Here is a 57671-nt window from a genome sequence, read left to right as displayed (position 1 = left end):
CGTCGCTCGCGTCCATGCCCCAGAAGGACGACAGCAGGTTGCGGCCGGTCGGCGGCGCGCCGAAGGACTTCATGACCCGCGCGCTGCGGGGGCCCCAGAGCTGGACGAACGCGCGGTAGGCGTCCGCATCCTTGCGACCGCACGCGGCCTCGATCGACGCGCAGGTGCGGTCGAGGTCGACGGCGAAGACGATGCCGGGCTCGTCGGTGCCGGGAGGCGCGGGGGCGAACGCCCAGGGATCGCAGTCCAGGTAGCGCAGACCGTGATCGGCGAGACGCAACTCCTCGATGATCCCCGTCTGCCGGACCATGATGTGCGCGGACGAGCCTCGGTCCACCTTGTGCCCCGGAAAGCGTTCGACGGTCGATGCGGCACCACCGACGACGGTGTCGCGTTCGACCACGCGGACCGACCATCCCGCGTCCGTCAGGTAAGCAGCGGAGACGAGGGCGTTGTGGCCCGATCCGACGATGACCGCATCGAGCATGTTCTTCAACCGTCCTTATCCGGTGGTGACCACCGTGTGCGAGTTGTTCGGGTACGAGTTGTCCGGGCACGAGCTATCGATGCTCGGTTCCTCGGTATTCGGTTTCCCCCGCGGTTTCGGTTCCTCGGCTGTCCGGTTCATCACCTTCCGGCGACGCGGCCGAGTCGGTCGACACGGACTCGGCCGCCGTGGCGGGCGTGCCGAGCGGGAGCGACCGACCCAGAACGGCGAAGGGACGCGTGTCGCCGGTGAAGTGGAATCGCCGAACGACGTCGTGGAACCCCATCCGGCGGTAGAGCCGCCAGGCGCGGTTCTCCTCGCCGTGGACTTCGGGAGTGGAGAGCAGAACGTGCGACTCGGTGCGCCCGGCCAGCAGTGCGATCAGGAGGTGTTCGCCGAGCCGGTGTCCCTGTGAATCGGGAGCGACGTGCAATTCGGTCAGCTCGACGTAGTCGTCGAGGACCGCGTCGATGTCGGCGACGGCCCACCCGGCGCGACGCATACCGTCGCGCACCTGCTGATGCCACCACTGGTGTGGCGCTCCTCGGTAGCCGTACGCGACGGCAACGAGGACGCCGGTCTCGGCGTCGACGGCCCCGACGGCACGCCAGCCCGGGCGCAGGATGTGCTCCGCCCACATGGGCGCGCGATGGTGTTCCGTTCCTCGTGGATATCCCATTGCCGCGACGTAGACGGCCAGAGCCTCGGGCAATCGGCGCCGTAGCTCCTGAGGGGTCAGCTCGACGACGCGCGGAAGTGGATCCACTGTGTCGGTCACCGTTGTCACCCCGTTCCTCGCGTCGTGTCGGTGGTTGGCGCTATATTCGACGTATCGAACATGCGTTCGATACGTCGGGTGTTCGACACCGAGGACGTCGTCGATCCAGGGGACGTCGTAGGTGTGCTGGTTCGTCGTCCGGCCAGGATCGAAGCGGTATCCGGGCCGTGTCGGACCCCCATGCTTACATCGCAGACGTTCGGGCCGCGCGGCGGCTCGAAGGTCCAGTGTGGACCACCCGCCGGAACCGTCGACGGGCGGTGGACGCAGCTTACGAGGGAGGTTCGGCAATGGAACGCAACGTCGTGTCGTTCGATGGAGTGGACTCCCGGTCTCGCCCTGCCTCCCCGACGCGCCCTGCCTCCCCGACGCGCCCTGCCTCCCCGACGCGCAGTGTCGCTCGTGCACGCTCGTTGCTGCGTCGCGCCGACGCCATTCTCGGTGACGCGGCGGGTGCCCCCTCGGCGGCGGACCTGTTTCTCGAGTCGTACGTCGCGGCTCTGCGCGGCGCCGGGGCGCTTCTCGACGCCGTCGATCCCGTTCCCAAGCGCGGAGCATCTCGCAGTGCATGGGTGCGCATTCGGGCGGCCGCACCGGAGTTCGCGGAGTGGGCCTCGTACTTCGAGACGTACTCGAGCCTGCGCGCGTCGATCGAGGCGGGGTCCGGGGAGCGTCTCGACGAGGACGAGGCAAACGAGTTCTTCTTGCAGGTCGGGCGCTTTTTGCACCGCGTCGAGGACCACCTCGCGACCGGTGGCACGCCCGTCTCGATTTCCGCCTGACGGGGGTTTCCTCGACGCGGGCGAATTTTTGCGCATACTGGAAGGGCAGGTGGGTGGTACGCCACCGATTCTGCTCGTATCATCGTCATCAGGTAGCCGCCCATCGGCTACCTCTCGCTTCTGGCAAAGAAGCGAGAGCCAACACCAGTGCCGGGGGAGGTACCGTGCCACTCTCCGAGCACGAGCAGCGCATGCTCGACCAGATCGAGAGCGCTCTCTATGCCGAGGACCCCAAGTTCGCGTCGACTGTGCGCGGCGGGCGGATCAAGGCCGCGTCCGCGCGGCACCGCCTTCAAGCAGTAGCCCTGTTCGTCGTGGGGCTCGTACTACTCATCGCCGGTGTTGCTCTGCCGTTCAAGCCGGGCGGGTTCCCCATCATCAGCCTGGTGGGCTTCGCGTTCATGTTCGGCGCCGGCGTACTCCTGCTTCTACGCAAGCCGTCCGCGGCGTCGTCCGACACGGACGGCACCGAGGGTGCGGGCGAGGGAAACCAAGCGGCACCCAAGGCCCGTCCGCAGAAGTCGGGTGGCGGGGCAGCACGTAAGGCTCCTCGCAAGGGGTTCTCCTCACGCATGGAGGATCGGTTCAAGAGAAGGTTCGACCAGGAATAGACAGTCACGGCGCTCCAGGGCGCCGGACACCTCCCTCACGGTTATTCGTGTCGGCGATCGACACAGCACGGCTACCGACAGGCGCGGCACTCTGACGAGTGCCGCGCCTGTCGTCGTGTGCGCCTCCCCGAGGCCCCGGGAACCCCGGTAGCTCGCCCGACGCCCCACTTTTCCCCCACCGCGCCCCCGGAGGGCGGTTCTCTCCCCACTTCGCCCCCCACGCGCCGGTCCGTCGCGGCCCGCTGATGCCCGTGACCTGTGGTTTCGCTGCTTCACGTGAGATCTCCCGTTCTGTTCGTCGGGCCGGAGGTGCCTCGTGCACACCATCCCTGATGCGTACGGCGCACTGTGTTTCGCAGGCACTTCACCCCTGTCAGCTGGCAATTTGGTGATCACTCACGAATTCGAGGTGCGCTACGGATTGAAAGTGGAGCAAAGTGGGGTAATGTGGTGGACAGCGGGGAGGACGAACGCCTCGCAGGATGCGTGATCGGGCGTGAGCAGGAGGTGCCGAGTGTTTCTCGGTACCTACACGCCCAAGCTCGACGACAAGTTCCGGTTGACGTTGCCGGCGAAGTTCAGAGACGAACTGGCGGGAGGAGTGATGGTGAGCAAAGGGCAGGACCACAGCCTGGCCATCTATCCCCGTGCGGTCTTCACCGAGCGCGCCGATCGTCTGGCCAAGGCCTCGCGGTCGAACCCGCGGGCTCGCGCCTACATCCGGAACCTGGCTGCGGGCACCGACGAGCAGCATCCGGACTCGCAGGGCCGCATCACCATCGGCGCGGTTCATCGCGAGTACGCCAACCTCTCCAAGGACTGCGTGGTGATCGGCTCGGTCGACTACCTGGAGTTGTGGGACGTCGAGTCCTGGAACCGCTACTCGCAGGAGCACGAAGAGGACTTCTCGGAAGCTGTGGACGAGTCTCTCGAAGATCTGTTGTAACCGAACATGGCCCACGGCGAGTGCCGCGTGGCCTCTGCCCGAACCGAACCTTGACGTACTTCCCCAACGCCAAGTGTCGGTAGGACCCTGACGTACTTCCCCAACGCCAGGTTCCACTGTCGGACAGAGACCTCGACGCACTCGCCGTCCATCACCGGGATGGACATGTACACCCCACGAGACGTACGGCACAGCAGCAGATCAGGCGGGAGCAGTGAGCATGGCGCAGGATACCCCCCGCGACCCCCACTCCGGCTTCTCCCACGTACCGGTTCGCCTGGAACGTGCGGACGAACTTCTCGGTCCCGCCTTCGCGGTCACCGACCGCCGACCGGTCTACGTCGACGCCACACTCGGCCTCGGCGGACACGCCGAGCACTTCCTCTCCGCGTACCCCGACCTTCGGCTCGTCGGCCTCGACCGTGACCCCGACGCGTTGACGATGGCTCGCCGTCGGCTCGAATCCTTCGACGATCGCGTCGATCTCGTCGCCACCACCTACGACGGCATCGCCGATGCCCTCGAGAGTGTCGGCCTGTCGGCCGTCGGCAGCGTCGACGGCATCCTCTTCGATCTCGGCGTCTCGTCGATGCAGCTCGACTCGGCCGAACGCGGCTTCGCCTACAGCGTCGACGCGCCGCTGGACATGCGCATGGACCCCACCACGGGTCGCACGGCGGCGGACATCCTCAACACCGCGACGCACGGAGAGATCGCTCGCATCCTGAGTACCTACGGTGAGGAACGGTTCGCCGGTCGAATCGCGTCGGCGGTGCTGCGCCGTCGCGAGACGGAGCCCTTCACCACCAGCGGGCCGTTGGTCGAACTCCTCTACGCGAGCATCCCGGCAGCAACCCGCCGGACGGGGGGACACCCGGCCAAGCGCACGTTCCAGGCCCTGCGCATCGCGGTCAACGCCGAACTCGAGTCGCTTCGCGACGCGATTGCGCCGGCGCTGACGTCTCTTCGAGTCGGGGGCCGCATCGTCTTCATGTCCTATCAGTCGCTCGAGGACAAGGTCGTCAAGCAGGAACTGACTCCGCGAGTTCGGTCGACGAGCCCCGAGGGTCTGCCGGTGGAGCTTCCCGGCAGTGGTCCGGAGTTCCGGCTCCTGACCCGAGGCGCCGAGAAGGCGCCGCAGGAAGAAATAGACGACAACCCCCGGTCCGCGCCGGTCAGACTGCGCGCCGCCGAACGCATTTCCAGGAGGTCGTCATGACTGTCCCCGTCCGCACCGCCCGTGCGAGCGTGTCGCTCGAGCCGACATCGCCGCGGTCCGCTCGGACCGGTGCAGCCAAGCGCGCGTACGACAAGCGTCGACAGCGCGCGAAGACCCACGAGGTGGACGCGGCGACGTCGCGCGTGAACACCGCGGTCGCGGGACGCATTCCGTTCGTCGCCGTCATCATCGGTCTCCTGGCCGTGGGGTTGGCGTCGGCTCTGTTGTTGAGTACCCGCGCGGCCGAGGAGTCCTACCAGCTCAGCGCCGAGCGTGCAGTCAACCAACGGCTGATCGAGCAGGGCGCTGCCCTCGAGCGTGATGTCGAGACCGCCAACTCCGCTCCGGAGCTCGCCCGGCAGGCGCGGGACCTGGGCATGATTCCGAGTGGTCCGGTACCCCGGTTGCTGGTCCTGCCCGACGGTGTCGTCCAGGTCGTCGGAACGCCCGCACCCGCGTCGGGACCTCCCGCTCCGGATTTCGACACGCGCATGCCGGCGTCGAACTCCGCCGCCGTTCCGCGCCCGGCCGGCGCCGGAGCCGTCGCGAGCGAAGCTCTGACCCCGGTCTCTCGTCCGGGTGACGCCGAGTCCGACGACGACGCCGATGCTCCGGCGCCCGCCCCCGAACCCGCGGCAGCCGAACCCGAGGCACCCGAACCCGCGGCGCCCGCGCCCGAAGCCGCGGCGCCCGCACCCGAACCCGCGGCGCCCGCGCCCGAACCGGCTGCTCCCGCCCCGTCCTCGGTCGGCGAACAGCAAGTACCCGTGACCGGAGGTGTGCGATGACCTCGCGTCGTCCCCCCGAAGATCGACCGACCCCGCGCCGATCGTCCGCGCGCAGGCCATCGGCACCCGGGCCGTCGGCCGGCCGATCCAGCGCGGGCCGCTCCGCCGCTCGCCGCCGAGGCCCCCGCGAGAGCGACACGTTCGACTACCGGTTCCGGTACGGCCGGTTCGCGATGTTCGCGGTGCTCGGTGTGGCCACTCTGCAATTGCTGTGGATCCAGGGGATCGATGCTCCGGCGTTGTCCGCACAGTCCGCGAGTCAGCGCACCACCACGGTCGTCGACCCGGCGGTGCGCGGATCGGTCACCGACCGCGACGGCAATCCGATCGCCTTCACCATGGAGGCCAAGGCGCTGACGTTCCAGCCCGTGCGAGTGCGCGAGGAGCTCGCGGAAGCACGGGCGGAAGACGACACCGAACCGGAGGTCGACGACCGGATCCGTGAGATCGCGGCCGGCGTGCACGAGGCCCTGGGGGACACGGTCAGCGAGCGTGAGCTGCGGTCCAAGATGACCAGCGACGAGACGTTCGATTACCTGGCCCGTTCCGTCGACCCGGCCGTGGCGGCCGCCATCAACGAGGAGTTCCCCGAGGTGGGGCTCGAACGTCAGGACATTCGGGAGTACCCGGGGGGGTCGTTGGCCGCCAACATCGTGGGGGCCACCGGCTGGGACGGTCACGGCCTCCTGGGGCTCGAGAGTTCGATGGACCCGGTGCTCGCGGGAACCGACGGTTCGCAGACCTACGACCGGGGCAGCGACGGCGCGGTCATCCCCGGGAGCTACCGGGACCAGCAGCCCGCGGTGGACGGCGCGGACGTCGAACTGACCATCGACAGCGACATCCAGTACTACGTGCAGCAGAAGGTCCAGGAGGCGAAGAACCTGTCGGGCGCGAAGAACGCGTCCGCCGTGGTGCTCGACTCGAAGACCGGGCAGGTACTCGCGATGTCCAACGACGGCACGTTCGATCCGTCCATCGGCGTCGGCAACAACCCAGCCGACATGCAGATGGGCAACCTGTCCGTGTCGAGTCCGTTCGAACCCGGTTCGGTGAACAAGATCGTCACGGCGGCAGCCGCCATCGAGGACGGCGTCACCAGCCCTGACGAGGTGCTCCAGGTTCCGGGAAGCATCGACATGGCGGGGGCGACCGTGAAGGACGCCTGGGATCACGGCGTCGCGCCGTACACCACGACCGGCGTGTTCGGTAAGTCGTCCAACGTGGGCACCCTGATGCTCGCCCAGCGCATCGGCGAGGAACGGTTCGCCGACATGCTGAAGAAGTTCGGACTCGGTCAGCGCAGCGACGTCGGGCTTCCGGGCGAGAGCGCGGGCACCGTCCCAGCTCTGTCACAGTGGTCGGGCGGCACGTTCGCCAACCTGCCGATCGGTCAGGGTCTGTCGATGACGCTGTTGCAGATGACCGGGATGTTCCAGGCCATCGCCAACGACGGAGTTCGGGTGCCGCCGCGGGTGGTCGCCGCCACGGTGGGCAACGACGGCCAGCGAACGGAAACTCCGCAGCCCGAGGGCGTGCAGGTGGTCGGCGCCGACACCGCTCGGACGGTGCGCGACATGTTCCGCTCGGTCACCCAGAACGACGACGGCAACCAGCGCGGCACCGGTGTGGCCGCCGGCGTCGAGGGGTTCCAGATCAGCGGCAAGACCGGGACGGCCCAGCAGGTCGACCCGGAGTGCCGGTGCTACTCCAACTCGGACTACTGGATCACCTTCGCGGGCATCGCTCCCGCCGACGATCCGCGATACGTGATCGGCATCATGCTCGATGCGCCGAGCCGCAGTTCCGACGGATCCGGCGGACAGTCCGCGGCACCGTTGTTCCACGACATCGCGTCGTGGATGCTCCAGCGCGACGGCGTGCCGCTGTCTCGCGAGGGTGATCGGTTGCTCCTGCAGGCGGACTGACCACCGTTTTCCCGCCCTCCGGCCGGGCCGACGCCGACGACACCGGCGGCCGGTCCGGCAGGGGGACGGGTCGCCGGTAATCTGATGCGTCGGCAACCGCAGCCCGTCGACAGCGAGTCGACCCTTCACCGCCACCGCGGGAGCCGCGTCGCCCGTGTTGCCCGTATCGATCGTGAGGAGCGTCATTCCCGTGCCCAGTCCGTCCCTGCTGCGTCCGCAGCAGCCACCGGTCACGTCGGCACGTGAGTTGGCTCGGACCTTCGCCCTCCGCGTCGAACCTCCGCAGGCACCCGACGCGGACATCACGGGCATCGAGCTGCGCGCCCAGGAGGTACGCCCCGGCGATCTCTTCGCCGCCCTGCCCGGTGCGCGGTCGCACGGAGCGAGGTTCGCCGCCGACGCCCTCGACCGCGGCGCCGTCGCCGTCCTCACCGACCGGGCCGGACTCGACATCCTGGCCGAACTCGATCTCCGATCAGCGATGCCCACGGTTCTCGTGCACACCGATCCACGCTCCGTACTCGGAGTCGTCTCGGCTGCGGTGTACGGCGACCCGTCCGCGCGCATGACCGTCCTCGGTATCACCGGGACCTCGGGCAAGACCACCACGGCCTATCTCGCCGAGGCGGCGCTCCGCGCGGGCGGGCGTACCCCCGGCCTGATCGGGACCATCGAGACGCGGATCGGTGATCGCCCGGTCCCGTCGGCGCTGACCACCCCCGAGGCCCCCAATCTGCACGCGATGTTCGCCGCCATGCTCGAGCAGGGCGTCGACACCGTGGTGATGGAGGTGTCCTCGCACGCGCTGGCGCTCGGCCGGGTCGACGGCACCACGTTCGCCGTGGGCGGCTTCACCAATCTCTCTCGCGATCACCTCGATTTCCACGACACCTTCGAGGAGTACTTCGCGGCGAAGGCGCGCCTGTTCGACACGGATTCGAACGTGCACGCGTCCGCGTCCGTGGTGTGTGTCGACGACGACTGGGGTCGGCGTATGGCCGAACTCGCCGGGGCGACGCCCGGCCGGGTCCTGGAAACCGTGTCCACGACGGCCGCGGACGCCACGTGGCTCAGCAGTGGGTGGCGCGCGGACGCGGACGGCACGCAGTCGTTCGACGTCGTCGGTCCGCACGGTCGCGCGCACGGTCGCATCGGGCTACCCGGAAAGTACAACGTGGCGAACGCCGTCCTCGCCGCGGCGATGTGCGCTCAGGTGGGAATCGATCCGTCGACGTCCCTGGCGGCCATGACGGACGTGGACGTGCCGGGACGGATGCAGCGCGTCGAACGCGGTCAGGATTTCCTCGCCGTCGTCGACTACGCGCACAAGCCGGCGGCGCTCGACGCCGTTCTGGCCACGTTGCGCGCTCAGACCGACGGCCGCATCGCCGTGGTGGTGGGGGCCGGGGGCGATCGCGACGCGCAGAAGCGGCCGATGATGGGGGTCGCCGCGGCCGCGGCGGCGGACCTCCTGGTGATCACCGACGACAACCCTCGATCCGAAGACCCCGCCGTCATCCGGGCTGCGGTCCGGACGGGCGCCGAGTCCGTCCCCGAGGACTCACGGGCGGACGTGATGGAATACGCGTCGCGCCGAGACGCGATCGTCGCCGCGGTGCGATGGGCGCGTCCCGGCGACGTGGTTCTGGTGGCCGGCAAGGGCCACGAGGTGGGACAGGACGTCGCCGGTACCAAGCATGCGTTCGACGACCGCATCGTCCTCGCCGAGGCCCTCGACGACGTACTCGCGCCGACGGCGCGGGAAGACATGCCAGCACCCGAGCCGACGGCTCTCGGTGCGTCGGAAGAGAAAGGCCCGTTGTGATTCGACTGTCCCTGTCCGAGATCGCGGACATCGTCGGCGGCACCCTGCACGACGTTCCGGACCCGTCCGTCGTCGTCACCGCAGGCGTCGAATTCGACTCCCGGAAGATCGCCGCGGGTGGACTCTTCCTCGCCCTGCCCGGTGAGCACGTGGACGGACACGATCACGCCGCCGGGGCCGTCGCCGCCGGTGCGGTCGCCGTCCTGTCCGCACGACCGGTGGGGGTCCCGGCCGTCGTCGTGTCGCCGAACCCGACGCAGACGCGCGCCATGGCCCTCGAGCACGACGTCGACGGGTCCGGCGCAGCGGTTCTCGGTGCGCTCGCCGATCTGGCGCGGGCGTCGGTCGGCTCGCTGGTGGCCGACGGTCTGACGGTCGTCGGGGTCACCGGTTCCTCGGGCAAGACGTCCACGAAGGATCTGATCAGAGCCGTGCTCGAGCAGGGCGGTCCCGTGGTCGCGCCGCCCGGATCGTTCAACAACGAGCTCGGTCATCCCTGGACTGCTCTGCGAGCCGACGAAACGACGAAGTTCCTGGTCCTGGAGCTGTCGGCCCGCGGTCGTGGTCACATCGCCCAGCTCGCGGCCATCGCTCCGCCGCGTATCGGTGTCGAACTCAACGTCGGTACCGCGCACCTGGGCGAGTTCGGCTCTCGCGACGCCATCGCCGACACGAAAGCCGAGCTCGTCGAGACACTGCCGGCGGCGGAAGCCGGGGGAGTCGCCGTCCTCAACCTCGACGACGATCTGGTCGCCGCGATGTCGACGAAGACCACCGCACGAGTCGTCACCTACGGCACCGGGGATCTCGCGCAGATCCGGGCCACCGACGTGACGCTCGACGAGACGGCCCGCGCGTCGTTCACCATGACCACGCCGGTGGGATCCGCCGCGGTGACTCTGCGAGTCCACGGCGAACACCAGGTCTCCAACGCTCTCGCGGCGGCGGCCGTCGGGTTGGAATGCGGCCTGTCGGTGGACACCGTCGCCGCCGCGCTGAGCGGCGCCGAGGCCGCCTCGCAGCGACGCATGGACGTGCGGACCCGGGCGGACGGAACCACGGTGATCAACGATTCCTACAACGCGAACCCCGATTCCGTTCGCGCCGCGCTCAAGGCCCTGGTGACGATGTCACGGACCGGCCGTGGCCCCGGGCGTCGTTCGTGGGCGGTTCTCGGCGAGATGGGTGAACTCGGCGACGAGTCGGTCGTGGAGCACGATCGGATCGGTCGACTCGCGGTTCGTCTCGCGGTGAGCAAACTGATCGTCGTCGGCACCGGTCGCCCGTCACACGGCATGCATCAGGGCGCGGTCATGGAAGGATCCTGGGGAGACGAGGCGTACCTCGTGCCCGACGCCGACGCGGCCGTCGCCGTGCTTCGCGACGAACTCGAGCCGGGTGACATCGTCCTGGTGAAGGCCTCGCAATCCGTGGGGCTCTGGTCCGTCGCCGAGGCTCTGCTGGCCGAGCCGGAGGAGACACCGTGAGACAGATCCTCTTCGCGGGTGGTATCGCGCTCGCGGTCGCCATCCTGCTCACCCCGGTCCTGATCAAGCTGTTCTCGAAGCAGGGGTTCGGACAGGAGATCCGGGTCGAGGGGCCCGCGAGTCACCAGTCCAAGCGCGGAACGCCCACCATGGGCGGTGTCGCCATCCTCGCCGGTCTGTGGGCGGGGTACTGGGGATCGCACCTGATCGGAATCTGGTACGACGCCGACGGTCCCTCGGTGTCGGCGCTCCTGGTACTCGGCCTGACGACGGTGCTGGGCGTCGTCGGGTTCCTCGACGACTTCATCAAGATCCGCAAGCAGCGCAACCTGGGTCTGAACAAGACGGCCAAGCTCGTCGGTCAGTTGATCGCCGCCGTCATCTTCGGTGTGCTCGCGCTGCAGTTCAGCGGCGCGGGCGGGCTCACCCCCGGTTCGACGCAGCTGTCCTACGTACGCGACATCGCGACGGTCTCGATGGGCAGCGTCGTGTTCATCCTCTTCGTCTACCTGCTGGTCAGTGCCTGGTCGAATGCGGTGAACCTCACCGACGGACTCGACGGACTGGCGGCCGGATCGATGACCCTGGTGCTCGGTGCGTACACCGTCATCACCTTCTGGCAGTACCGACAGTCGTGCAGCACGTCTCCGGGCCCCGGGTGTTACGACGTGCGCGATCCTCTCGACCTCGCGCTCATCTGCGCCGCGGCGGCGGGTGCGTGTATCGGATTCCTCTGGTGGAACGCTGCCCCGGCCAAGATCTTCATGGGCGACACCGGATCGCTGGCCCTGGGTGGGTTGCTGGCCGGACTGTCGATCGTGACGCGCACCGAACTCCTGATGGTCGTCATCGGCGCGCTGTTCGTCGCCGAGGCCGCCTCGGTGGTCATCCAGGTCGCGGTGTTCCGAACGAGCCGCCGACGGGTGTTCCGCATGGCTCCGTTCCATCACCATTTCGAACTCGGGGGCTGGGCGGAAACCACGGTAATCATCAGGTTCTGGCTGCTCGCGGCGATCTCGTCGGCCGTGGGTCTCGCCCTGTTCTACAGCGAATATCTCTCGGCGATCGGTGACTGACCATGAGCTCCACAGTGTCGCGTGACGCGGTGACCGCACCGTCGGACCTTCGCGGACGTCGAGTCGTCGTCGCAGGCGGGCGGGTGTCCGGACGTGCCGTCGTTCCGGCGCTGCTCGACCTCGGTGCGTCGGTGACGGTGACCGACTCCGACCCCGACTCCCTGGCCGCGTGCCGCGAACTGGGCGTCGAGACCGTGGCGATGGACGAGATCAGCACGGACCGCGAGGCCGTCGCCGAGTTCGCGCTGGTGATCACCAGTCCGGGTTTCCGTCCGGATTCACCGCTGCTGACCACCGCGTTGACCGTGGGGGTTCCGGTCTGGGGCGACATCGAGTTCTCCTGGCGGGTGGACCGATCCGGTCTGTACGGGCCGCCGCGCACGTGGTTGGTGGTCACCGGAACCAACGGCAAGACCACGACCACATCGATGCTGGAGGCGATTCTCCGTGCGGCCGACACCTCCGTGATGGCCTGCGGCAACATCGGAATCCCCGTGATGGACGCTCTGCGGCGCACCGACCCGCGGGCCGACGTGCTGGCGGTCGAACTGTCCTCGTTCCAGCTGTTCTGGGCCCCCTCCGTGCGACCCGCGGCCGGCGTGATTCTCAACATCGCCGCGGACCACCTCGACTGGCACGGGGGAATGGACGCCTACGTCGAGGCGAAGATGCAGGCCCTGAGGGGAACGGTCGCCGTCGTCGGTCTGGACGACGACATCGCGTCGGGGCTGCGGGAGCGGTCCCCGGCCGAGCGCAGGATCGGGTTCACCGCGGGTGAGCCGGCGGCGGGGGAGCTCGGCGTGGTGGACGGGATGGTCGTGGATCGAGCGTTCGGTGACGCGTCGTCCGGTGACGCGGTACCCCTGGTCGACGTCGAGTCCATCGAACCCGCGGGTCCCGCCGGTGTGCAGGATGCGCTCGCGGCCGCGGCCCTTGCTCGGTCGACGGGGGTGAGCCCGGAGGCGGTCACGCGCGGTCTGCGCGCGTTTCGCGTCGGCCCGCACCGCGCGGCCGTCGTCCGAGTGATGAACGGCGTCACGTTCGTCGACGATTCCAAGGCCACGAACCCGCACGCCGCGACGGCGTCGATCCTGGCGCACGAGAAGGTCGTGTGGCTCGCGGGCGGTCTGCTCAAGGGTGCCGAGGTGGACGACCTGGTGGCCGCGACCGCCCCGCGGCTGTCCGCCGCGGTGGTGTTCGGCCAGGACGGGCCGGCCGTCGCGGCAGCACTCGCGCGACACGCACCGGATGTGCCCGTCGATCGGGTGCCGCCGGGAGACGATGCAGAAGTGGCCGATGCGACGTATGTGACTGACGGTGACGAAGTGATGCGACGGGCCGTTCATGCCGCCGCCCGCCGAGCCGATCCCGGAACAACCGTCCTTCTCGCCCCCTCGACCGCGTCCTTCGATCAGTTCCGCGACTACGGCCACCGAGGCGACAGCTTCGCCGCCGCCGTGAACGCGCTGACCCCCGACGATCTCGCGACGATGTCGCGATGACCGACGCCGGTCCCCGTCGCTCCGCGGGTACACCACCGCCGTCGCGGCCCGGAGGTCCCGTGGCGGCCCCGCCGTCCGCGTCGTCGACCGCGAAAGCCGAGCGCACGTCGCGCCGCGCGCGGTTCACCAGCGGACGGTTCGACACGTGGTTCGGTCGCCCGTTGGCCTCGTTCCATCTGATCGTCACCATCGCCGCACTGCTGACCGTTCTCGGTCTGGTGATGGTGCTCTCCGCGTCGTCGGTCGAGTCCTACGCGGCGGACGGTTCCGCTTACACGATGTTCACCCGACAGACGATCTTCACCGTCGTCGGAGCCGTCCTCTTCGTCCTCGCACTACGCGTTCCGGTGCGGATCGTTCGCAAGATGTCCTTTCCGTTGTTCGTGATCTCGGTGATCCTGCTCGTGCTCGTTCTGATTCCGGGGATCGGCACCTTGGCGCAGGGCACGCGTGGGTGGTTCACCGTCGGTGGTGTCAGCCTGCAGCCGTCCGAGGTCGCCAAGGTGACGTACGCGGTGTGGGGTGCGCACCTGCTCGCTTCCCGGCGAGCCGAGCGCGCCGACCTCAAGGATCTCCTGATCCCGCTCGTTCCGGCGTCGCTGGTGATCTTCGTGCTGATCGTGCTGCAGCCCGACCTCGGAACCACCGTCGCGCTCGGCATCATTCTGATGGCGTTGCTGTGGTTCGCGGGGCTCCCGGTGAAGGTGTTCTTCTCCGTGGTCGGTGGGCTGGTGCTAGCGGCCGGTGTCCTCGCCATGACCGCCGGTTATCGATCCGCTCGTATCCAGACCTGGCTCAACCCCGGTACCGATCCGCAGGGCGCCGGCTACCAGTCCCGGCAGGCGCTGTTCTCGCTGGCGGACGGTGGGTGGTTCGGACGTGGACTGGGACAGAGTCGGGCGAAGTGGAGCTACCTGCCCAACTCCCACAACGACTTCATCTTCGCGATCATCGGCGAGGAGCTCGGTCTGATGGGGTGCCTGGTGGTCGTGGGGCTGTTCGGCCTGCTGGTCTTCACCGGCTTGCGCATCGCCGCCAGGGTTCCCGATCCGTTCATGAAGATCCTCGTCGCGACCTTCACCGTGTGGATTCTGGCGCAGGCCGTCATCAACATCGGCTACGTGGTGGGTCTGCTCCCGGTGACCGGTCTGCAGCTACCCCTCATCTCGGCGGGCGGCACCTCGACGGCCATCACACTTCTGGTGCTCGGGTTGCTCGCCAACATCTCTCGGCACGAGCCCGAAGCCGTCGCGGCACTCGCGTCGGGTCACGACGGCACGTTCGGGCGCCTGCTTCGCCTGCCCGTCCCCGAGCCGTACTCGCCCCTCAAGGCGTCGCGCTCGCGGATGCAGGGTCGCGGTCCGGCCGTGGACGCACGTCGTGCGCCCCAGTCGCGGTCCGCTCAGCCACGCAATGCTCAGACTCGGAGTGCCCAGACTCGGAGCACTCAGCCCCGCGCGGCCCAGCAGCCGCGCGGTGCCCAGCATCCTCGGCGCGCGCAGCCCGCGGGCGCCCCCGCCGGGGGTCGGGCCCAGCAGCCCCCTGATCGGGCCCGGTCCCGCACCGCCCAGTCCCGCACGACCCAGTCCCGCATCGCCCAGTCCCGTACGACCCAGTCCCGCACCCCACAGAGCCAGGATCGGAGACGTCACCGGTGAGTTCGAGTTCCCCCGTCGTGTCCGTCGTCGTCGCCGGAGGCGGCACGGCAGGACACATCGAACCCGCTCTGGCGGTGGCCGATGCCATCCGCGAATCGGACCCGTCGGTGCGCGTCACCGCGCTGGGTACCGAACGTGGCCTCGAAACGAAGCTCGTACCCGACCGCGGGTATCGATTGGCGCTGATTCCGCCGGTGCCGTTGCCGCGCAAGTTCTCTCGGTCGCTCACACGGTTACCGGGCCGAGTGGTGCGGTCGGTTCGGGCCACGCGGGCGGTGCTCGACGAGGTCGACGCCGACGTGGTGGTGGGGTTCGGCGGCTACGTCGCGCTGCCGGCGTACCTGGCGGCCACCGGCCGTTTCGGACGTGGTCGGCCGATTCCGGTCGTGGTGCACGAGGCCAACGCCCGCGCGGGTATCGCGAACAAGGTGGGTGCCCGCACCGCACACCGCGTGCTCGCCGCGGTCGCGGGTTCCGGAATCTCGGGCCGTGGCCGGTCGGAGGCGGACATCGTCGGAATCCCCGTTCGACCCACGATCACCGACCTCGACCGGGCGGGTCTGCGCGCCGAGGCCCGTGCTCACTTCGGTCTGCCGGCCGAGGGCCCGGTCCTGCTGGTGTTCGGCGGTTCGCAGGGTGCGCGCTCGTTGAACGAGGCGGTGTCCGGTGCAGCCGAGGCGCTCGCCGCCGCCGGAGTGTCGGTGCTGCACGCGCACGGCCCCAAGAACACGATCGACGTCACCGCCTACGACCCGGCCGTACCGTACGTCGCGGTTCCGTACCTCAGCAGAATGGATCTGGCGTACGCGGCGGCGGACGCGGCCGTCTGCAGATCCGGTGCGATGACCGTCGCCGAGGTGTCGGCAGTGGGAATGCCCGCCTTCTACGTACCCTTGCCCCATGGCAACGGTGAACAAGAGCTCAATGCGGGCCCCATCGTCGCGGCCGGAGGTGGCACGGTGATCGCCGATGCCTCGCTCACGCCACGATTCGTGGCCGAGGACGTGGTGGCGTTGATGACCGACCGCGCCCGGCTCGACGCGATGGGGGCCGCTGCTGCGGGCGCCGGCCATCGCGGTGCCGCCGCGGAGGTGGCTCGCATCGTGCTCGAGATCGCGCGCGACGAGCGGGCTCGCCGATGACCGCCGTCGACCCCGCTCCCGACCACGGTCTCCCGCCGGAACTGCAACGGGTGCACATGGTCGGTATCGGCGGTGCCGGTATGTCGGGCATCGCGCGCATCCTGCTCTCGCGCGGTGGACAGGTCTCGGGCTCGGACGCCAAGGAGAGTCGCGGAGTCGTCGCGTTGCGGGCTCGCGGAGCCGAGATCCGGATCGGACACGATGCGTCCGCGCTGGACATGCTGGACGGGGGACCGACCGCGGTGGTCACCACGCATGCGGCCATTCCCAAGACCAATCCGGAACTGATGGCCGCCGTCGAGCGCGGTGTACCCGTTCTGCTGCGACCCGCGGTTCTGGCCTCGCTGATGACCGGGTTCCACTCCGTGCTGGTCGCCGGTACCCACGGCAAGACGTCCACGACGTCGATGCTGGTCGTCGCGTTGCAGCACTGCGGGGTGGACCCGTCCTTCGCCGTCGGCGGAGAGCTGAACGAGGCCGGTACCAACTCGCATCACGGCAGTGGCGAGTTCTTCGTCGCCGAGGCCGACGAGAGCGACGGGTCGTTGCTGCAGTACGAACCCGACCTGGTGGTGGTCACCAACGTCGAGCCCGATCATCTGGACTACTTCGGGACCGAAGCCGCCTACGTGCAGGTGTTCGACGATTTCGTCGCCCGCCTGTCGCCGGGGGGCGGACTGGTGGTGTGTACGGACGACCCGGGGTCGAGGGAACTCGCTCGACGGGTAGCGGCGAACGCGGACGTCCGAGTCCTCGGGTACGGCTCCGACGACGCACCCGTCGAGGGTGTCGAGCCCGCCGCCCGGTTGCTCGGGTGGGAGCCCGAGGACACCGGCGGTGTCGTGCAGTTCCACCTCTCCGGGGAGGAACGAGCCCGCACGGTGCGGCTCGGTGTGCCCGGTCGGCACATGGCGCTCAACGCTCTCGCCGCGGTGGTGGCGGCGCGGGATCTCGGCGCCGAGGTCGACGCCGTGGTCGAGGGCCTGGCCGGTTTCGCCGGCGTGCACCGTCGGTTCCAGCTGCGCGGCCGCGAGCGGGGGGTACGCGTCTTCGACGATTACGCGCACCATCCGACGGAGGTGCGCGCGGTACTGGGTGCGGCCGCCGATCTCGTGCGGACGGCGGACACCACTCGACCGGGCCGGGTCGTCGTGGTGTTCCAACCGCACCTGTACTCACGCACGGTGACGTTCGCAGACCAGTTCGCCGCCGCGCTCGACCTCGCCGACGAGGTCGTCGTTCTCGACGTCTACGGTGCTCGCGAAGAGCCCGTTCCGGGCGTCAGCGGTGCCACCATCGCCCGCTCGGTGACCAAGCCCGTCCACTACCAGCCGGACCTGTCGCTCGTGCCCCGTCAGGTCGCCGGACTGTGCTCCGCCGGCGACATCGTGGTGACGATGGGTGCGGGCGACGTGACCATGCTGGGCAGCCAGATCCTCGACGCGCTGCGTTCGTCACCGGTCCGGCGCTGACGGGACTCGGCTCGACGTGAATTCTCGCGGAACCACCCGATCTCGCCGCCCGGGCCCGACGCCGCGGCGGGTGGGAACCGACCGGTCACGGCGTGGATCGTCCTCCGGTCGGACGCGGTCGGCCGCGGCGCGGACACCACGCCTCGGCCGACGGGGCAAGATCGCGATCGTCCTGACTCTCGTCGCGGCCGTGGCATTCACCGCGGTGAGTTGGTTCGGTCCGATCTGGGCGGTGCGCGACATCGAGATCGTCGGTAACGCCGGGGTGTCCGAGGAGGAGATCCTGGCCGAGGTGGCGGTGCCCGTCGGTCTCCCGTTGCCGCGGGTGAGCACGGACGCCGCCGCGACGAGGGTGGCGAGCATTCCCAAGGTCGAAACCGTCCGCGTCCAGCGGGTCTATCCGTCCACGGTGCGCGTCACCGTGCAGGAACGAGTCCCCGTGGTGTTCTTCGACGCGCCGGACGGCACCCACCTCATGGATGCGTCGGCCGTCGATTTCGCCGTCGAACCCCCGCCGCCCGGAGTGGTGCGAATGGTGGTGGCGAGCCCGTCCTTCGGAAACCTCGAGACCCGTGCGGCCCTGGCCGTGGTGACCTCGCTGCCTCCGCAACTGCGCTCGCAGGTGGTTCAGGTCGACGCACCGACCATCTCGGCGGTCTCGCTGACTCTGAACGACGGTCGCGTCGTGGTGTGGGGGAGCAGCGAGCGGTCGGAGGAGAAGGCAGCCGTGGCCCTTCCGCTGCTCACGCAGCCGGGGCAGACGTACGACGTCTCGAGTCCGGATCTGCCGACCATTCGTTGACCGCCGTTGTCACGCCCGCCGTTTTTTCGGCGAACACGTCGGCGCGCCTACGTCACCTCGTCGACGGCTTTCTCTACCGTTTGCATCGGTCGACCACTTGACATAACTATGAACCTATGGTTCAGGTTGAGAGTTTGGCCGATCCTCTACCACCAACCACGGAAGGCGAGAGCCCATGACGCCCCCGCACAACTACCTCGCCGTAATCAAGGTCGTCGGCATCGGCGGCGGCGGCGTCAACGCGGTCAACCGCATGATCGAACAGGGACTCAAGGGAGTCGAGTTCATCGCGGTCAACACCGACGCGCAGGCGCTGCTCATGTCCGATGCCGACGTCAAACTCGACGTCGGCCGTGAACTCACCCGCGGCCTCGGGGCCGGCGCGGACCCGGAGGTCGGTCGCAAGGCGGCCGAGGACCACAAGGACGAGATCGAAGAGGTGCTCAAGGGCGCCGACATGGTCTTCGTCACCGCCGGCGAAGGCGGCGGCACGGGCACCGGCGGCGCGCCCGTCGTGGCGAGCATCGCTCGCAAGCTCGGCGCTCTCACCGTCGGCGTCGTCACCCGCCCGTTCTCGTTCGAGGGCAAGCGGCGCGGCGGTCAGGCCGATGTCGGCATCCAGGGCCTGCGGGAATCCTGCGACACCCTGATCGTCATTCCGAACGACCGCCTGCTGCAGCTCGGTGACGCGGCCGTCAGCCTCATGGACGCGTTCCGCTCCGCCGACGAGGTCCTGCTGAACGGCGTTCAGGGCATCACCGACCTGATCACCACCCCCGGACTGATCAACGTCGACTTCGCGGACGTCAAGGGCGTCATGTCCGGCGCCGGCAGCGCGCTCATGGGCATCGGATCCTCTCGCGGTGAGGGCCGTGCCATCAAGGCGGCCGAGTCGGCGATCAACTCGCCGCTCCTCGAGGCGTCGATGGAAGGTGCTCGCGGCGTGCTGCTCTCGATCGCCGGTGGTTCGGACCTCGGCCTGTTCGAGATCAACGAGGCCGCGTCGCTGGTGCAGGAAGCGGCGCACATCGACGCCAACATCATCTTCGGAACGGTCATCGACGACTCTCTGGGTGACGAGGTGCGGGTGACCGTCATCGCCGCCGGGTTCGACGGCTCCGGCCCGACGCGTCGCCCGGTCGAGGCCGAGCCGATACGTGGTCGAACGACGGTCGGCAGCGGTCGCGCCGGTGAGGTGCAGGACGACGGTCCCGCCGTCTTCCGCGACTCGCCGTCGTCCACTCCGTCCAGCCTTCCGCCCATCGGCGAACGGGCCGCGCGGGCCACCGACAACGGTCGTCGCGTTCCGGTCACCGACGACGACGGTGACGACGACGTGGACGTGCCGTCCTTCATGCGTCGGTGACTCCGACCACCCGCGGTTACCGCGTCCGGCGCGTGACGACGTCACGCGCCGGAGGCGTGTCCGCACCCCCGTACGACTCGTTCAATCTCGGTGACCACGTGGGCGACGGCCCCGCCGACGTCGCGGCGAACCGCCGTCGCCTCGCCGAGAACATCGGCGTACCCATCGATCGGCTCGTGTGGATGGACCAGATCCACGGTCGCTCCGTGGCGCTGGTCGACGGACCCGTCGACGGCCCGCTGGACGCGACGGACGCGATCGTGACCACGGTGCGTGATCTGGCGCTCGTCGTCCTGGCCGCCGATTGTGTGCCCGTACTCCTGTCGGACGACACCGCCGGAGTCATCGCCGCGGTCCACGCGGGGCGAGTCGGTGCCCGGATCGGCATCGTGCCGCGCGTGCTCGAGGTCATGACTTCGGCGGGCGCCCACCTTTCGCGTATCGAGGCGTTCCTCGGCCCGGCCGCCGGGGGAGCGGAGTACGAGGTTCCGCGCACGATGCAACTCGACGTGGAGAAGCACCTGCCCGGCAGCGCCGTCAGGACACGCAGGGGAACGCCCGGGTTGGACATCAGAGCCGGTCTGCGCCGGCAACTCACCGAAGCGGGCGTGGCGGGCGTCGTCACCGATCCTCGCGAGACGATCTCGGATCGATCGCTGTTCAGCCACCGCCGGGGAGCCCCGACCGGCCGCCAGGCCGGCGTGATCTGGATGGACAGCTCCGCATGAGCGCCGACCGCCGCGCCGAGCTCGAATCCCGGCTCGCCGAGGTGACGCAGCGGCTGGACCGCGCGTGCGCCGAGTCGGGTCGGTCGCCGGGTTCGGTGATGCTGCTGCCCGTGACCAAGTTCTTCCCGGCGTCCGACATCGAGATCCTGCGCGACCTCGGATGCACCGACTTCGGTGAGGCCCGCGAGCAGGACGCGTCCGCCAAGGTGCACGAGATCGGCGTCGACGGCATCCGGTGGCACATGATCGGTCGACTCCAGCGCAACAAGGCGAAATCCGTCGCGCACTGGGCGCACACGATCCACTCGGTGGACAGCGAGCGTCTGGTGAACGCGCTCGAGAAGGCGGTGGTCGCCGCGAAGGACGCCGGCGACCGCGAGACCGACATCGATGTGCTTCTCCAGATCAGTCTGGACGGCGACACGCACCGCGGCGGCGCCGAACGCGACGACCTCGAGGCCCTCGCGGACCGGGTCGCCGGAGCAGAGGGGTTGCGTCTCGCCGGGCTGATGGCGGTGCCGCCCATCGATGCCGACGCCGACCGGTGCTTCGAGGATCTTCGCACCCTGCACACCCGCCTGCTCGCCTCCCATCCGGGCGCCGATCGGTTGTCCGCGGGGATGACCGGCGATCTGGAAGAGGGTGTCAGACATGGATCTACGTGTGTGCGTGTCGGAACCGCGATCCTCGGCCCACGGCCGATAACCTCGCCATGACGGCGAACAACATCCGTCACATCAGGCTCATTGCTCCACCGATTTCCGTACCGAGTTCCGGTCGCCACCGCGACACCCGACACCTGCTCTGCCACGCCAAGGAAGGTCACCGATGAGCACGATGCACAAGTTCAAGGCTTACTTCGGCATGGTCCCACTCGACGATTACGAGGACGACTACCTCGACGACACCGACGCACCGCGTGCGTCTCGGTCGTCGTCGCGTGGCGGATACGGCGCGGCGATGGACGACCATGACGATTACGACGAGCCCGGTTACGCCGGAGTTCACCGCGACGATCGCGACGAGTACGTCCGGGCCGAGCCGCGCCGCACCGCCCGGGTGTCGACGCTGACGCCGGGTGGCGGCGGTACCTCACGCCCCGCGACCCGGGGTGCGCTGGCCATGGACTCGCGGGCGGACACGCGGCTCGACTCGCGTCCCGAACCCCGTCGCGCGCCGGCGGTGGACGACGGCGGTCCGCTGTCGACCATCACGACGCTGCGTCCGCGGGACTACGGCGAGGCCCGCACCATCGGTGAGCGCTTCCGGGACGGCACGCCCGTCATCATGGACCTGGTCGAGATGAGCAATTCCGACGCCAAGCGATTGGTCGATTTCGCGGCCGGCCTGGCGTTCGCGCTGCGTGGTTCGTTCGACAAGGTGGCGACCAAGGTGTTCCTGCTTTCACCGGCGGACATCGACGTGTCGGCGGAAGAGCGTCGCCGCATCGCCGAGACCGGGTTCTACAACCAGCAGTGATGGCGCGCCGATCCGTCCGGATGGCAGAGTGGTGTCGTGCATGATCCCGAATCGACCAAGCCAGAATCGACCACCATCTCGCGGATCGGACCGGTGAGCTGACGTGTTCGCCCTGCTGTACTTCATCCTCTTCATCTTCTCGCTGCTGTTGATCGGTCGGATCGTCATCGAGTTCATCCGATCGTTCGCCCGGGACTGGAACCCCACCGGGTTCGTCGTGGTGATTCTCGAAGTCGTCTTCACCGTGACGGATCCGCCGGTCAAAGCGTTACGTCGCATCATTCCGCCGCTCAACCTGGGTGGGGTCCGCCTGGATCTGTCGATCATGATCCTGCTGTTCGCGGTGTTCATCTCGATGCGCGTGGTCGCGTCGGTGGCCTGACCGGCGAACGTCGGATCCTCGCCCGGCGACGTCGCCGGGGTGTTCCCCGAGCAACCCACGTGTCTCGTGTGACAGAATGACGCCCGAGAGTTCGCGAAGTTCGCCCGTGGCTCTTTGTGCGATATAACTGAATGCTTGCACCACCAGATTGCTTGCACCACCAGACTGTCCGACAGACCAACTCCGCTCAACGAATGCTCGCGTAATCGCTTGTCGATGCTCCACTGCTCTCGAGACGCGTGAAGGGACCCTTCCATGCCGCTGACTCCCGCCGATGTGCACAACGTCGCGTTCAGCAAGCCGCCCATCGGTAAGCGCGGTTACAACGAAGACGAGGTCGACGCGTTCCTCGACCTCGTCGAACAGGAGCTCTCGCGCCTGATCGAAGAGAACGCCGATCTGCGTCAGCGCGTCGGTGAGCTCGATCAGGACCTGGCCGAGGCCAAGAGCGCCGCGTCGAACCGCCAGTCCGCACCGGCTCCGGCTCCGCAGCCGGCACCCGCTCCGCGTCCGGAGCCGCAGAAGCCTGCGCCCGTGGTTCAGCAGGCGCCCGCGCCCGCCGCCGCACCGTCGGGCGGTGGTTCCGGGGACTCCAACATGCAGGCCGCGAAGATCCTCGGCCTCGCGCAGGAGATGGCCGACCGGCTCACCGGCGACGCCAAGACGGAGTCCGAGCAGCTGCTCGGGAGCGCTCGCGCCAACTCCGACCGCCTGGTCAGCGAGGCACGCTCGCGTTCGGAGTCGATGGTCGCCGAAGCTCGGCAGAAGTCCGAGGCTCTCCTCGCCGATGCGCAGACCAGGTCGGAGACCCAGTTGCGCCAGGCCAAGGAGAAGGCCGACGCGCTCGAGAGCGACGCGGAGCGCAAGCACACCGAGATCATGGCCACGATCAACCAGCAGCGGTCCGTGCTCGAGGAGCGCATCGAGCGCCTGAAGACGTTCGAGCGCGAGTACCGGGTCCGCCTGAAGTCGTACCTCGAATCGCAGCTGCAGGAACTCGATCAGCGTTCGTCGGCCCTCCCGGTCGACAACGGCCAGGACACCTTCGGCAAGGACAGCGGCCAGTCGAGCTTCGGTCAGTCCTACGCCAAGGGCAACAACTGACGTTTGCACGGTGGACGATCCCGCGGGGGGCGGGGTGGCGACATCGCGTCGTCGCCCCTGAGGTGACCGTATGTTGGTTCTGACTCTGGCCCTCGCGGGACTCGGTTTCGCTCTGTTGGTCGCGTCCCTCGTCACCGGTTCGGTGGTCTGGGCGTGGCTGTGCATCGGGGTCTGTCTGGTGGGAGCGATTCTTCTGCTGACCGGTGCCCTGGTGGGGCGCCGACAGTAGGCGTCGGCGCGGGGACCGCCGGTCGCGTTACGATCGTCTCGTGGCAACCCGAGCTCGTAGCAACCCGAGCTCGCAGCAATCGCACGACACGGCGTCGATCCGGCCATCACCGGGGAGCCTTCGGAAGAACGGCGCTCGGCGCTCAGTAGAACCGAACGGGTGAGCCCGTCACAGCTCGTGATCCGAGTGGGTCGACGGCCTCGGTGAGGTGTCGGCCAAGCGGGGTGGTACCGCGGTGCGGACGTGAACGGCGTCCACCATCGTCCCCGTGCCGTACACGCAGGCACAGGAGTATCACCGATGCAGCAGAACCAGTCCGAGTCCTACCCGCGGGTTTCCTACGGGGCACCCCGCAGCGCGTCGGGTGGTGCCGACTTCCCCGCCCTCGAGCAGCAGGTCCTCGCCGGGTGGGACGCCGATGGCACGTTCCGGGCCAGCGTGGACGCGCGGTCCGACGCCGACGAATTCGTCTTCTACGACGGGCCGCCTTTCGCCAACGGTCTGCCCCACTACGGCCATCTGCTCACCGGATACGTGAAGGATCTGATCCCGCGGTTCCAGACGATGCGCGGCAAGAAGGTCGAGCGGCGCTTCGGGTGGGACTGTCACGGTCTGCCCGCCGAGCTCGAGGCCGAGAAGCAGCTGGGAATCACCGACAAGTCCCAGATCGACACGATGGGCCTCGCGGAATTCAACGCGTACTGCAAGCAGTCGGTCCTCCGGTACACCGGGGAATGGCGTGACTACGTCACGCGTCAGGCGCGGTGGGTGGACTTCGACAACGATTACAAGACGCTCGATCTGGACTTCATGGAGTCCGTCATGTGGGCGTTCAAGGAGTTGTTCGACAAGGGACTGATCTACCAGGGCTTCCGGGTGTTGCCGTACAGCTGGTACGAGCAGACTCCGCTGTCCAACCAGGAAACACGCCTCGACGACGCGTACAAGATGCGGCAGGATCCCGCGGTCACCGTGCGGATGACGCTGTCCGCACCGGGTTCGCCGCTCGACGGCGCCGACGCCCTGATCTGGACGACGACGCCGTGGACCATCCCGTCGAACCTGGCCATGGCGGTGCGGCCGGACATCGAGTACGTCCAGGTCGAGGACGGCGACGGCGGCCGAGTCGTCCTCGCCCGCGACCGCGTCGCGCACTACGCGCGCGAACTCGGCGAGTCGCCGGCAGTGGTCTCCGAGCACACCGGAGCCGACCTGATCGGTCTGGAGTACACCCCGCCGTTCGACTTCTTCCTCGGCCGTCCGAACGCGCATCGGGTGTTGTCCGCCGACTACGTCACCACCGACTCCGGTACCGGAATCGTCCACCTCGCACCGGCTTTCGGTGAGGAGGACATGGAGGTGGCCACGGCGCACGGCATCGAGGTGGTGCAGCCCCTCGACGCGGGTGGCAAGTTCACCGCGATGGTGCCGCCGTACGAGGGTCTGATGATCTTCGATGCCAATCCGGTGATCACCAAGGACCTCAAGGCGATCTCGAAGCTGTTCCGGCAGGAGACCATCGAGCACTCGTACCCGCACAGCTGGCGCAGTGGTCAGCCTCTGATCTACATGGCCGTGCCGTCGTGGTTCGTCTCGGTGACCAGTTTCCGCGACCGCATGGTGGAGCTGAACCAGAGCATCACCTGGGTGCCCGAACACATCCGGGACGGCCAGTTCGGCAAGTGGCTCGAAGGTGCCAGGGACTGGAACATCAGCCGAAACCGCTACTGGGGCAGCCCCATCCCGGTGTGGATCTCCGACGACCCCGAGTACCCACGCACCGACGTCTACGGCAGCCTCGATCAGATCGAGGCCGACTTCGGTGTTCGACCGACGGACCTGCACCGCCCGTTCATCGACGATCTCACCCGTCCCAACCCGGACGACCCCACGGGCCGATCGACCATGCGCCGCGTGCCCGAGGTGCTCGACTGCTGGTTCGAATCCGGGTCGATGCCGTTCGCCCAGGTTCACTATCCGTTCGAGAACGCGGAGTGGTTCGACGGCACCTCGACCTCACCGGGCCACAATCCCGGAGACTTCATCGTCGAATACAACGGACAGACCCGAGGCTGGTTCTACACCCTCCACGTACTGGCGACGGCGCTCTTCGATCGGCCGGCGTTCTCCACCGTCGCCGCGCACGGCATCGTCCTCGGTGAGGACGGGCTCAAGATGAGCAAGTCCAAGGGCAACTACCCGGACGTGAACGAGGTGTTCGACCGCGACGGGTCCGACGCCATGCGGTGGTTCCTCATGTCCTCGCCGATCCTGCGCGGCGGCAACCTGGTGGTGACCGAACAGGGCATCCGCGAGGGTGTGCGCCAGGCACTGCTGCCGATGTGGAACGCGTGGAGTTTCCTCCAGCTCTACGCGTCCGCTCCCGGTACGTGGCGCACCGATTCGACGCACGTGCTGGATCGGTACGTGTTGGCCAAGCTCGCCGCGACGACGTCGGCGATCACCGACGCCCTCGAGGCCGTCGACATCGCCGGGGCGTGCGACGAACTGCGCCTGTTCTGCGACGCGCTCACCAACTGGTACGTGCGGCGGTCGCGGCAGCGCTTCTGGAACGAGGACACGGACGCGATCGACACGTTGCACACGGTGCTCGAGGTCCTGACGCGAGTTGCGGCGCCGATGCTTCCGCTCGCGAGCGAGGTCATCTGGCGGGGTGTGACCGGCGGGCGCAGCGTGCACCTGACCGACTGGCCCACCGCGAACGAGCTGCCCTCGGATCCGGAACTCGTGTCGGCGATGGACGAGGTCCGCACCGTGTGCGGCGCCGCCCTCGGACTGCGGAAGGCCAAGAACCTTCGGGTTCGCCTGCCCCTGCAGGAGCTCACGGTCGCATCCGACGATGCGGAGCGGCTCCGCCCGTTCGTCGACCTGATCAAGGACGAGGTCAACGTCAAGGGAGTCGACCTGACCACCGACGTCGATGCCCACGGTCGGTTCGAGCTGGTCGTCAACGCCCGCGCCGCCGGACCTCGACTCGGCAAGCAGGTGCAGACGGTGATCAAGGCGGTCAAGGCCGGTGACTGGACCGAGACGGACGGGACGGTCGAGGCGGCCGGCATCGAGCTGCTGCCGACGGAGTTCACTCGCCGCCTCGTGGCCACCGAACCGGATTCGACGGCGGCCCTGTCGTCGAACGCGGGTCTCGTGGTTCTCGATTCGCTGGTCACCGAAGAACTCGAAGCCGAGGGGTGGGCCAAGGACCGCATCCGTGAGTTCCAGGATGCGCGCCGGTCCGCCGGATTCGACGTCTCCGACCGGATCCACGTGGTGGTGAGCGTCCCTGCGGAGCGCCGGGCCTGGTTCGACGCCCACCGCGACCTCATCGCGGGCGAGATTCTGGCCACCCGGATCGCGATCGGCGACGTCGACGGCGCCGGCATCGACCTCGGTGACGGAGTTCGAGCGAGCCTGGCGAAGGCCTGACGGACCCGCCCGGGAATCGGCGAACCATGACGCGCAGTCGCCGGTGGGTGCTCCACCTCGACATGGACGCGTTCTTCGCGTCCGTCGAGCAGCTCACGCGTCCGACTCTGCGGGGTCGGCCGGTTCTGGTCGGCGGCACGGGCGGACGTGGTGTCGTCGCGGGATGCAGCTACGAGGCGCGGGTGTACGGCGCCCGTTCGGCGATGCCGATGCACCAGGCTCGTCGTCTGATCGGATCGACGGCCGTGGTGGTGCCGCCTCGCGGCAAGCTCTATTCGGCGCTGAGCACCACCGTGTTCGACGCGGTCCGCGAACTCGTCCCGGTCATCGAACAGCTCTCGCTCGACGAGGCCTTCGGGGAACCCGTGTCGCTCGCGGGCGCCACGACGGAGGACGTCGAGGCGTTCTGCGCGGACCTGCGAGCGGCCGTGCTCGATGCGTCGGGCCTGGTGTCGTCCATCGGTGCCGGGGCGGGCAAGCAGATCGCCAAGATCGCGTCGGGACTGGCGAAGCCGGACGGTATCCGGGTGGTGGCGCCGACGGAGCAGGCCGACCTGCTCGCGTCGCTACCGGTCCGCAAGCTGTGGGGGATCGGGCCCGTTGCCGAGGAGAAGTTGCGCCGACTCGGGGTGATGACCGTCGGCGCGTTCGCGGCGATGCCGGAAGCGGAGGCGGCGTCGGTCCTGGGCTCGGCCGTCGGGCCGAGTCTGCATCGCCTCGCGCGCGGTATCGACGACCGTCCGGTGGCCGAACGCGCCGAATCGAAGCAGGTCAGCGCGGAAACCACGTTCGCGACGGACATCGTCGACCTGAACCGTCTCCGTGTGGCGATCGCGAGCAGCGCCGAGGCCGCGCACGCCAGACTGTTGAAGGACGGGCGCGCGGCACGCACCGTGGTGTTGAAGCTGCGCAAGTCGGACTTCTCGATCGTCACCCGATCGGTGACACTGCCGTACGCCACCGTCGACCTGGCGACCATCGTCGCCACGGCGCAGCGTCAGGCCGTCGATCCGCGCGAACTGGGCAGCATTCGGCTGGTCGGAGTGGGGTTGGCGGGACTGTCGAGCGTGCGCCAGGAGTCGCTGTTCCCGGAACTCGATCAGGACCTCGTCCGTGCCGACACGGTGGCCGGGGACGGTGCGGACGACGGTGCCGAGGTGACCGGCACCGACCCGCCGCCCGTGGTCGCCACCGGTCTCGCGCCGTGGCGCCCCGGCCTGGACGTGCGGCACGACGAGTACGGCCACGGATGGGTGCAGGGCGCCGGCCACGACGTGGTGACCGTCCGCTTCGAGACGCGCAGCACCGGACCCGGCCCGGCCCGCACGTTCGCCGGTGACGACGAACATCTGGCCGTGGCGGATCCCATGCAGAGTCTCGAGTGAGGCGGGCTTTACCGTTTCCACAGAACCGATCGGTAAGGTTCTCCGGGCGAGGTGAGATCCTGCCCGGATGTCACTCGAACGATCGTGCTGCCCGAGAACGACGGTAGTAACCGAGAAGCAAAGGATGACGAGTTGAAGCTCCCACGTACCGGACGTGCAGTCGTGGCCGGAATGGCCGTTGCCGCCGCGCTCACCATGACCGCTTGCAGCAGCGAAGAGGACACCACCACGGCGGAAGCGACCTCCTCGGCCGTCGAGACCAGTGCCGCCGAGGCACCGGCCGCGGCCGATCTTCCCCCCGTTCCCACCGCGGCCGAGCTGAACGAGCGCCTGCAGTTCGGTCTCGACCCGAACGTGCCGCTCGAGGAGAAGGTCGAGCTCGTTCAGGGTGCCGAGCAGGATCCGGAGCTGATCAACAAGGTCGCCGACTCCGCACGCCAGAACAACGCGCAGATCGAGGTCCTCGACGTCACCGACCTCGGTGACGGAACGCTGAGCTCCAACGCGACGCTGACCATCGGTGACCAGACCAACCCGCTGCAGGTCGCCTACGTGGCCGAGGACGGCGTCTGGAAGTTGTCGCAGGACAACGCGTGCGCCATCGTTTCGCTCGCGCAGATCGAGTCGCCGGCCTGCCCCGCGCTCTGATCGTCACGACCTACGCCGAGCCGGTGCCCTACGGGGCACCGGCTCGAGTCGTGTCCGGGGGAGTTTCGAGCCTGCGGTGTCCCAGCCGGCGTTGTCCGGGCCTGCGGCGTCAGCGGCGAGCGCCGGCGTTCGCCGCCCCCACCGCGATCACGCCGGCCAGGATGGTCGCCCAGCCGGCGATCCCGAGGGAGAACCACGTCACCAGAACGGCGCCGACAGCGGTGAGAACCGCGCCGAGGACGAGCAACAGCACGCGGCGACGCTCGGGTTCCATGCCCCGAGTCTACGGACGTGTTTCAGTCGAGCGGGCAGGTGGCCGCGACGGCCGAGATCGCCCCGCCGACCGGCGGAGTGGGGCACAGGAAGCCGTCGTAGCGCCGATCGTCGTCGAGGAATCGCTTCAACCACGCGATGGAGTACTGCGCGATGGTGGTGTTGGGCGCGTTGGGCGCGAAATGGCTCGCCCCGCTCAGCTCCACGTATGCCTTGGCGGTGGTGTCGGGGAGGCTCGCGTAGATGGGCTCGGAGTGCAGCGCGACGGGAGCCACGGTGTCGGCCTGCGCGCCGATCAGCAAGGTCGGTGTGGTCAGGTACGGCCACGTGGTGTCGTCGTGCCACACCGTGAGCGGGATCGCGGCCTTCAGTTCGGGGTTCGCCTTGGCCGCGGCGAGCGCTCCGCCGCCGCCCATGGAATGCCCCATGACGCCGAGACGCTCGGGGTCGACGCGGTCACGGACCTCGCTCACGTCGGTCAGGTACGTCAGTGCCGCGGCGAGTTGCTCTCCGCGTGAGGCGGGCCGGTCCGTCAGCGTGAGGGTGTCGATGACGAAGACCACGAAACCCTGTGAGGCCAGACGGGGACCGAGCCACGCGACGGAGGACTGCAGTCCGGTGAATCCGGGGGAGAGCGCCACGGCACCGAAGGTGCCGGCGTCCGTGACGTCGGGATAGTAGACCGTGCCGCCACCGAAACCGGTCGCCGCCGGCCGCGGAACGACGGACATGGCCACGGGGAGCTCGCCCTCGGGATCCGCGACCGACGCCGGCGTCGGATCGGGGCCGCGCTGGGTCTCGTCGACCCGCGCCTGTGCCGGTCCCGCGCCGAGGGCGGTGGTGGTCAGCAGGACGGCGGCCGTCGCGGCGAGAGCAGTACGCAGACGAGCGGTGATCGATCGTGGCAATGTGCGGCCCTCGCGGTCGTTCGAGAACGGGTCGAATCCGACAGTACCAACGGCGCCGACGGGTCCGGACGAAGCCGAATCTTCGTTGTGATCACTCACCGGGGTGAGGGGGTGCCGGAGGGAGGAGTGACGCGCGGAGTCAGGATGCGAGCCGCTGTGCCGACGTCTCGGCGAGCCCACGAACCACCTCGGGGTCCACGGGCTGCGTTCCGGTGGCGACCAGTTGCGACACCGTCGAGCCGACCAGCGTCACCACCGCGTCGGTGGTGAGCGAGATGCCCTCGCTCTCCACCGCCACCCGCACCGCGAACGACGCGTCCCCAAGGGTGACGTCGGAGGGGAACAGGGGAGAGGCACCGACCTCGTAGTCGACGGTGATGCCGTCCGCGTCGGTCCCGGTGAACGTCGCACAGTCGGCCACGGAGTCCTGGATGGTGCGGAACGCGTCGGCGGCGCCGTTTCCGGAGTAACCGGCCGCGTCCTGGTCGACGGAGGCGAAGTCGGGGCCGCTGTAGGTGACGGAGGCGGTGACGAGCGATCCGGGGAGCTGGCTCGCCACCGGGGCCAGGACCGCGGCGCACGCGGCCGGGTCGGTGCTGGACCGATTCGGGGCGTCGACGTCCGCGGACGATTCGTCCAGCGGCGGCAGTTCGTATCCGGTGTACCCCGGGGGCAGGTCGGCGATCGTGATCATCCGGCCGGCGAGGGTGGCGGAGTCGGTGAACGGCTCACGGCCCTGCACCGCGTCGGGGACGTCGACGGGGACGAATCGATCCATCGCGACCGTCGGTGCGGCCGGCGTGGAGGTGTCGTCCGGCGTGTCGTCGCTGCAGCCGACGAGGACGGACATCACCACGACCCCGGCGGCGACGGCAGCGGTCCGCCGCATCAGCTGCTCCACTCGACGGAGTTGGTGGTGGTCTGGCGGAGGACGGTCTCGCTGTTCGGGTCACGGTAGACCTGGTCCCCACCGACGGTGATCGACCCGGCGACGGGGAGCGGACGGTCGAGGTCCACGGTGACGCTCCCGGTGCCGCTCAGGTCGAAGGCTTCGATGTTCAATGATCCCTCGCCGTCGGGAAGCTGCCAGATCGGTTGCTGCGCGGACTGGCTCACCGCCAGATCGAGGGTCGCGACGCCGTCCTCGATCGAGGTCAGGGTCACCGTCGTCTCCTGGGTCAGGGCGATCCCGCTGACGACCTCCTGGGTGACCGTCCATTGCGCGCCCTCGCCCACGGGTTCGCCGGGGAAGGGAATCACGCGATAGACGGCCTGGGAGAGCGCCTGCTCGACGGCCGCGCGCGCGATGTCGCTCGCATCCGGCGACGGGTCGATGATCAGGGCCGTGACCGCGCCGGCGGGGGTGAGCGTCCAGCCCGCCTCGGACCCTTCCGTGGCCGCGAGGTTGCCGGACAGGGTCGCGTCGGGTGTGGTCGATTGCCCCAGGATCATCGACACCTCGATGCCGCCCTCGGTACGGCTCGGCGCGGACGTGGCCGTGAGCGGTGTCGTCACGGGCGGAGTCGAGAAGTCCTGCGGGGGCTGATCGTCGATCGACTGGAGAATGGACGACGACGTGGTCAGGACCGCGGACTGCTCGTCGGGCGAGGCGATCGGCGCGAGGATGCCGCGGGGCTGGGCGCCCGCGTCGAGCAACGTGGTCGTGGCGTCGGAGACGGGCAGTGTGACGGCCGTCGGACTCGGGACGTCCTCGGTCTCGTCGGCGTCGGAAGCATCGGAACCGCAACCGGCCGCGAACAGCGTCATCACCGCCGCGGCGACGGTGACACGGACGGCGGCGGAGGAACGCGACATCGACAACACACCGTGAAGGCTATCGACGTTTCCTGAGCACGCGGTGAGCCGATCCCCCCTCGGCGGACACACCGGGTCGGGAGGGAACCGCGGATGAGGAACAATGGACTGCGTGAGCGACGTCGAACAGCCGGAAACCCCCACGAGGCCGCGGCGGATGCGGCGGTTGCTGATCATCGCGGCGATCATTCTGGTCTCCGACCTCGTGACCAAGATTCTCGCCGTCGCCTTCATCGATCCTCGCGATCCGATCCGCATCGTCGGCGACACCGTCACCCTGACCCTGATCCGCAACCCCGGTGCCGCGTTCTCCATGGCCACCGGGATGACGTGGCTGCTCACGTTGGTGGCGGTGGCGGTGGTGATCGGTGTCATCCGTATCGGTCGCACGTTGCGGTCCTCGTGGTGGGCGCTCGGACTCGGCCTGGTCCTGGGCGGCGCGCTGGGCAACCTGGTCGACCGCTTCTTCCGCTCACCCGGCCCCCTGCAGGGTCACGTCGTCGATTTCGTGTCCATCGGGTGGTGGCCGGTGTTCAACGTCGCCGATTCCTCGATCGTGTGCGGCGCGATTCTGCTCGTCGTGATCACCCTGTTCGGCATCGAACCGGACGGCACGCGCCGCACCGACGACGAGTCGTCCGAACAGCGATCGGACGCCTCGTGAGGGAATCGCGCTCGCTGCCCGTCCCCGACGGTCTCGACGGCATGCGCGTCGACGCCGGGTTGGCTCGACTCCTCGGCCTGTCCCGCACGGTCGTCGCCACGCTGGCGGACGAGGGTTCCATCCAGGTCGACGGCACGGCCGTGAACAAGTCGGATCGACTCGGCAGCGGGTCCTGGCTCGAGGTGCAATTGCCCGAACCGGTACGTCCGCTGACCATCGAGGCGCAGCCGGTCGAGGGCATGGAGATCCTGTACTCGGACGACGACATCGTGGTGGTGGACAAGCCCGTCGGGGTGGCCGCGCACGCCAGTGTCGGATGGACCGGCCCGACGGTCATCGGTGGCCTCGCCGCCGCCGGGTTCCGGATCTCCACGTCCGGGGTGCACGAGCGCCAGGGAATCGTGCACCGTCTGGACGTCGGAACCTCCGGTGTGATGGTGGTCGCGACCTCCGAGCACGCCTACACCGTGCTCAAGCGGGCGTTCAAGCAGCGCACCATCGACAAGCGGTATCACGCTCTGGTGCAGGGACATCCGGATCCGTCGAGCGGAACCATCGACGCCCCGATCGGTCGGCACCGCAGCAACGACTGGAGGTTCGCCGTCACCGCCGACGGCAAGCCGAGCATCACCCACTACGACACCGTCGAGGCGTTCCAGGCGGCGAGCCTGCTCGATGTCCACCTCGAGACCGGTCGCACCCACCAGATCCGGGTGCACTTCTCGGCGTTGCGCCATCCGTGTTGCGGTGACCTCACCTACGGGGCCGATCCGCGGTTGGCCGAACGGCTGGGCCTCGAACGTCAGTGGCTGCACGCCCGCGCGCTGGGGTTCGTGCATCCGTCTCGGGGACATCACGTGGAGTTCGAGAGTCCGTACCCGGCGGACCTTCAACATGCACTGGACGTGTTGAGGGCGGGATGAACCGGGTCGGCACCGGAGCCGTCGCCGCGGCGTGCGTCGTGCTACTCCTCGCCGTGACGGTGGCCCTCGGGGTGAACAATCCGGTGCGCGGTCTCGGCGTCGGTACCGACGTCCTGGGGCCCGTCGGAGCCGAGAGCGCCGACGAGTACGTCGCGGAGGCGTCCCGGTCGCTCGACGATCGTGAGGACGCGGTCGGCGATCGCTGGGCCCTGGTGTCGTTCGACCGGTACGTCGGGGCCGGTGCGGTGGCGAGCGGAGCAGCGCTCGGCGACACGGGGATTCGCGTGTCCACGGTCTTCGTCCGAGCCCCGATCGACCGGGTGCAGACCCCCGTGCACGCCGTGGGGGTGCCGGACACCGACGAGGTGATCGCCCGCGCCGTCCGCGACGCGGCGGCGCTGGTGGTTCCGGGATCCGATCCGCGGTCGGCGGCGGTGGCCGAGGTGGTCCGCGGTCGTTACCTCGACGACTGCGTCTGTGTCGCCGGCGTTCTCGTCCGGGCCGACACGGCGACCCTGCGCGTCGTGGCGTCCTCGGACGGCGTGCGGGCGGTCGAGGCGCTGCCCCCGGACGCGATCTTCGGTCGCTTCGCGGCGTCGCCGCTCCTCCCCGAACACACCGGGGCGACGGTGAGTGCGGACGACGGAGACGTTCCCGTCCGGTGACGACGGGTCACTCGACGGGGAGGCGTCCGAATCCCACGACAGCGGTATCGGCGGTGACGTCGAGTGTGTGCACGCGGATGCCGCCCATCTCGTTCCCGCCGACCGTGGTGACCGTGTCACCGTCGACGGCGATCACCAGATTGGTGTGCTGGCCCATCGTGAACCGGCCGAGTGGGCCGGCGTTGTCGTAGAGCACCACGTCCCCGACACTCGGACGATGGTCACCGACGGCTTCGAACCGGCCCTGTTCCTGGTAGTACTCGGTGAGCGTGTAGACGCCGGGAATACGCCAGCTGCCGGAGTGGGGATTGGTCAACGGTGCTCCGCTCTCGCGCATCACCCAGCTCACGAAGTCGGCGCACCATGCCTCGTCGACGCCCTCGGCGTAGTGGGTGCCGGGCTTCGGGTCGGCGTGCTCGGCGCGAGCGACCTCCACCACCCGCGCGGCCAGAGCGGACTCGGCCCCGGTGGTGGAATCGGGGAACGACGCCGTGTCCCACGGGAAATACCGTTCGGGGGCCGACCACGCCACGGCTCCGACGATCAGGCAGGCGAGCGCAACCGCAACGATGACGGTGCGACGCACGCGGCGAGGGCGTCGGGTCGGTGCGGTGGTCATGCCCATCAACCTAGTGCGACACCGATGCGTGTGGTCGCTCCACGGAGTGAGGGTTCGGTGAGAGTGTCACGGTGGGGGTGCGGCGGCGGGCGCGGCCCTCGTTCGTAGGCTCGCAGCATGATCATGACGCTGCGGCTGCTGAAGAACATGAGACCGGTCGCGTCGACGAACCGCGCCGGAGCGGGTGACACCCTCGACGCCGCGTTCCGCGTCCTGCCCTCGGACCTCGACGTGCTCCGGCACATGAACAACGGGCGATATCTGTCGATCCTGGACGCAGCTCGAATGGCCTACCACGTGCGCACCGGTCTGTGGCCGCGGCTGCGCTCGGCCGGATGGCACCCCGTGGTGGCCGCGCAGACCATCACGTATCGGCGCTCGTTGACCCTCGGCACCCGGTTCGTGGTCCGCACGACGTTGCTGGGATTCGACGCCAAGAACGCGATCTTCGAGCAGAACTTCGTGGTCGGCGACTCCGTCCACGCCACGGCTCTGGTCGCGTGCCGCTATATCGACGGAACGGGAAAGTCGGTGTCGCCGAGCGACCTTCGCACTCTCGACGTGCGCTGGACGGCTGCCGACTCACTCGACGGATGGGTCACGGACTGGACGGAGTCGGTTCGGGCACACGCAACCGACGCTTCGCGCCGGGCGATGGAGTGATCGACGCTTCGCGCCGGTTGAAGGACGCCTAGTCCGAACTCGCCCGTCGCGCCTTCTCCAACGCGGCCAACGTGGTCATGACCGTCGCGCGCTGCCGCTCGAGATCGCTGAGCCGGGCGCGTGCGGGCAGACCCCCGGAGGTGCGCGCGTCGGCGATGCCGGCGTCGATGGCGCCCAGCTGGTCGAGCAGTCCGCTCACCCGGTCACCGAGCGACGAGACGTCCACGCCGCTGACGGCCGCGGTGGGTGCCGACGTCCGCGACGAGGTCGACGGGCGAGTCGGAGCCGACGCTCGCGACGGCGTCGATGTCCGCGACGGAGCCGAGCCGGCGGACCGGGTGGACGCCTTGCGTACGTCCGCCGCCCCCGGGCGCTTGGGGAGTCTGCTGCGATCGAGCGCCGCGCGGGCGTCACGCGCCGCCGTGCGGTGGTCGAGCTCCTCGTCGTCCTCGGAGTCCACGGCGCCGCCCAGGGGTCGGAGTCCGTACATCCCGATGAACCGTCGCGCGGCGTCGACGACGCTCTCGTGCGCCCGGCAGTCCGCGCATCGTGGCTCGTCGCGGTAGGGCTCCACGTCGTGTCGACTGCCGCACCAGACGCAGCCGCCGGGCGACCATTTCCGCACGACCGGGGGTTCGGCGTCGGTGGAGGAGGGGGAAGGGGAGTCCAGGGTTCGAGCGTCGATCACGACGAGCCAGCGTAGTCGACCGCGCATGTTCCAGGACTACGGGACCCCCTGCTGCACCGGGGTTTTCGAGCAGAAGGTGAGCAAAGTCATCGCAGTGGTCGTACCCTGCACGCGTGAGAGACGTGGAACTGCTGACCGTGGCCGACGGGGTCGTCGTCGCGTCGGGCCCGGACGTCAACTGGACGCTGCTCGTCGACGACGACGGGGTGACGCTCGTCGACGCCGGTTATCCGAAGTACGTCGAGCTGGTGCTCGAGTCGCTGCGCCGGATCGGTCGGAGACCGGAGGACGTGCGTGCGATCCTGCTGACCCACGCGCACATCGACCACATCGGTGGGGCGGGGTGGTTCGCCTCGCGTCACGGCACGCCCGTCCTGACCTCCACGGTCGAGGCCGCGCACGCGCGCCGGGAGTACCTCGAACAGTCGTCGCCGGCCGACGTGGTTCGCAACGCGTGGCGTCCGGGGGTGCTGCCCTGGAGCCTGCGCATCACCCGGGCGGGCGGTCTGGAATCCGGAGCGGTGCCGGGCGCGGCCGGCTTCGATTCCGTCGCGACCGGAGCGGACGGGCGTCTCGACCTCCCCGGTGCTCCGCTCCCGGTGGCCACGCCGGGGCACACGTCGGGTCACACGGGGTACCACCTGCCGGACGTGGGCGCGGTGATCACCGGGGACGCCCTCATCACCGGGCATGCACTCACCTCCGTCCGGGGTGCGCAGTTGCTTCCGCCGATGTTCTCGCACGATCGGGCAGGCGAGGAGCGCGCTCTCGGGGCCTTCGTCGGGCTCGACGCGGACGTTCTGATTCCCGGACACGGCCCGGCCACTCGGGGATCGGTGGACGACGCCGTGGAGCGGGCGCTGGCCCGCCGGTGACGGGCGTCCGCCGGCTCCGTCAGTTCGGACGCGCGATCCGGATGGGGCCCTTCGCGGTCGACGGATCGACGGTGTGGCCACCCTGGGTGATGCGTACCCGGCCGGCGTCGACGAGTCGCCGCGCCGCGCGCCGTACCGGTTCCATGAGCGGCCGCCAGTCGTCCGGGGCGACGGTACGAGCCACGTCCGACGGGCAGATCGTCGCGTCCCTCGCTCGTGCGTGCAGGAGCTCGAGGATCTTGGCCTCGAGGTCGGTGTCGGCGTCGCCGACCTTGCGGCGTCGGCAGGCGTCGCTGCAGTACTTGACCTGATCCCAGTCCCGCTCCCACTTCTTCCGCCACTCGATCCGGCGCCCGCAGGAGGCGCAGGTCTTGTCGGGGTGCTCGGTCGAGGACGGGGTCGATGTCCGTTTGCGGTGGGCCACCCCTCGATTGTGCCCGCGCCGTGCGGAACGGCGTGAACGGTCGGGTCTACCGTGATCGGGTGAGCACCGCCCCCGCCGTGAGAGAACCCCGTTCGGCCCAGTCCGTCGGACTCCTCAGCGGGGTCGGCGCCTACGGGATCTGGGGCCTGTTCCCGGCCTTCTTCGGTCTGTTGACCTTCGCGGCGCCGGTCGAGGTCCTGGCGCACCGCATTCTCTGGACACTGGTGTTGATGCTGGGTGTGCTCGCCGCCCTCGGCCGGCTGGGATCGCTCCGACGACTCTCCGCCCGGACCTGGGGCGTGGTGGCGTTGGCGTCGACGTTCATCTCGATCAACTGGGGCGTCTACATCTACGCCGTGGTCTCGGTCCGAGTCACCGAGGCGGCGCTCGGCTACTTCATCAACCCTCTCGTCAGTGTGCTCCTGGGCGTGGCGTTCTTCCGCGAGCGACTGAGTCGCGCCCAGATCGCGGCGCTGGCCCTCGCCGTCGTGGCGGTGGTCGTGCTCACCGTGGACTACGGTCGGCCGCCGATCATCGCGCTGACGCTCGCGTTCTCCTTCGCGATGTACGGGGTGATGAAGAAGATCGTTCGCCTCGAGCCGGTCACCAGCCTGACCGCCGAGGGTCTGGTCGGCGTCCCCGTCGCGATCGCGTACCTGGTGTTCCTGGGTGTCACCGGTGCGTCGACCGCGCTGTCCGCGGGGGCGCCGAGCGCGTGGCTGCTCGTCCTCGCCGGACCGGTCACCGCGGCGCCGCTGCTGCTGTTCGGGATGGCCGCCCAGAAACTGCCGCTCGTCACCCTCGGGCTGCTCCAGTACCTCACGCCCGCACTGCAACTCGCGTGGGGCGTGCTGGTGTTGAACGAGTTCATGTCGACCGCGCGCTGGGTCGGGTTCGCCCTCATCTGGGGAGCATTGGCGATCTTCACGACGGATTCGGTCCGGCGCTTGCGTCGGGGTCGGCTGGCGTCGTTGACGGCCGAGACCGCGGCCTCGCGGACCGTCGAGAAGCCGTGACCGGCCGCGCGTGGATCGACTCATTCGCCTCAGTGGTCACACTCGCGTGTGAATGACATCCGTGTCGGTCGGAGGACCTAGAGTGGCGGACGTGTCGGACTTCGTTCATCTCCACAATCACACCGAGTACTCCATGCTGGACGGGGCGGCGAAGATCGCGCCCATGTTCGCCGAGGCGCAGCGCCTGGGGATGAGTGCGGTCGGTATGACCGACCACGGCAACATGTACGGCGCCAGCGAGTTCTACAACGAGGCCACGAAGGCCGGGATCAAGCCGATCATCGGTATCGAGGCGTACGTGGCGCCGGAATCCCGGTTCAACAAGAAGCGCGTCCTGTGGGGCGATCGCAGCCAGAAGTCCGACGACGTCTCCGGTAGCGGCGCCTACACCCACATGACGATGGTGGCGGAGAACGCGACCGGCCTGCGCAACCTGTTCAAGCTGTCCTCCCTGGCGTCCACCGAGGGGCAGCTCGGCAAGTGGGCGCGCATGGACGAGGAGATCATCGCCAACCACGCCGAGGGCATCATCGCCACCACCGGCTGCCCGTCGGGGGAGATCCAGACTCGGCTTCGGCTCGGCCACGAGCGCGAGGCTCTCGAAGCGGCGGCCAAGTGGCAGGAGATCTGGGGTCCGGACAACTTCTTCCTCGAACTGATGGACCACGGTCTGTCCATCGAGCGTCGGGTGCGCGAAGGTCTGCTCTCCATCGGTCAGCAGCTCGGCATTCCGCCACTCGCGACCAACGACTGCCACTACGTGACCAAGGACGCCTCGGTGAACCACGAGGCGCTGCTGTGCATCCAGACCGGCAAGACGCTCAGCGACCCGACGCGCTTCAAGTTCGACGGTGACGGTTACTACCTCAAGTCCGCCGAGGAGATGCGGGCGCTCTGGGACAGCGAGGTTCCGGGGGCGTGCGATTCGACGCTGCTCATCGCCGAGCGCGTCCAGCCGTACGACGAGGTGTGGGAGCACCGGGATCGGATGCCGATCTTCCCGGTCCCCGAGGGCTACGACCAGGGCACCTGGCTGCGCAAGGAGGTCATGGACGGGCTGCACCGGCGGTTCCCCGACGGGCCGGGCGAGGAGTACCTCGCCCGCGCGGACTACGAGATCAGCGTCATCCTCGAGATGGGATTCCCGGCGTACTTCCTGGTGGTCGGTGACCTCATCAACCACGCCAAGGACGTCGGCATCCGCGTCGGTCCCGGTCGTGGATCCGCCGCCGGGTCCCTGGTCGCCTACGCGATGGGCATCACCAACATCGATCCGCTGCCCCACGGGCTGCTGTTCGAGCGATTCCTCAACCCCGAGCGCGTGTCCATGCCCGATATCGACATCGACTTCGACGATCGCCGTCGCGGCGAGATGGTGCGGTACGCCACGGAGAAGTGGGGGAGCGACCGGGTCGCCCAGGTCATCACGTTCGGCACCATCAAGACCAAGGCCGCCATCAAGGACTCGGCGCGCGTGCAGTTCGGGCAGCCCGGTTTCGCGATCGCCGATCAGATCACCAAGGCGCTGCCGCCGCCCGTCATGGCCAAGGACATCTCCGTGGCCGGGATCACCGATCCGGCGCACGAGCGGTACAAGGAGGCCACCGAGGTCCGAGCGCTCATCGATTCGAATCCCGACGTCGCGAAGATCTATCAGACGGCCAAGGGACTCGAGGGTCTGATCCGCAACGCCGGAGTGCACGCGTGCGCGGTCATCATGTCCTCGGAGCCGCTCACCGACGCCATTCCGGTGTGGAAGCGCCCGCAGGACGGCGCCATCATCACCGGGTGGGACTACCCCTCCTGCGAGGCCATCGGTCTGCTGAAGATGGACTTCCTCGGTCTGCGGAACCTGACCGTGATCGGCGACGCCATCGACAACATCAAGGCGAACCGCGGCATCGACATCGACCTCGATGCGCTGCCCCTCGACGATCCCGCGACGTACGAATTGCTGTCCCGCGGAGACACTCTCGGCGTGTTCCAGCTGGACGGCAGCGCGATGCGCGATCTGCTGCGCAAGATGCAGCCCACCGGGTTCGAGGACATCGTCGCCGTGCTCGCGCTGTACCGGCCCGGACCGATGGGCATGAACTCGCACAACGACTACGCCGACCGCAAGAACGGTCGTCAGGAAGTCATCCCCATTCACCCGGAGCTCGAGGAACCCCTGCAGGTCATCCTCGGCGAGACCTACGGCCTGGTGGTGTACCAGGAGCAGATCATGCAGCTCGCGCAGAAGGTGGCCGGGTACTCGCTGGGCCAGGCCGACCTGCTGCGCCGCGCCATGGGCAAGAAGAAGCTCTCGGAGCTGGAGAAGGCGTACGCGGGGTTCCGGCAGGGAATGCTGGACAACGATTTCTCCGAGGCGGCCATCAAGGCGCTGTGGGACACCGTGCTCCCGTTCGCCGGCTACGCGTTCAACAAGTCGCACTCCGCGGGCTACGGCCTGGTGTCGTACTGGACCGCCTACCTCAAGGCCAACTACCCGGCCGAATACATGGCCGGTCTGCTCACCAGCGTGGGCGACGACAAGGACAAGGCTGCCATCTACCTCGCGGACTGCCGTCGCCTCGGGATCACCGTGCTCCCACCGGATGTCAACGAGTCCGAGCTGAACTTCGCCTCCGTCGGCGAGGACATCCGTTTCGGTCTGGGTGCGGTGCGCAACGTGGGCACCAACGTCGTGGCGTCCATCATCGCGGCCCGCAAGGAGAAGTCCAGCTTCTCCGACTTCTCCGATTACCTGGCCAAGATCGACGCGACCGCGTGCAACAAGAAGGTCACCGAGTCGTTGATCAAGTCCGGCGGATTCGATTCGCTCGGGCATCCGCGCAAGGGCCTGATGCTCATCCACGCCGACGCCATCGACGCCGTCCTGGGCACCAAGAAGGCGGAGGCGATCGGTCAGTTCGATCTCTTCGGCGGCGTCGACGCGGACGAGTCGATCACGTCGGTCTTCAACGTGAAGATCCCCGACGAGGAATGGGACTCCAAGCACCGCCTGGCGCTCGAGCGAGAGATGTTGGGGCTCTACGTCTCCGGACACCCGCTCAACGGCGTCGAGCACGTGCTCGCCGCGCAGTCCGACACGGCGATCCCCACCATTCTCGAGGGGAGCCTGAAGGACGGTACCCAGGTGACGGTCGGCGGCATTCTCGCGTCGGTCAACCGACGCGTGAACAAGAACGGTCTGACGTGGGCGTCCGCGCAACTCGAGGATCTCACCGGTGGTATCGAGGTGCTGTTCTTCCCGCAGGCGTATTCGGTCTTCGGGGCGGACGTGACCGAGGATGCGGTGGTGCTGGTCAAGGCGCGGGTCTCGGCGCGCGACGATCGGATCTCGTTGATCGCCAACGACATCGCCGTACCGGACCTGTCCTCGGTGGGGGTTGCCAAGCCGGTGGCGGTGAGCCTTCCCACGCGTCAGTGCACCGCGGACAAGGTGGGCGCACTCAAGCGGGTGCTGGCCAGTCATCCGGGGACCACGGACGTGCATCTCCGGCTCATCAGCGGCGAGCGCGTGACGATGCTCAAGGTGGACGAGAAGCTTCGGGTGACGCCGTCGTCGGCGCTGATGGGTGACCTCAAGGCACTGTTGGGACCGGGCTGCCTCGCGGTATGAGTCGGCGCGGTTCGGCGGGCGCTCCGGTTAGAATCGGCCGATGATCACCGAATTCATCAACCTGGTCCTGTCCGCTCTCGGGGGAGTCGCCGCCGGCAGCAGCGGCTTCTTCCTCGCTCCCGGGGTACTTCCGTTCGGCCTCTGAGTCGGGGCGGAGCCGGTCAGGAGCGGGGGAGACCCCGCTCCGCGATCCGCAGGCCCCACCAGGTGAGGACGGTTGCGGAGGCCGCGGCGAGCACGGCGGTCTGCACGACGCCCACCATCACCAGTGCCGCCAGGAAGACGAGAGCACCGAGGAACAGCGCCTGCAATTTGTAGACCGGCCACTGCGTTCCGGCGAGGTCGACGGTGCGGTGCGGCTCCGCGGAGTCACGCAGGGTGCCGTGGGCGGACGAATCGTAGGTCGTCATCGCATCCTCCTCGCAGAACAGTCGTCAACAGCAACAGCAGGTTCGGTGTTCGGTCGCGCGGAGTGCGATCGTGACGACACCCTCACGCTGATGTCCAGGCTACACGCACTCCAGGTTTCGGGCCACCGAACTTTCGACTCGGTCGGGAGCGGAGTCCGGTTGCCGACCGACGGTCCCGCGTGTGTACTGGATCCATGCCTCTGCAGGGAGAATACGAGCCGAGTTCCAGCGGGTGGGCGGCCGAGCAGGCCGATCTGTACGAGAGTTCGGGTGGAACCGAGGGCACCACGATGCGCGGCATGCCCGTGGTCCTGCTCACCACGATCGGTAACAAGACGGGCAAGCTTCGCCGGACGCCGTTGATGCGAGTCGAGCACGACGGCGCCTACCTCGCGGTGGCGTCACTGGGCGGCGCGCCGAAGAACCCGGTCTGGTACTACAACGTCAAGGCCGACCCGCACGTGGAGCTGCGCGACGGCACCGAGAAATGGGACATGACGGCGCGCGAGATCGACGGCGACGAGAAGGCCGTGTGGTGGGAACGGGCGGTCGCGGCCTACCCCGACTACGCCGACTATCAGGAGAAGACCGACCGAGAGATTCCGGTCTTCGTCCTCGAACGTTCCTGACCGAGCCCGCTCCGCCGCCGTGCGGTGGGCAGTGACAGCATGTGCTGGTGACCGACGTGACGATCCGAACCGACACCGCTGCCGTGACGGCGGCCGACATCGATGCGGCCGCACACCGAATTCACGACGTCGTCGCGCGGACGCCGCTCGAGTACTGCGAGCGTCTGTCCGCGGCGACGGGTGCGCACGTCTACCTCAAACGTGAAGACCTGCAACGGGTTCGGTCGTACAAGCTGCGCGGTGCCTACAACCTGATGCTGCAACTGACCGACGCCGAACGAGACGCGGGTGTGGTCGCTGCCAGCGCCGGTAATCACGCGCAGGGCGTCGCCTATGCCTGCCGCGAGCTCGGGGTGCGCGGGCGGATCTACGTCCCGACGAACACCCCCAAGCAGAAGCGTGACCGCATCGCCTTCCACGGTGGTGACGCAGTCCAGGTCATCAGCGTGGGCGCCACCTTCGATGCCGCGTCGCAGGCCGCGAAGGACGACGTCGCTCGAACGGGCGCGACCATCGTGCCGCCGTTCGACGATCCTCGCACCGTCGCGGGGCAGGGAACCATCGCCAAGGAGATCCTCGAACAACTCGGCGCCACCCCGTCGGCGGTCGTCGTGGCCGTCGGTGGGGGTGGTTGCGTGACCGGCGTGGCCGCCTATCTGGCGGAACGGTCGCCGCACACCACGATCGTGGGATGCGAGCCCTCGGGCGCGGCGTCGCTGACGGCAGCGCTGATCGCGGGCGGACCCGTGACTCTGCCCGAGGTCGACCCCTTCGTCGACGGTGCCGCAGTCCGTCGCGTCGGCGACGTCCCGTATTCCGTCCTCGCGGAACTCGACGCCACCGTGGCCTCGCACGCGACGCTGCCGGTGGCGGCGGGGTCCGGAGCATTCGTCGTCACGCAGGTCGACGAGGGCGCGATCTGCACCGCGATGCTCGACCTCTATCAGAGCGAGGGCGTGATCGCCGAGCCCGCCGGGGCTCTGTCGGTGGCGGCCCTCGAGCACGTCGACTGCGCTCCCGGGGACGTGATCGTCTGTCTGGTGTCCGGTGGCAACAACGACGTCTCGCGCTACGGCGAGATCCTCGAACGTTCCCTGGTGCACCAGGGACTCAAGCACTACTTCCTGGTGGACTTCCCCCAGGAGCCGGGTGCGCTGCGTACCTTCCTGGACGTGGTGCTGGGTCCGGACGACGACATCACCCTGTTCGAGTACGTCAAGCGCAACAACCGGGAGACGGGCGCCGCGCTCGTCGGAATCCAGCTCGGCGCGGCGTCGGGCCTGACCGCTCTGCTCGAGCGCATGGAGGATTCGCCCATGCACGTCAAGCACCTCGAGCCGGGGTCGCCGGCGTACCGCTACCTCACCTGAGGCCCGCGAGCCCGGGCCCGGAGCGGACACCGGTCGAGAACCCGGGCACCTCAGTCGAGAACGACGAACGAGTGTCCGGGGACCGTCACGGACGACCCCGTCGCGTCGGAGGTGGGCTCGTCCCACCAGAGAATCGGCTGCCCGCCGACGGGCACCGTCACCGAGGACGCCGACAGGTTCGCCACGAGCCGTAGCCCGTCGCCGTGGCCGAGCGGGTGTGCGCGGCGGATCACGATCCACCGCGCGTCCTCGTCGTAGTCGACGGTGACGTCGGTCAGCCACGGGTCGGTGATCTCGATGCGCTCGGCGCGCAGCGCGATCAGCGCCCGGTAGATGTCCAGTACTCGCGCGTGATCGGGGTCGGTGACCTCGGACCAGTTCAGGGTGGAGTTCTCGAACGTCGAGAGCTCCTGCGGGTCGGGGATGTCGTCGCTGTCCCACCCGTGCGAGGCGAACTCCGCCTTGCGGCCGTTCGCGGTCGCCTCGCCGAGCTCGGGCTCGGGATGCGAGGTGAAGAACTGAAAGGGGGTGGAGGCGTTCCACTCCTCGCCCATGAACAGCATCGGGGTGAAGGGGGACAGCAGGACCAGGGCCGCCTTCAGGGCCAACTGGCCGGGGTTCAGGTAGAAGCCGGGACGGTCACCGATGGCGCGGTTGCCCACCTGATCGTGCGTGGTGGTGTACGCCACGAGCGAGCTCGCGGGAAGGGTGCGGCGGTCGATCGGCCGGCCGTGGATGCGTCCCCGAAAGCTGGAGTAGGTCCCGGCGTGGAAGAAGCCCTGTCGCACGGTGGTCGCGAGACACTGCATGGACCCGAAATCGCCGTAGTAGCCCTGTTTCTCGCCCGACACCGCGGCGTGCACCGCGTGGTGGACGTCGTCGTCCCACTGGGCGGTGAGCCCGTACCCACCGGCGGCTCGCGGGGTGATCAGCTTGGGGTCGTTCAGGTCGCTCTCGGCGATCAGGCTCAACGGACGGCCGAGGTGGGCGGAGAGCGCCGCAGTGTCGGCGGCGAGCTGCTCGAGGATGTGGGTGGCGGTGGTGTCGGCCAAGGCGTGCACGGCGTCGAGTCGCAGTGCGTCGATGTGAAATTCGGAGAACCAGCGCAGCGCGTTGTCGATGATGTAGCGACGCACCGGATCCGAGTGTTCTCCGGCCACGTTCACCGTCTGGCCCCACGAGTTCGCCCCCTCGGACATGTAGGGGCCGAACTTCTCCAGGTAGTTCCCGCTGGGGCCGAGGTGGTTGTAGACCACGTCGAGCACGACGGCGATGCCGCGAGCGTGGCAGGCGTCGACGAACCGCTGCAGGCCGGCCGGGCCGCCGTACCCCTCGTGCACGGTGTACCAGAGGACGCCGTCGTAGCCCCAGTTGTGGGTTCCGTTGAACCCGTTGACCGGCATGATCTCGACGAACGTGACGCCCAGATCCGCCAGGTGATCGAGCCGTTCGACGGCGGCGTCGAACGTGCCCTCGGTGGTGAAGGTGCCGATGTGCAGTTCGTAGATCACGCCGCCGGGAAGCGCGCGGCCCGTCCACTGCGCGTCGGTCCATGCGGCCTCGTCGACCTCGAACACCGCGGAGGTCTCGTGCACGCCGTCGGGTTGGCGCGGTGAGCGCGGATCGGGAATCACGGCGTCGTCGTCGTCCAGCACGAAGCCGTACCGGGCGCCGGGCTCCGCGGCGACGTCGGCGGTCCACCACCCGTCCGCGGACCGGGTCATCGGGTGGAGTTCGCCGTCGAGGTGGAGGCGAACGGACTTCGGGTTCGGTGCCCACACGCGGAAGGAACCGGGGTGCAACGTCGCTTCGCTCATGGGTCCATCCTTACCCACGACGGCCCGCCGTGAACACGCGAGCGCGATCGGGTGCATGCTTGTCAGGGTGGATACCGATTCGGCGGCCGAACGCACACTCCCGATGTTCCCCCTGGGTTCGGTGGTCTTTCCCACCGATCCGCTCCCACTGCACGTCTTCGAACCCCGCTACCGCAAGCTCGTCGAGGACTGCGTTTACGCGGATCTGCCGTTCGGTGTCGTCCTGATCGAACGTGGCCACGAGGTGGGCGGCGGAGACGTGCGAGGAGACGCGGGAGTGTCGGTGCGGATCGACCGCGCCCTGCCGGTGCCGGACGGTCGATACGTGCTCGAATGCACGGGGGTCGAACGAATTCGAGTGCTCGAATGGTTGACGGACGATCCGTATCCGCGGGCCCGCGTCGAGCCCTGGCCCGACGCGGCGCTCGACCCGGCCGAGACGGATCTCTCGACGGTCCGTCGGCGCTCCGAGCGCTTGTTCGAGATCCTCACCGAGATCGCCGAGTCGCGGGATCTTCCCTCCCCCGAGGTTCCCTCGATCGAGGGGCCGCCGGTGGACGCCGGCACGCTGTGGACGTTCGCGTCCGCACTGCCGTTGGGGTCGGCCGACCGCGCGAAGATCCTGGTCGCCGACACGGTCGCCGAGCGCGTACGCATCATCGAAGACGCGCTGGACGACGTCATCGCCGTCGCCGAGTTCTCGCGGATGCCACCGGGCTGAGCTCGGCCTCCGCGCCGGGTGGGTTCGCGAGACGCGCCACTGCGCGCGCACTAGTGTTCCTACCGGGTGGGACGACGAGTGCGCGGGTCGCGCGACGGGTGCATCACCCGTTGCCGCCGCGGGCGGGTCTCCCCGATCGATGTCCGCACGAGAAGGAGAACAGACGTGGCGCACGAGCGAGCGGGATCAGTTGCGGCAGCGTCGGACCTGGTGGATCTGTCCCACCTGGTCACCTCGTACTACACCGTCGAACCCGATGTCGAGGATCCCGATCAGCAGGTGGTCTTCGGTACGTCCGGTCATCGAGGATCGAGTCTCGACGGTGCGTTCAACGAGAGCCACATCATCGCCACGACGCAGGCGATCGTCGAATACCGTGCCGCGCAGGGCACCACGGGGCCGTTGTTCATCGGGCGCGACACCCACGCGCTGTCCGAGCCCGCCTGGGTGACGGCGCTGGAAGTGTTGGCCGCCAACGGGGTCGACGTTCTCGTCGAGGCCTCCCACGGCTACACCCCGACTCCCGCCGTCAGTCACGCGATCCTGCGGCACAACGCGTCGGGCCCGCGTGCGCTCGCCGACGGCATCGTCGTCACCCCGTCGCACAACCCGCCGCGCGACGGGGGCTTCAAGTACAACCCGCCCAACGGGGGACCGGCCGACAGCGACGCGACGTCGGTGATCGCCGCTCGCGCGAACGAGATTCTGCGCGAGGGCGTGTCGTCCGTGAAGCGGGTGACTCTGGCCGCGGCGATGGCCGGGTCCGTCGGGCACTACGACTTCCTCGGCACCTACGTCGACGACCTGCCGAACGTGGTCGACCTCGACGCCGTCCGCGGCGCCGGAATCCGGATCGGCGCCGATCCTCTCGGCGGTGCGAGTGTCGAGTACTGGGGCGCCATCGCCGAGCGACACCGGCTCGATCTCACCGTGGTCAACCCACTCGTCGATGCGACCTGGCGGTTCATGACCCTGGACACCGACGGCAAGATCCGGATGGACTGCTCGTCACCCAACGCGATGGCGTCGCTGATCGGTGCGCGGGACGAGTACGACATCTCGACCGGAAACGACGCGGACGCGGATCGGCACGGCATCGTCACTCCCGACGCCGGGTTGATGAACCCCAACCAGTATCTGGCCGTGGCCATCGACTATCTCTTCTCGCACCGGCCCGGGTGGTCGCCCGACGCGAAGGTGGGCAAGACCCTGGTCAGTTCGTCGATGATCGACCGCGTCGTCCACTCTCTCGGTCGTCCACTCCTCGAAGTGCCGGTGGGTTTCAAGTGGTTCGTTCCCGGTCTGCTCTCGGGGGAGCTGGGGTTCGGCGGCGAGGAGAGCGCCGGGGCCTCGTTCCTGCGTACCGACGGATCCGTCTGGACGACCGACAAGGACGGCATCGTTCTGGCGCTGCTGGCCTCGGAGATGACCGCGGTGACGTCCCGGACGCCGTCGCAGCGGTACGTCGAGCTGACCGAGAAGTTCGGCAATCCCTCGTACGCCCGCACCGACGCCCCGGCCGGCCGCGAGGAGAAGGCCGTCCTGAGCAAGCTGTCCGCGGATCAGGTCACGGCGACGACGCTCGCCGGTGAGGACATCACCGCCACGCTGACCTCCGCGCCGGGCAACGGGGCCGCACTCGGAGGGTTGAAGGTCACCACCGAGAACGCGTGGTTCGCCGCCCGTCCGTCGGGAACGGAGAACGTCTACAAGATCTACGCCGAGTCCTTCCTGGGCGACGACCACCTCGCCGAGGTCCAGACCGCTGCGCGCGAGCTGGTGAACTCTGTTCTGACCCAGCGGTGAGGGGCAGGTTCCGGCGAGGGAGCGACACCCCGAAGGCACCCGCGGTCCCGCTGAACCGGGACATCTGGATTCTGATCTCCGCGGCGTTCGTGATCGCCCTGGGGTTCGGCATCGTGGCGCCGGCGCTGCCCGGATTCGCCCGTAACTTCGGCGTGGGGGAATTCGCGGCGACGGTCATCATCAGTGCGTTCGCCCTGACGCGGCTGCTGTTCGCCCCGGCCAGTGGAGCGCTGGTCCAGCGGGTCGGGGAACGGCGGGTCTACCTGACCGGTCTGATCGTGGTCGCGGTGTCGACCGGCCTGTGTGCGGTCGCGCAGAACTACACCCAGCTGTTGATCTTCCGGTCGATCGGCGGCATCGGGTCGACGATGTTCACCGTCTCCGCACTGGGCCTGCTCATCCGCATCGCACCGCCGGCGCAGCGAGGTCGTGTCTCGGGGCTGTACGCCTCGAGTTTCCTGGCCGGGACGGTGCTGGGTCCGTTCATCGGCGGCATCGTGCTGAGCGTGGGCGGGTTGCGCGCCCCCTTCGTGTTCTATGCGGTCACCCTCGTCGTGGCCGCCGCCGTCGTCGCGGTGGGGCTTCGTGTGCCGAGGACGGACGTGTCGACGGACGGCGCGACGCCGGTGACTCTGAAGTTCGGCGACGCGTTGAAATCCTCGTCGTACCGCTCCGCGCTGTTCTCGAACTTCGCGAACGGCTGGGCGGTGTTCGGCGTGCGCACCGCGATCGTGCCGCTGTTCGTGGTCTCCGCTCTGGGGCAGAGCGACTCCATGGCCGCGGTGGCGCTGGCCGTCTTCGCGGTGGGCAACGCTGTGGTTCTCCTCGTCGCCGGTCGATTGTCGGACCGCTACGGCCGCAAGCCCTTCCTGGTGACGGGACTGGCGCTGTGCGGGGGTGCGACCGCGGCGATGGGGATCTCCGGCAACACCACCGTGTTCCTCGTCATCACGTTCGTCGCCGGCGTCGGGTCCGGGTTGATCACGCCCGTTCAGCAGGCCGCGGTCGCCGATCTCATCGGCTCCAAGGCACGAGGGGGACAGGTACTGGCCGCGTTCCAGATGGCCATGGACGTCGGATCCGTTCTCGGCCCGCTCGTGGCGGGAGTATTGATCGAGCAACTGTCGTACGCGGTGGCCTTCGGGTCGGCGGGCGCGATCCTGCTCATGGCGGCCGTCGCCTGGATGGTGGTTCCGGACACCCTGGACCGCACCCCCGCGGACGCGGACGGGCCGTTACCCGAGCGGTAGAGGCCGCCCGTTCGCACCTCTCAGGCCCTTGTCAGTCGAACATGGCACAGTGTTGCCCGTGAATGCCAAGAAGAACTCGCCCCGCTCGGGTTCGCCCGCAGGAAAGCCGTCCAAGGGCGGTACCACGAAATACACGCCACAGAAATCGTCGAGCACCTCGACATACGTTCTGGGTGGATTGGCGCTCCTGGTCGTCGCCGCCGTCGTCATAGGCGGCGTGCTCTGGCAGTCCGGCAGCGACGAACCGCGCGCGGACGGATACGGCTCGGTGCAGAACTCCGCCGTGGAGATCGACCTGAACGACGAGGGCGTCGTGACTCTCGGCATTCCCGGGGCCCCGACCGTCGTGGACATCTACGAGGACGCGTACTGCCCTTTTTGCGGTGAGCTCGAGCAAATTCACGGGCAGGAATTGGCGCAGAAGATCGACGAGGGCACCATCGGCGTCCGTTACCACCAACTCGATTTCCTCGCGTCGCGGTCGGCATCGGGCACCTACAGCACCCGCGCGGCGGCGGCGGCACAGTGTGTCGCCGCGTCGGAGACCGCACCGGTCTTCAGCGCGTTCCACTCCACGCTGTTCTCGCCCGACTTCCAACCCGCCGAGGGAAGCAGCAGCGACCACACCGACGAGGAACTGGCGCAGGCCGCTCGCGACGCCGGAGCGTCGGACGCCACCGCCCAGTGCATCGTCGGTGGTGATCGAGTCCCCGACGCGAGCGCGGCAGCGGCCGCCGCGAGCGAGGCCCTCGCCGCCACCGGCGCGCAGGGCACCCCGACCGTGGTGGCTAACGGCACCGTCGTCGACACGCGCAACGTCGACTGGGTCGCCGAACTCGGCTGACACCGAACCGCTCGGCGGTCCTCGCATCCCGGCACGTCAGCGTGGGGATTTGTGGTCGGGAACGACGATGGTGTAACTTCGGTCGGGCGTTGTACGGAGCTGTTTTCCGGCCGATGTGCACGGGGCTATGGCGCAGCTGGTAGCGCACCACACTGGCAGTGTGGGGGTCAGGGGTTCGAGTCCCCTTAGCTCCACAGTTATACAAGCTCCACAGTTCGAACAGAAAACCCCCGGACCTTCGCGGTTCGGGGGTTTTCTCGTGTGTCGAGGGCGCGTTCGGTGATGCCGGTTCAGTGTGCGGCGTCGTACGCCTGTCGGATCTCGCTGCGAATTCGCCCGCGAGCGGAGACGTCGTAACCGTTCTCGGACGCCCACTGGCGGATCGCCCGGGTGTGTTCGGGGGAGTCGCGTGTGGACGCGCTCCGCGTCGCGGAAGCACGCGACGAGCCGTTCGACGAGGTCACTTTTGCCGCGTACTCGATGTACTGGCCGAGTGCCTGGCGAAACTGCGCTGCGTTGTCGGGACCGAGATCGATTTCGTACTCGGTGCCGTCGACCGCGAATGTGATGTGTTCGCCGCCGTCGTCGATGGGTGTCTGATCGATGTCGTCGATCAGCTGGACAATTACTTTCTTGGCCATCGTTTCTACTTTCGCCTCGAACGCGTCGGAAAATGTTTCTGTTCCGGAAGGTTACTCCACGTCAACGTCACGCTCGTTCGCCGAGTGGGCGGTGTTCGGAGTTTTTCGGAACATTTCGTTTTCCATTCTGCACACCCTTTAGTTCGGAGTGCACACAACCCCCCGTTCGGTTTCGTTCCGACACCGTCGTGGTCGACCTCCACCGCGGCGGTTTTCGCGGTGGCAACCATTGACGGGCAGCTCGGATTCTATTGATCGGGCCGATTACCCGAGAACCGGCGCATTACCCGGGGCGGGCCCGCCTCGACGACGGTATCCTCGCCCGGTGCCTCGCCCTCGGATCCCCGTCGTTCTCGTCGCAGGATTCCTCGGCGCCGGCAAGACGACGGTTCTCAACCACCTGCTGCGCCGGAACGACGGGGTGCGGATGGGGGTGTTGGTGAACGACTTCGGGGCGGTCGACATCGATTCGATGTTGGTCGCGGGTCAGGTGGACTCCATGGTGACCCTCGGCAACGGATGCCTGTGCTGCGCCGTCGACACCGAGGATCTCGACGAGATGTTCGCCGTCCTCACGTCGGCACGCGACGTGGTGGACGCCATCGTGGTCGAGGCCAGCGGTGTCGCGGAACCGCGGGCGATGATCCGCATGGTCGCGGCGAGCGAGAACGAGCGCATCAGGTACGCGGGCATGGTCATGGTGGTGGATGCCGCCGAGTTCGAGGCCGTCTGCGCGCGCCACCCCACCATCGCCTCGCATCTCGCGATGGCAGATCTGGTGGTGGTGAACAAGGCCGACCGGGTGAGCGCGGCCGAACTCGACGCGGTCCGGGTGCGGATCGAGACCCTGGTGCCGCAGACTCCCGTCCTGGTGACCGCGCACGGCGCGGTGGACGTGCGGGTTCTGTTCGATCCTCCCGAGAGGTCCGACGACGGTCCCCGGCAGTTGACGCTGGACGACCTGCTGCGGGAGGCGGACGACCATCACGATCACCTGCACGCCGAGTACCAGACCGTCTCGGTCTCCACGGACCGGTATCTCGATCCGAGGGCGTTCGTCGAGTTCCTGGAGAATCCACCGGTCGGTCTCTACCGGAGCAAGGGTTTCGCCCGATTCGGATCCGGTCCGGGCACCTCGTCACGCGCCCTGGTGCACACGGTGGGGCGGCACATCGACATGGAGCCGGCGCCGAGTCGGCGCGGCACGGATCTGGTGTTCATCGGCGCCGGACTCGACGTGGACGAGACCGAGCGCACGGTGACCTCGATGGTGCGCGACCGTCCGGCGACCGAGGAGGAACTGCTCGTCGTTCACCGTTATCTGCGGACGCCCGTCACAGACCCACCCATTCGCTGAGGCCCTCGGGAAAGTACTGCCGCTTCCAGATGGGCACCTCGGCCTTGATCCGTTCGACGAGATCCGCGCACGCGGCGAACGCTTCGGCGCGGTGCGCTGCGGCCACGGCGGCGACCAGTGCGACATCACCGATGTACAGATCGCCCACCCGATGGATCGCGGCCACGGGCAGCCCCGTCGCGGCCGACGCGTCGGCGCAACACCGGCGGAGGAACTTCTCGGCGTCCGGATGCGCTCGGTACTCGAGCGCGGTGACGGACTGGCCGTGATCATGATCACGAACCACCCCCGAGAACAGAACCACGGCACCGAAATGCGGACCTGCCACCGCGGCGTCGACGGTCCCGACGTCGATCACGTCGGTGGTGATGCGGGCGAGGAGTTCGGTCACGAGTGGGCACCTCCGCCGCGAACCTGGGCGATCACGTGGTCCAGCAGAGGGTCGAGCACCGCCAGCCCGTCGGCGACACCCCCGGGCGACCCCGGCAGGTTGGCCACGACGGTCGGACCGGCGACGCCGACCAGTCCGCGGGAGAGCGAGGCGTGCACGGTGGCCCTCAGACCGGCTCGCCGGATCTCCTCGGCGACGCCGGGAAGCTCCCGATCGAGGACGGCTCGGGTGGCCTCCGGGGTCCCGTCGGTCGGGGAGACGCCGGTTCCACCGGTGGTGAGCACCAGGCCCGGCCCGCCGGTCAGGGCGTCGGCCAGGCCGCGGGAGATGTCGGCGTCGGCGACGACCACGGGCCCCCGGACGGTGTATCCGCGGTCGGTGAGCCACGACGCGATGCGGGGCCCGGTCGCGTCCTCGCGGGTTCCGGCGGCGCCCGCGGTCGATGCCACCACCACGACGGCCGTTCGAGCGCCGAGAGGTGCGTCGGCGATCGGCGTCCCATCCGGCGGAGTGTCGCGCGTCCACACCCCCCGCTTGCCGCCCTCCTTGCGGTCGAGGCGTACCGACTCGATCGACGCGGCGGGATCGACGGCCTTGACCATGTCGTGGAGCGTGAGGCCCGCGATCGACACCGCCGTCAGCGCCTCCATCTCGACCCCGGTGCGGCCGGTGGTGGTCGCGGTGGCCTCGATGGTGATCGAGGTGTCGGTGAATCCGAACGAGACCGACACCGACGTCAGCGGCACGGGATGGCACAGCGGAATCAGCTCGGAGGTCTTCTTGGCGCCGTTGATCGCGGCAACCCTGGCCGTGGCCAGCACGTCCGCCTTGGGGAGCCCGTCGGCGCGAACCATGGCGACGACCTCGGCCGTGGTGAGGAGCGCGCCACTGGCGATCGCGATGCGGTCGGTCTCGGACTTGCCGCCCACGTTCACCATGCGGGCGCGGCCGTCCGCGTCGAGGTGCGTCAGTCCGTGGTGGTGGTCGTCGTGCTGGGGGTCGGTCACAGCTCCCACACTCGCACACGGTCGCCTGCGGGGACCTCGGCGGTTTCGGCGTCCACGTCGACCAGAACGCCGGCGGCGGCCATCGACGCGACGAGGTGGGACCCGGCTCCCGAGGTGACGGACACCCCGGTGGCGGAGACCCGGCCGCGAAGGAACTGCCGTTTGCCGACGATCGAGTGGATCGGGTGCTCGGCGACGGCCTCGGTGGGCGTCGACGCCGGGAGTCCGGCGAGTCGGCGGAGAACGGGTCGGGCGAAGACGACGTAGGACACCAGGGTGCTGACCGGGTTTCCGGGGAAGCTGACGATCGGGGTGTCCGCGCGCAGACTCAGTCCCTGCGGTCCGCCCGGCTGCATGGCGACGTGGCCGAAGGTCCCGCCGTCGGGTCCGAGCACGTCTCGTACCACCTCGAAGTCGCCCATCGACACTCCGCCGGAGGTGAACACGACGTCGGCGACCGCGCACGCCTCGTCGAGCATCGACGCGAACTCGGCGGCGGTGTCGGTGCTGCGACCGCGATAGGTCAGCACCGCGCCGTCGTCCACGACGCTGGTGGCGAGGGTCAGGCCGTTGGAGTCGTAGATCTGTCCCGGCGCGAGGGCTGATCCGGCTTCCACCAGTTCGGCGCCGGTGGCGATCACGGCCACTCGCAGCTGCGGACGAACGTCGACGCGAGCGAGTCCCACGGCCGCCAGCGCGCCGAGATGACGGGGCCCGAGGACCGTTCCCGCGGGCACGACGACGGATCCCTGTGTGATGTCGCTCCCACGTTCACGCACGAATTCGCCGGTACGACGGGAGGCGGCGATCCGCACGTGGCCCCCCTCCACCACGGTGTCCTCCACCGGAACCACGGCGTCCGCCCCGTCCGGCAGCGGGGCCCCGGTCATGATCTTGTGGGCGGTGCCGGGGAGCAGGGTGCCCTCGGGAGTGTCGCCCGCGGCGAGGACCCCCACCACCGGGAGCGAAACAGGGACCTGGACAAGGGAATCGGCCGAGACCGCGAAGCCGTCCATCTGGGAGTTCCGAAAGTTGGGCACGTCGATCAGGGCGGTCGTGTCGGCAACCGTCACCCGGCCGAGAGCATCGGCGAGGGCGACGGATTCCTGCGCCGTCTCGGCTCGGGCCCGCGACCACGCGGCCTCGATCAGGTGGTCGATGTCGTCTGCGTGTTCCTCCACCGTCCGGTGCTCTCCAGCCATGCCGCTCATCCTAGGCACGGTGCCGACGGGCATACTGGACATCGAATGCGTGTGAGAGGCGGTACGACGGTGGCAGCGGTGAGTATGGGTATCCCGACGCTGGGCGCTCCGACGCCCCGAGTGGACCCGTCGACTCCGCCGCCGACGGTCGGTCGACCGGACGTTCCGTATCTGCTCGACTCCTTCGGTCGCGTCGCGCGCGATCTGCGCATCTCGGTGACGGAGAAGTGCTCGTTGCGCTGCACGTACTGCATGCCGGCCGAGGGACTGCCGAACCTGGAGTTCGAGCAGCTGCTGGCCTCCGAGGAGATCGCACGCCTCGTCGGTGTGGCCGACCGCCATCTGGGTGTGCGCGAGGTGCGGTTCACCGGCGGAGAACCGTTGGTGCGCAAGGACATCGTCGACATCATCGCCCGGACCCACGCGGCGGCGCCGTCGGTGTCGCTGTCGATGACCACCAACGGCATCGGTCTGGACCGTCGGGCGGCCACGCTCTCCGACGCCGGCCTGGATCGAGTCAACATCTCGCTCGACACCGTCGATCGGCGGCATTTCGCGTCCCTCACACGTCGTGATCGGCTTCCCGCCGTGTTGGCCGGAATCGACGGCGCACTCGCCGCGGGCTTCGCTCCGGTCAAGATCAATGCCGTACTGATGCGCGAAACCCTGCCCGGCGCCGTGGATCTGCTGCAGTTCTGCCTCGAGCGCGGCGTCGAACTGCGCTTCATCGAGCAGATGCCGCTGGACGCCGACCGTGAGTGGGCGCGCTCGTCGATGGTCCCCGCGGCGGAGTTGCTGGAGGTGCTCGGATCGCGGTTCGACCTCACCGAGGTCGGCCGGCCCGACGACGCCTCCTCGCCCGCCGAGGAATGGACCGTCGACGGGGGACCGTCGACCGTCGGCATCATCGCGTCCGTGACGCGATCCTTCTGCTCCGATTGCGACCGAACGCGTCTGACGGCGGAGGGTACCGTCCGCTCCTGCCTGTTCAGCGACGCCGAGACGGACCTGCGAGCCGGATTGCGCGGCGGTGCCACCGATTCCGAGCTGGCCGACCTGTGGCGCGGAGCGATGTGGAACAAGTGGGCCGGGCACGGGATGGAACGCGAGGACTTCGTTCCGCCCGAACGATCGATGGGGGCCATCGGTGGCTGACACGGCGACCGCTCCGGTCGAGATCAAGTACTTCGCGGCCGCGGCCGAGGCGGCCGGCACCGATTCCGAGACCGTCGATCTGCCCGTCGGCGCCACGGTGGCTCATCTTCGGGCGATGCTGGGGGAGCGGTACGGCGGATCCATGACCCGCATCGCGTCGGTCGCGGTGTTCCTGATCGGTGACGAGATGGTGCGGGAGGACGGCCGCGAGATCGGCCTCCGCGTCGACGTTCTCCCGCCGTTCGCGGGAGGCTGACGATGTCCGGCGCACCGTTCGTCAAGCGCCGCACCGACGTTCCGGACGATTTCTTCGCCGCGGAGGCCGCCGGGATCCGTTGGCTGGCGGCCGGGGGAGCGCCCGTCGTCGAGGTTCTCGACGTCGGTGTCGATTTCATCGCGCTGGAGCGGATCGAGGAATCGGCGCCGACCGCATCCTCGGCTCGCGACTTCGGTGCCGCGCTCGCGCGGACCCACGACAGCGGCGCGGCCCGCTTCGGCAGCGCCCCGGACGGCCACGACGGGGCGCTCTACATCGGCAGCCGCGCGATGAGTTCGGCGACGCACGAGAGTTGGGGAGCGTTCTACGCGGCGGAACGTGTTCTGCCCTTCGTACGCACCGCCGTGGACGCGGGCACGGTGCGGTCC

54 protein-coding genes, 1 tRNA gene and 3 pseudogenes (2 of these 58 only partly in view) are annotated in these 57671 nt (G+C 68.7%); 42 read left to right on the top strand and 16 right to left on the bottom strand.

From position 1 onward, the window contains the following. Together ACY466_RS13550 and ACY466_RS13545 are read right to left on the bottom strand one after the other, a co-directional pair. Window positions 1-487, bottom strand: partial view of a phytoene desaturase family protein gene (locus ACY466_RS13550; protein ID WP_463245877.1) — the beginning only. It extends 1115 nt beyond the left edge of the window; the window shows 487 of its 1602 coding nt (coding positions 1-487); the start codon lies at window positions 485-487; the stop codon falls past the left edge of the window. Between the two features lie 202 nt (window positions 488-689). Further along, window positions 690-1274, bottom strand: a pseudogene (locus ACY466_RS13545) (GNAT family N-acetyltransferase); the annotation flags it as partial. Between the two features lie 281 nt (window positions 1275-1555). On the opposite strand from ACY466_RS13545, the gene ACY466_RS13540 reads away from it, so the two are divergent. From ACY466_RS13540 to ACY466_RS13425, 24 genes are all read left to right on the top strand, one after another. Beyond that, window positions 1556-2047 carry an SAV_6107 family HEPN domain-containing protein gene (locus tag ACY466_RS13540; RefSeq protein WP_463245876.1) on the top strand — a complete coding sequence of 164 codons (492 nt, stop codon included), beginning with the start codon at window positions 1556-1558 and terminating at the stop codon, window positions 2045-2047. A gap of 164 nt (window positions 2048-2211) precedes the next feature. Then, a complete protein-coding gene (locus ACY466_RS13535; RefSeq protein ID WP_463245875.1) occupies window positions 2212-2658 on the top strand; it encodes a DUF3040 domain-containing protein in 447 nt (148 codons plus the stop codon). Between the two features lie 514 nt (window positions 2659-3172). Continuing rightward, window positions 3173-3604 (top strand): division/cell wall cluster transcriptional repressor MraZ, encoded by a 432-nt coding sequence (mraZ, locus tag ACY466_RS13530; protein ID WP_463245874.1) that lies wholly within the window; start codon window positions 3173-3175, stop codon window positions 3602-3604. A 220-nt stretch (window positions 3605-3824) separates the two neighbouring features. Continuing rightward, entirely contained in the window at window positions 3825-4823 is a 999-nt protein-coding gene (rsmH, locus tag ACY466_RS13525) for a 16S rRNA (cytosine(1402)-N(4))-methyltransferase RsmH (protein WP_463245873.1), read from the top strand. Next, window positions 4820-5611 carry a cell division protein FtsL gene (gene ftsL / locus ACY466_RS13520; protein WP_463245872.1) on the top strand — a complete coding sequence of 264 codons (792 nt, stop codon included), beginning with the start codon at window positions 4820-4822 and terminating at the stop codon, window positions 5609-5611. Before rsmH ends, ftsL begins: the two co-directional genes overlap by 4 nt. Then, complete coding sequence (locus ACY466_RS13515; RefSeq protein ID WP_463245871.1) at window positions 5608-7539, top strand: peptidoglycan D,D-transpeptidase FtsI family protein; 1932 nt, start codon at window positions 5608-5610, stop codon at window positions 7537-7539. Before ftsL ends, ACY466_RS13515 begins: the two co-directional genes overlap by 4 nt. Window positions 7540-7723: 184 nt before the next feature. Next, window positions 7724-9364 carry a UDP-N-acetylmuramoyl-L-alanyl-D-glutamate--2,6-diaminopimelate ligase gene (locus ACY466_RS13510; protein WP_463252290.1) on the top strand — a complete coding sequence of 547 codons (1641 nt, stop codon included), beginning with the start codon at window positions 7724-7726 and terminating at the stop codon, window positions 9362-9364. After that, a complete protein-coding gene (locus ACY466_RS13505) occupies window positions 9361-10851 on the top strand; it encodes a UDP-N-acetylmuramoyl-tripeptide--D-alanyl-D-alanine ligase (RefSeq protein WP_463245870.1) in 1491 nt (496 codons plus the stop codon). Before ACY466_RS13510 ends, ACY466_RS13505 begins: the two co-directional genes overlap by 4 nt. Beyond that, window positions 10848-11927, top strand: a complete 1080-nt coding sequence (gene mraY / locus ACY466_RS13500; RefSeq protein ID WP_463245869.1) for a phospho-N-acetylmuramoyl-pentapeptide-transferase — start codon at window positions 10848-10850, stop codon at window positions 11925-11927. Before ACY466_RS13505 ends, mraY begins: the two co-directional genes overlap by 4 nt. A gap of 2 nt (window positions 11928-11929) precedes the next feature. Then, window positions 11930-13429, top strand: coding sequence for a UDP-N-acetylmuramoyl-L-alanine--D-glutamate ligase (gene murD / locus ACY466_RS13495; protein ID WP_463245868.1), 1500 nt, complete (start codon window positions 11930-11932; stop codon window positions 13427-13429). After that, window positions 13426-15087 (top strand): putative lipid II flippase FtsW, encoded by a 1662-nt coding sequence (gene ftsW, locus ACY466_RS13490; RefSeq protein WP_463245867.1) that lies wholly within the window; start codon window positions 13426-13428, stop codon window positions 15085-15087. The genes murD and ftsW overlap by 4 nt, the downstream gene beginning before the upstream one ends. Continuing rightward, on the top strand, window positions 15084-16229 hold the full coding sequence (murG, locus tag ACY466_RS13485) for an undecaprenyldiphospho-muramoylpentapeptide beta-N-acetylglucosaminyltransferase (RefSeq protein WP_463245866.1): 1146 nt from the start codon (window positions 15084-15086) through the stop codon (window positions 16227-16229). Before ftsW ends, murG begins: the two co-directional genes overlap by 4 nt. Beyond that, entirely contained in the window at window positions 16226-17701 is a 1476-nt protein-coding gene (murC, locus tag ACY466_RS13480; protein ID WP_463245865.1) for a UDP-N-acetylmuramate--L-alanine ligase, read from the top strand. The genes murG and murC overlap by 4 nt, the downstream gene beginning before the upstream one ends. Window positions 17702-17771: 70 nt before the next feature. Next, complete coding sequence (locus tag ACY466_RS13475) at window positions 17772-18503, top strand: cell division protein FtsQ/DivIB (protein WP_463245864.1); 732 nt, start codon at window positions 17772-17774, stop codon at window positions 18501-18503. A gap of 175 nt (window positions 18504-18678) precedes the next feature. Continuing rightward, entirely contained in the window at window positions 18679-19869 is a 1191-nt protein-coding gene (gene ftsZ / locus ACY466_RS13470) for a cell division protein FtsZ (RefSeq protein ID WP_463245863.1), read from the top strand. Further along, complete coding sequence (gene pgeF / locus ACY466_RS13465) at window positions 19866-20597, top strand: peptidoglycan editing factor PgeF (protein WP_463245862.1); 732 nt, start codon at window positions 19866-19868, stop codon at window positions 20595-20597. Before ftsZ ends, pgeF begins: the two co-directional genes overlap by 4 nt. Next, on the top strand, window positions 20594-21313 hold the full coding sequence (locus tag ACY466_RS13460) for a YggS family pyridoxal phosphate-dependent enzyme (RefSeq protein ID WP_463245861.1): 720 nt from the start codon (window positions 20594-20596) through the stop codon (window positions 21311-21313). Before pgeF ends, ACY466_RS13460 begins: the two co-directional genes overlap by 4 nt. A 112-nt stretch (window positions 21314-21425) precedes the next feature. Next, window positions 21426-22076, top strand: coding sequence for a cell division protein SepF (locus ACY466_RS13455; protein ID WP_463245860.1), 651 nt, complete (start codon window positions 21426-21428; stop codon window positions 22074-22076). A 103-nt stretch (window positions 22077-22179) separates the two neighbouring features. Continuing rightward, a complete protein-coding gene (locus ACY466_RS13450) occupies window positions 22180-22458 on the top strand; it encodes a YggT family protein (protein ID WP_463245859.1) in 279 nt (92 codons plus the stop codon). 255 nt (window positions 22459-22713) lie between these two features. Beyond that, complete coding sequence (gene wag31 / locus ACY466_RS13445) at window positions 22714-23562, top strand: DivIVA-like cell division protein Wag31 (RefSeq protein WP_463245858.1); 849 nt, start codon at window positions 22714-22716, stop codon at window positions 23560-23562. A 70-nt stretch (window positions 23563-23632) separates the two neighbouring features. After that, the gene (locus ACY466_RS13440; protein ID WP_463245857.1) at window positions 23633-23791 is read left to right on the top strand and encodes a hypothetical protein; all 159 of its coding nucleotides are present in this window, start codon (window positions 23633-23635) and stop codon (window positions 23789-23791) included. Between the two features lie 300 nt (window positions 23792-24091). Next, entirely contained in the window at window positions 24092-27235 is a 3144-nt protein-coding gene (gene ileS / locus ACY466_RS13435) for an isoleucine--tRNA ligase (RefSeq protein ID WP_463245856.1), read from the top strand. Window positions 27236-27261: 26 nt separating this feature from the next. Then, entirely contained in the window at window positions 27262-28620 is a 1359-nt protein-coding gene (locus ACY466_RS13430) for a DNA polymerase IV (RefSeq protein WP_463245855.1), read from the top strand. A 132-nt stretch (window positions 28621-28752) separates the two neighbouring features. Further along, entirely contained in the window at window positions 28753-29268 is a 516-nt protein-coding gene (locus ACY466_RS13425) for a WKL family lipoprotein (protein ID WP_463245854.1), read from the top strand. 109 nt (window positions 29269-29377) lie between these two features. Here ACY466_RS13425 and ACY466_RS13420 read toward each other — a convergent pair whose 3' ends face one another. The 4 genes from ACY466_RS13420 to ACY466_RS13405 all read right to left on the bottom strand — a co-directional run bounded on the left by ACY466_RS13420 (window position 29378) and on the right by ACY466_RS13405 (window position 32264). Next, on the bottom strand, window positions 29378-29542 hold the full coding sequence (locus ACY466_RS13420; protein ID WP_463245853.1) for a hypothetical protein: 165 nt from the start codon (window positions 29540-29542) through the stop codon (window positions 29378-29380). 22 nt (window positions 29543-29564) lie between these two features. Next, window positions 29565-30449 carry an alpha/beta hydrolase family protein gene (locus tag ACY466_RS13415; RefSeq protein WP_463245852.1) on the bottom strand — a complete coding sequence of 295 codons (885 nt, stop codon included), beginning with the start codon at window positions 30447-30449 and terminating at the stop codon, window positions 29565-29567. A 139-nt stretch (window positions 30450-30588) separates the two neighbouring features. After that, window positions 30589-31338 (bottom strand): hypothetical protein, encoded by a 750-nt coding sequence (locus tag ACY466_RS13410; RefSeq protein ID WP_463245851.1) that lies wholly within the window; start codon window positions 31336-31338, stop codon window positions 30589-30591. Continuing rightward, window positions 31338-32264, bottom strand: coding sequence for a hypothetical protein (locus tag ACY466_RS13405; RefSeq protein WP_463245850.1), 927 nt, complete (start codon window positions 32262-32264; stop codon window positions 31338-31340). Before ACY466_RS13405 ends, ACY466_RS13410 begins: the two co-directional genes overlap by 1 nt. Window positions 32265-32421: 157 nt before the next feature. Here ACY466_RS13405 and lspA point away from each other — a divergent pair, with 157 nt between their 5' ends. Genes lspA through ACY466_RS13390 form a run of 3 tightly spaced genes read left to right on the top strand, consistent with a single transcriptional unit; the run spans window position 32422 to window position 34516 of the window. Next, on the top strand, window positions 32422-32928 hold the full coding sequence (gene lspA / locus ACY466_RS13400) for a signal peptidase II (RefSeq protein ID WP_463252289.1): 507 nt from the start codon (window positions 32422-32424) through the stop codon (window positions 32926-32928). After that, window positions 32925-33851, top strand: a complete 927-nt coding sequence (locus ACY466_RS13395) for an RluA family pseudouridine synthase (RefSeq protein WP_463245849.1) — start codon at window positions 32925-32927, stop codon at window positions 33849-33851. The genes lspA and ACY466_RS13395 overlap by 4 nt, the downstream gene beginning before the upstream one ends. Then, on the top strand, window positions 33848-34516 hold the full coding sequence (locus ACY466_RS13390) for a hypothetical protein (RefSeq protein ID WP_463245848.1): 669 nt from the start codon (window positions 33848-33850) through the stop codon (window positions 34514-34516). The genes ACY466_RS13395 and ACY466_RS13390 overlap by 4 nt, the downstream gene beginning before the upstream one ends. Before the next feature lie 7 nt (window positions 34517-34523). On the opposite strand, the gene ACY466_RS13385 is transcribed toward ACY466_RS13390, so the two are convergent. Continuing rightward, on the bottom strand, window positions 34524-35135 hold the full coding sequence (locus tag ACY466_RS13385) for a CHAP domain-containing protein (protein ID WP_463245847.1): 612 nt from the start codon (window positions 35133-35135) through the stop codon (window positions 34524-34526). Window positions 35136-35252: 117 nt separating this feature from the next. Between ACY466_RS13385 and ACY466_RS13380 the strand changes: the two genes are divergently transcribed. Continuing rightward, window positions 35253-35798: an acyl-CoA thioesterase gene (locus ACY466_RS13380; RefSeq protein WP_463245846.1), complete on the top strand. Its 546-nt coding sequence runs from the start codon at window positions 35253-35255 to the stop codon at window positions 35796-35798. A gap of 28 nt (window positions 35799-35826) precedes the next feature. Here ACY466_RS13380 and ACY466_RS13375 read toward each other — a convergent pair whose 3' ends face one another. After that, the gene (locus ACY466_RS13375; RefSeq protein WP_463245845.1) at window positions 35827-36486 is read right to left on the bottom strand and encodes a hypothetical protein; all 660 of its coding nucleotides are present in this window, start codon (window positions 36484-36486) and stop codon (window positions 35827-35829) included. Window positions 36487-36599: 113 nt separating this feature from the next. Here ACY466_RS13375 and ACY466_RS13370 point away from each other — a divergent pair, with 113 nt between their 5' ends. After that, complete coding sequence (locus tag ACY466_RS13370) at window positions 36600-37361, top strand: MBL fold metallo-hydrolase (protein WP_463245844.1); 762 nt, start codon at window positions 36600-36602, stop codon at window positions 37359-37361. Between the two features lie 19 nt (window positions 37362-37380). On the opposite strand, the pseudogene ACY466_RS13365 reads toward ACY466_RS13370, so the two are convergent. Further along, window positions 37381-37623, bottom strand: a pseudogene (locus ACY466_RS13365) (DUF3253 domain-containing protein); the annotation flags it as partial. A gap of 24 nt (window positions 37624-37647) precedes the next feature. Continuing rightward, window positions 37648-37785 (bottom strand): annotated as a pseudogene (locus ACY466_RS13360) (DUF2256 domain-containing protein); the annotation flags it as partial. A 59-nt stretch (window positions 37786-37844) separates the two neighbouring features. Here ACY466_RS13360 and rarD point away from each other — a divergent pair. Continuing rightward, complete coding sequence (rarD, locus tag ACY466_RS13355; RefSeq protein ID WP_463245843.1) at window positions 37845-38801, top strand: EamA family transporter RarD; 957 nt, start codon at window positions 37845-37847, stop codon at window positions 38799-38801. Window positions 38802-38853: 52 nt separating this feature from the next. Continuing rightward, window positions 38854-42426: a DNA polymerase III subunit alpha gene (dnaE, locus tag ACY466_RS13350; RefSeq protein ID WP_463245842.1), complete on the top strand. Its 3573-nt coding sequence runs from the start codon at window positions 38854-38856 to the stop codon at window positions 42424-42426. Window positions 42427-42587: 161 nt separating this feature from the next. Here the strand turns inward: dnaE and ACY466_RS13345 are convergent, their stop codons facing one another. Then, window positions 42588-42836, bottom strand: coding sequence for a hypothetical protein (locus ACY466_RS13345; RefSeq protein WP_463245841.1), 249 nt, complete (start codon window positions 42834-42836; stop codon window positions 42588-42590). A 194-nt stretch (window positions 42837-43030) separates the two neighbouring features. Here ACY466_RS13345 and ACY466_RS13340 point away from each other — a divergent pair, with 194 nt between their 5' ends. Then, complete coding sequence (locus ACY466_RS13340; protein WP_463245840.1) at window positions 43031-43465, top strand: nitroreductase family deazaflavin-dependent oxidoreductase; 435 nt, start codon at window positions 43031-43033, stop codon at window positions 43463-43465. Window positions 43466-43521: 56 nt separating this feature from the next. Beyond that, window positions 43522-44835 carry a threonine ammonia-lyase IlvA gene (ilvA, locus tag ACY466_RS13335; protein ID WP_463252288.1) on the top strand — a complete coding sequence of 438 codons (1314 nt, stop codon included), beginning with the start codon at window positions 43522-43524 and terminating at the stop codon, window positions 44833-44835. A gap of 50 nt (window positions 44836-44885) precedes the next feature. Here ilvA and treZ read toward each other — a convergent pair whose 3' ends face one another. Continuing rightward, window positions 44886-46652: a malto-oligosyltrehalose trehalohydrolase gene (gene treZ, locus ACY466_RS13330; protein WP_463245839.1), complete on the bottom strand. Its 1767-nt coding sequence runs from the start codon at window positions 46650-46652 to the stop codon at window positions 44886-44888. A gap of 67 nt (window positions 46653-46719) precedes the next feature. Here treZ and ACY466_RS13325 point away from each other — a divergent pair, with 67 nt between their 5' ends. The 5 genes from ACY466_RS13325 (at window position 46720) to ACY466_RS13305 (ending at window position 51467) form a co-directional block, all read left to right on the top strand. Further along, on the top strand, window positions 46720-47373 hold the full coding sequence (locus ACY466_RS13325; RefSeq protein WP_463245838.1) for an LON peptidase substrate-binding domain-containing protein: 654 nt from the start codon (window positions 46720-46722) through the stop codon (window positions 47371-47373). A gap of 165 nt (window positions 47374-47538) precedes the next feature. Continuing rightward, window positions 47539-49179, top strand: coding sequence for a phosphoglucomutase (alpha-D-glucose-1,6-bisphosphate-dependent) (gene pgm, locus ACY466_RS13320; RefSeq protein WP_463245837.1), 1641 nt, complete (start codon window positions 47539-47541; stop codon window positions 49177-49179). Then, window positions 49176-50429 carry an MFS transporter gene (locus ACY466_RS13315; protein ID WP_463245836.1) on the top strand — a complete coding sequence of 418 codons (1254 nt, stop codon included), beginning with the start codon at window positions 49176-49178 and terminating at the stop codon, window positions 50427-50429. Before pgm ends, ACY466_RS13315 begins: the two co-directional genes overlap by 4 nt. 169 nt (window positions 50430-50598) lie before the next feature. Continuing rightward, a complete protein-coding gene (locus ACY466_RS13310; protein WP_463252287.1) occupies window positions 50599-51273 on the top strand; it encodes a DsbA family protein in 675 nt (224 codons plus the stop codon). A gap of 121 nt (window positions 51274-51394) precedes the next feature. Beyond that, a tRNA-Ala gene (locus tag ACY466_RS13305) sits at window positions 51395-51467 on the top strand. A 96-nt stretch (window positions 51468-51563) separates the two neighbouring features. Here the strand turns inward: ACY466_RS13305 and ACY466_RS13300 are convergent. Then, window positions 51564-51914 carry a histone-like nucleoid-structuring protein Lsr2 gene (locus ACY466_RS13300; protein WP_463245835.1) on the bottom strand — a complete coding sequence of 117 codons (351 nt, stop codon included), beginning with the start codon at window positions 51912-51914 and terminating at the stop codon, window positions 51564-51566. Window positions 51915-52239: 325 nt separating this feature from the next. On the opposite strand from ACY466_RS13300, the gene ACY466_RS13295 reads away from it, so the two are divergent. Beyond that, on the top strand, window positions 52240-53271 hold the full coding sequence (locus tag ACY466_RS13295) for a CobW family GTP-binding protein (protein WP_463245834.1): 1032 nt from the start codon (window positions 52240-52242) through the stop codon (window positions 53269-53271). On the opposite strand, the gene ACY466_RS13290 is transcribed toward ACY466_RS13295, so the two are convergent. Genes ACY466_RS13290 through ACY466_RS13280 form a run of 3 tightly spaced genes read right to left on the bottom strand, consistent with a single transcriptional unit; the run spans window position 53249 to window position 55880 of the window. Beyond that, window positions 53249-53662: a molybdenum cofactor biosynthesis protein MoaE gene (locus tag ACY466_RS13290; protein ID WP_463245833.1), complete on the bottom strand. Its 414-nt coding sequence runs from the start codon at window positions 53660-53662 to the stop codon at window positions 53249-53251. The two genes, ACY466_RS13295 and ACY466_RS13290, sit on opposite strands and share 23 nt — an antisense overlap. After that, a complete protein-coding gene (gene moaCB / locus ACY466_RS13285) occupies window positions 53659-54669 on the bottom strand; it encodes a bifunctional molybdenum cofactor biosynthesis protein MoaC/MoaB (RefSeq protein ID WP_463245832.1) in 1011 nt (336 codons plus the stop codon). The genes ACY466_RS13290 and moaCB overlap by 4 nt, the downstream gene beginning before the upstream one ends. Continuing rightward, on the bottom strand, window positions 54666-55880 hold the full coding sequence (locus ACY466_RS13280; protein WP_463245831.1) for a molybdopterin molybdotransferase MoeA: 1215 nt from the start codon (window positions 55878-55880) through the stop codon (window positions 54666-54668). The genes moaCB and ACY466_RS13280 overlap by 4 nt, the downstream gene beginning before the upstream one ends. A gap of 75 nt (window positions 55881-55955) precedes the next feature. Here ACY466_RS13280 and moaA point away from each other — a divergent pair, with 75 nt between their 5' ends. The 3 genes in view from moaA to ACY466_RS13265 are tightly spaced (at most 2 nt apart) and all read left to right on the top strand, a layout consistent with a single transcriptional unit that may run on beyond the window. Next, window positions 55956-57026, top strand: a complete 1071-nt coding sequence (moaA, locus tag ACY466_RS13275) for a GTP 3',8-cyclase MoaA (protein ID WP_463252286.1) — start codon at window positions 55956-55958, stop codon at window positions 57024-57026. Beyond that, complete coding sequence (locus tag ACY466_RS13270; RefSeq protein ID WP_463245830.1) at window positions 57019-57282, top strand: MoaD/ThiS family protein; 264 nt, start codon at window positions 57019-57021, stop codon at window positions 57280-57282. The genes moaA and ACY466_RS13270 overlap by 8 nt, the downstream gene beginning before the upstream one ends. Window positions 57283-57284: 2 nt before the next feature. After that, window positions 57285-57671 carry the 5' portion of a fructosamine kinase family protein gene (locus ACY466_RS13265; RefSeq protein ID WP_463245829.1) on the top strand. 381 nt of this gene lie beyond the right edge of the window, so the window shows 387 of its 768 coding nt (coding positions 1-387); the start codon lies at window positions 57285-57287; its stop codon lies beyond the right edge, outside the window.

It is taken from the genome of Rhodococcus sp. K11/5 (genome assembly GCF_055193735.1).
The sequence above is the reverse complement of the archived record's forward strand: the minus strand, read 5'-3'. Positions and strand labels throughout refer to the sequence as shown.

Excerpts from the sequence above, each read along its gene's own strand:
- ACY466_RS13540 (WP_463245876.1), top strand. The coding sequence starts at position 1,556 with ATGGAACGCAACGTCGTGTCGTTCGATGGAGTGGACTCCCGGTCTCGC.
- rsmH (WP_463245873.1), top strand. The coding sequence starts at position 3,825 with ATGGCGCAGGATACCCCCCGCGACCCCCACTCCGGCTTCTCCCACGTA.
- ftsL (WP_463245872.1), top strand. The coding sequence starts at position 4,820 with ATGACTGTCCCCGTCCGCACCGCCCGTGCGAGCGTGTCGCTCGAGCCG.
- ACY466_RS13515 (WP_463245871.1), top strand. The coding sequence starts at position 5,608 with ATGACCTCGCGTCGTCCCCCCGAAGATCGACCGACCCCGCGCCGATCG.
- murD (WP_463245868.1), top strand. The coding sequence starts at position 11,930 with ATGAGCTCCACAGTGTCGCGTGACGCGGTGACCGCACCGTCGGACCTT.
- ftsW (WP_463245867.1), top strand. The coding sequence starts at position 13,426 with ATGACCGACGCCGGTCCCCGTCGCTCCGCGGGTACACCACCGCCGTCG.
- murC (WP_463245865.1), top strand. The coding sequence starts at position 16,226 with ATGACCGCCGTCGACCCCGCTCCCGACCACGGTCTCCCGCCGGAACTG.
- ftsZ (WP_463245863.1), top strand. The coding sequence starts at position 18,679 with ATGACGCCCCCGCACAACTACCTCGCCGTAATCAAGGTCGTCGGCATC.
- ACY466_RS13460 (WP_463245861.1), top strand. The coding sequence starts at position 20,594 with ATGAGCGCCGACCGCCGCGCCGAGCTCGAATCCCGGCTCGCCGAGGTG.
- ACY466_RS13455 (WP_463245860.1), top strand. The coding sequence starts at position 21,426 with ATGAGCACGATGCACAAGTTCAAGGCTTACTTCGGCATGGTCCCACTC.
- wag31 (WP_463245858.1), top strand. The coding sequence starts at position 22,714 with ATGCCGCTGACTCCCGCCGATGTGCACAACGTCGCGTTCAGCAAGCCG.
- ACY466_RS13440 (WP_463245857.1), top strand. The coding sequence starts at position 23,633 with ATGTTGGTTCTGACTCTGGCCCTCGCGGGACTCGGTTTCGCTCTGTTG.
- ileS (WP_463245856.1), top strand. The coding sequence starts at position 24,092 with ATGCAGCAGAACCAGTCCGAGTCCTACCCGCGGGTTTCCTACGGGGCA.
- ACY466_RS13430 (WP_463245855.1), top strand. The coding sequence starts at position 27,262 with ATGACGCGCAGTCGCCGGTGGGTGCTCCACCTCGACATGGACGCGTTC.
- ACY466_RS13420 (WP_463245853.1), bottom strand. The coding sequence starts at position 29,542 with ATGGAACCCGAGCGTCGCCGCGTGCTGTTGCTCGTCCTCGGCGCGGTT.
- ACY466_RS13410 (WP_463245851.1), bottom strand. The coding sequence starts at position 31,338 with ATGCGGCGGACCGCTGCCGTCGCCGCCGGGGTCGTGGTGATGTCCGTC.
- ACY466_RS13405 (WP_463245850.1), bottom strand. The coding sequence starts at position 32,264 with ATGTCGCGTTCCTCCGCCGCCGTCCGTGTCACCGTCGCCGCGGCGGTG.
- lspA (WP_463252289.1), top strand. The coding sequence starts at position 32,422 with ATGCGGCGGTTGCTGATCATCGCGGCGATCATTCTGGTCTCCGACCTC.
- ACY466_RS13390 (WP_463245848.1), top strand. The coding sequence starts at position 33,848 with ATGAACCGGGTCGGCACCGGAGCCGTCGCCGCGGCGTGCGTCGTGCTA.
- ACY466_RS13385 (WP_463245847.1), bottom strand. The coding sequence starts at position 35,135 with ATGACCACCGCACCGACCCGACGCCCTCGCCGCGTGCGTCGCACCGTC.
- ACY466_RS13380 (WP_463245846.1), top strand. The coding sequence starts at position 35,253 with ATGATCATGACGCTGCGGCTGCTGAAGAACATGAGACCGGTCGCGTCG.
- dnaE (WP_463245842.1), top strand. The coding sequence starts at position 38,854 with ATGACATCCGTGTCGGTCGGAGGACCTAGAGTGGCGGACGTGTCGGAC.
- ACY466_RS13345 (WP_463245841.1), bottom strand. The coding sequence starts at position 42,836 with ATGACGACCTACGATTCGTCCGCCCACGGCACCCTGCGTGACTCCGCG.
- ACY466_RS13340 (WP_463245840.1), top strand. The coding sequence starts at position 43,031 with ATGCCTCTGCAGGGAGAATACGAGCCGAGTTCCAGCGGGTGGGCGGCC.
- treZ (WP_463245839.1), bottom strand. The coding sequence starts at position 46,652 with ATGAGCGAAGCGACGTTGCACCCCGGTTCCTTCCGCGTGTGGGCACCG.
- ACY466_RS13300 (WP_463245835.1), bottom strand. The coding sequence starts at position 51,914 with ATGGCCAAGAAAGTAATTGTCCAGCTGATCGACGACATCGATCAGACA.
- ACY466_RS13280 (WP_463245831.1), bottom strand. The coding sequence starts at position 55,880 with ATGAGCGGCATGGCTGGAGAGCACCGGACGGTGGAGGAACACGCAGAC.
- moaA (WP_463252286.1), top strand. The coding sequence starts at position 55,956 with ATGGGTATCCCGACGCTGGGCGCTCCGACGCCCCGAGTGGACCCGTCG.